The organism is Mesorhizobium sp. M0848 (assembly GCF_040319805.1).
Classification (GTDB): domain Bacteria; phylum Pseudomonadota; class Alphaproteobacteria; order Rhizobiales; family Rhizobiaceae; genus Mesorhizobium.
The window spans coordinates 1-55824 of sequence record NZ_JAMYOM010000036.1; the positions used below are offsets into that span (position 1 = coordinate 1).

The 55824-nt window shown below is 58.1% G+C and carries 56 protein-coding genes and 1 pseudogene (1 of these 57 only partly in view); 39 read left to right on the plus strand and 18 right to left on the minus strand.

Going from position 1 to position 55824, the window contains the following annotated elements; all coding sequences use genetic code 11:
- The 5 genes from NKH95_RS29885 to NKH95_RS29905 all read right to left on the minus strand — a co-directional run.
- On the minus strand, nucleotides 1-775 hold a 775-nt coding region (locus NKH95_RS29885), incomplete at its 3' end, for an ABC transporter ATP-binding protein (RefSeq protein WP_352799851.1).
- Entirely contained in the window at nucleotides 768-1676 is a 909-nt protein-coding gene (locus NKH95_RS29890) for an ABC transporter permease subunit (protein WP_031212634.1), read from the minus strand. The genes NKH95_RS29885 and NKH95_RS29890, both read right to left, overlap by 8 nt.
- Complete coding sequence (locus NKH95_RS29895; protein WP_023809586.1) at nucleotides 1667-2602, minus strand: ABC transporter permease; 936 nt, start codon at nucleotides 2600-2602, stop codon at nucleotides 1667-1669. Before NKH95_RS29895 ends, NKH95_RS29890 begins: the two co-directional genes overlap by 10 nt.
- A gap of 12 nt (nucleotides 2603-2614) precedes the next feature.
- On the minus strand, nucleotides 2615-4192 hold the full coding sequence (locus tag NKH95_RS29900; RefSeq protein ID WP_127291988.1) for a nickel ABC transporter substrate-binding protein: 1578 nt from the start codon (nucleotides 4190-4192) through the stop codon (nucleotides 2615-2617).
- Nucleotides 4193-4314: 122 nt separating this feature from the next.
- Complete coding sequence (locus tag NKH95_RS29905) at nucleotides 4315-5535, minus strand: amidohydrolase family protein (protein WP_352442496.1); 1221 nt, start codon at nucleotides 5533-5535, stop codon at nucleotides 4315-4317.
- 169 nt (nucleotides 5536-5704) lie between these two features.
- Here NKH95_RS29905 and NKH95_RS29910 point away from each other — a divergent pair, with 169 nt between their 5' ends.
- Both NKH95_RS29910 and NKH95_RS29915 read left to right on the plus strand, forming a co-directional pair.
- The gene (locus NKH95_RS29910) at nucleotides 5705-6385 is read left to right on the plus strand and encodes a GntR family transcriptional regulator (protein ID WP_352442495.1); all 681 of its coding nucleotides are present in this window, start codon (nucleotides 5705-5707) and stop codon (nucleotides 6383-6385) included.
- Between the two features lie 39 nt (nucleotides 6386-6424).
- Entirely contained in the window at nucleotides 6425-7117 is a 693-nt protein-coding gene (locus NKH95_RS29915) for a flavin reductase family protein (protein ID WP_127291983.1), read from the plus strand.
- A 138-nt stretch (nucleotides 7118-7255) separates the two neighbouring features.
- Here NKH95_RS29915 and NKH95_RS29920 read toward each other — a convergent pair whose 3' ends face one another.
- Nucleotides 7256-8326 (minus strand): NAD/NADP octopine/nopaline dehydrogenase family protein, encoded by a 1071-nt coding sequence (locus tag NKH95_RS29920; protein WP_127291980.1) that lies wholly within the window; start codon nucleotides 8324-8326, stop codon nucleotides 7256-7258.
- Nucleotides 8327-8558: 232 nt separating this feature from the next.
- Between NKH95_RS29920 and NKH95_RS29925 the strand changes: the two genes are divergently transcribed.
- The 8 genes from NKH95_RS29925 (at nucleotide 8559) to NKH95_RS29960 (ending at nucleotide 15177) form a co-directional block, all read left to right on the plus strand.
- A complete protein-coding gene (locus NKH95_RS29925; protein ID WP_127291977.1) occupies nucleotides 8559-9530 on the plus strand; it encodes a LysR family transcriptional regulator in 972 nt (323 codons plus the stop codon).
- Complete coding sequence (locus NKH95_RS29930; RefSeq protein ID WP_352442494.1) at nucleotides 9527-10996, plus strand: NAD(P)-binding domain-containing protein; 1470 nt, start codon at nucleotides 9527-9529, stop codon at nucleotides 10994-10996. Before NKH95_RS29925 ends, NKH95_RS29930 begins: the two co-directional genes overlap by 4 nt.
- Before the next feature lie 8 nt (nucleotides 10997-11004).
- Nucleotides 11005-11475 carry a CMD domain-containing protein gene (locus tag NKH95_RS29935; RefSeq protein ID WP_206535270.1) on the plus strand — a complete coding sequence of 157 codons (471 nt, stop codon included), beginning with the start codon at nucleotides 11005-11007 and terminating at the stop codon, nucleotides 11473-11475.
- The gene (locus NKH95_RS29940; protein WP_023809595.1) at nucleotides 11472-12035 is read left to right on the plus strand and encodes a peroxidase-related enzyme; all 564 of its coding nucleotides are present in this window, start codon (nucleotides 11472-11474) and stop codon (nucleotides 12033-12035) included. Before NKH95_RS29935 ends, NKH95_RS29940 begins: the two co-directional genes overlap by 4 nt.
- Before the next feature lie 56 nt (nucleotides 12036-12091).
- A complete protein-coding gene (locus NKH95_RS29945; RefSeq protein WP_023809596.1) occupies nucleotides 12092-12832 on the plus strand; it encodes an amino acid ABC transporter ATP-binding protein in 741 nt (246 codons plus the stop codon).
- A 24-nt stretch (nucleotides 12833-12856) separates the two neighbouring features.
- Nucleotides 12857-13684, plus strand: a complete 828-nt coding sequence (locus NKH95_RS29950) for a transporter substrate-binding domain-containing protein (protein ID WP_023809597.1) — start codon at nucleotides 12857-12859, stop codon at nucleotides 13682-13684.
- A gap of 66 nt (nucleotides 13685-13750) precedes the next feature.
- Nucleotides 13751-14467: an amino acid ABC transporter permease gene (locus NKH95_RS29955; RefSeq protein ID WP_352442493.1), complete on the plus strand. Its 717-nt coding sequence runs from the start codon at nucleotides 13751-13753 to the stop codon at nucleotides 14465-14467.
- Between the two features lie 17 nt (nucleotides 14468-14484).
- Complete coding sequence (locus NKH95_RS29960; RefSeq protein WP_023809599.1) at nucleotides 14485-15177, plus strand: amino acid ABC transporter permease; 693 nt, start codon at nucleotides 14485-14487, stop codon at nucleotides 15175-15177.
- Between the two features lie 487 nt (nucleotides 15178-15664).
- Here NKH95_RS29960 and NKH95_RS29965 read toward each other — a convergent pair whose 3' ends face one another.
- Nucleotides 15665-16075 carry a helix-turn-helix domain-containing protein gene (locus NKH95_RS29965; protein ID WP_023809600.1) on the minus strand — a complete coding sequence of 137 codons (411 nt, stop codon included), beginning with the start codon at nucleotides 16073-16075 and terminating at the stop codon, nucleotides 15665-15667.
- Between the two features lie 438 nt (nucleotides 16076-16513).
- Between NKH95_RS29965 and NKH95_RS29970 the strand changes: the two genes are divergently transcribed.
- The 6 genes from NKH95_RS29970 (at nucleotide 16514) to NKH95_RS29995 (ending at nucleotide 22138) form a co-directional block, all read left to right on the plus strand.
- Nucleotides 16514-17437 carry a hypothetical protein gene (locus NKH95_RS29970; protein WP_127291972.1) on the plus strand — a complete coding sequence of 308 codons (924 nt, stop codon included), beginning with the start codon at nucleotides 16514-16516 and terminating at the stop codon, nucleotides 17435-17437.
- Entirely contained in the window at nucleotides 17434-17811 is a 378-nt protein-coding gene (locus tag NKH95_RS29975) for a hypothetical protein (RefSeq protein ID WP_127291969.1), read from the plus strand. The genes NKH95_RS29970 and NKH95_RS29975 overlap by 4 nt, the downstream gene beginning before the upstream one ends.
- Before the next feature lie 301 nt (nucleotides 17812-18112).
- Nucleotides 18113-19492: a site-specific DNA-methyltransferase gene (locus NKH95_RS29980; protein ID WP_352894170.1), complete on the plus strand. Its 1380-nt coding sequence runs from the start codon at nucleotides 18113-18115 to the stop codon at nucleotides 19490-19492.
- On the plus strand, nucleotides 19489-19935 hold the full coding sequence (locus NKH95_RS29985) for a DUF5681 domain-containing protein (RefSeq protein WP_127291965.1): 447 nt from the start codon (nucleotides 19489-19491) through the stop codon (nucleotides 19933-19935). The genes NKH95_RS29980 and NKH95_RS29985 overlap by 4 nt, the downstream gene beginning before the upstream one ends.
- On the plus strand, nucleotides 19932-21386 hold the full coding sequence (gene terL / locus NKH95_RS29990) for a phage terminase large subunit (protein ID WP_127291963.1): 1455 nt from the start codon (nucleotides 19932-19934) through the stop codon (nucleotides 21384-21386). Before NKH95_RS29985 ends, terL begins: the two co-directional genes overlap by 4 nt.
- Nucleotides 21387-21838: 452 nt before the next feature.
- Nucleotides 21839-22138 (plus strand): hypothetical protein, encoded by a 300-nt coding sequence (locus NKH95_RS29995; RefSeq protein ID WP_127291960.1) that lies wholly within the window; start codon nucleotides 21839-21841, stop codon nucleotides 22136-22138.
- A 95-nt stretch (nucleotides 22139-22233) separates the two neighbouring features.
- Here NKH95_RS29995 and NKH95_RS30000 read toward each other — a convergent pair whose 3' ends face one another.
- Nucleotides 22234-22584: a response regulator gene (locus tag NKH95_RS30000; RefSeq protein ID WP_245273111.1), complete on the minus strand. Its 351-nt coding sequence runs from the start codon at nucleotides 22582-22584 to the stop codon at nucleotides 22234-22236.
- Nucleotides 22585-23074: 490 nt separating this feature from the next.
- On the opposite strand from NKH95_RS30000, the gene NKH95_RS30005 reads away from it, so the two are divergent.
- Nucleotides 23075-23821 carry a Crp/Fnr family transcriptional regulator gene (locus NKH95_RS30005; protein WP_023809607.1) on the plus strand — a complete coding sequence of 249 codons (747 nt, stop codon included), beginning with the start codon at nucleotides 23075-23077 and terminating at the stop codon, nucleotides 23819-23821.
- A gap of 460 nt (nucleotides 23822-24281) precedes the next feature.
- On the opposite strand, the gene NKH95_RS30010 is transcribed toward NKH95_RS30005, so the two are convergent.
- Nucleotides 24282-24524, minus strand: a complete 243-nt coding sequence (locus NKH95_RS30010; RefSeq protein ID WP_023809609.1) for a DUF982 domain-containing protein — start codon at nucleotides 24522-24524, stop codon at nucleotides 24282-24284.
- Nucleotides 24524-24754: a hypothetical protein gene (locus tag NKH95_RS30015; protein WP_023809610.1), complete on the minus strand. Its 231-nt coding sequence runs from the start codon at nucleotides 24752-24754 to the stop codon at nucleotides 24524-24526. The genes NKH95_RS30010 and NKH95_RS30015 overlap by 1 nt, the downstream gene beginning before the upstream one ends.
- A 1457-nt stretch (nucleotides 24755-26211) precedes the next feature.
- Between NKH95_RS30015 and NKH95_RS30020 the strand changes: the two genes are divergently transcribed.
- Both NKH95_RS30020 and NKH95_RS30025 read left to right on the plus strand, forming a co-directional pair.
- Nucleotides 26212-26511, plus strand: a complete 300-nt coding sequence (locus NKH95_RS30020) for a hypothetical protein (RefSeq protein WP_127291957.1) — start codon at nucleotides 26212-26214, stop codon at nucleotides 26509-26511.
- Between the two features lie 406 nt (nucleotides 26512-26917).
- Nucleotides 26918-27091, plus strand: coding sequence for a hypothetical protein (locus tag NKH95_RS30025; protein ID WP_023809614.1), 174 nt, complete (start codon nucleotides 26918-26920; stop codon nucleotides 27089-27091).
- Nucleotides 27092-27580: 489 nt separating this feature from the next.
- Here NKH95_RS30025 and NKH95_RS30030 read toward each other — a convergent pair whose 3' ends face one another.
- Entirely contained in the window at nucleotides 27581-27769 is a 189-nt protein-coding gene (locus NKH95_RS30030; RefSeq protein ID WP_023809615.1) for a DUF3606 domain-containing protein, read from the minus strand.
- A gap of 135 nt (nucleotides 27770-27904) precedes the next feature.
- On the opposite strand from NKH95_RS30030, the pseudogene NKH95_RS30035 reads away from it, so the two are divergent.
- Nucleotides 27905-28743: pseudogene (locus NKH95_RS30035) on the plus strand (ATP-dependent DNA ligase).
- On the plus strand, nucleotides 28743-28970 hold the full coding sequence (locus NKH95_RS30040) for a hypothetical protein (RefSeq protein WP_023809616.1): 228 nt from the start codon (nucleotides 28743-28745) through the stop codon (nucleotides 28968-28970). The pseudogene NKH95_RS30035 and the gene NKH95_RS30040 overlap by 1 nt, the downstream one beginning before the upstream one ends.
- Here NKH95_RS30040 and NKH95_RS30045 read toward each other — a convergent pair.
- Nucleotides 28967-29212: a hypothetical protein gene (locus NKH95_RS30045; protein ID WP_023809617.1), complete on the minus strand. Its 246-nt coding sequence runs from the start codon at nucleotides 29210-29212 to the stop codon at nucleotides 28967-28969. The genes NKH95_RS30040 and NKH95_RS30045 overlap by 4 nt on opposite strands.
- A gap of 11 nt (nucleotides 29213-29223) precedes the next feature.
- Complete coding sequence (locus NKH95_RS30050; RefSeq protein WP_023809618.1) at nucleotides 29224-29457, minus strand: hypothetical protein; 234 nt, start codon at nucleotides 29455-29457, stop codon at nucleotides 29224-29226.
- An 80-nt stretch (nucleotides 29458-29537) separates the two neighbouring features.
- On the opposite strand from NKH95_RS30050, the gene NKH95_RS30055 reads away from it, so the two are divergent.
- Nucleotides 29538-30257 carry an SOS response-associated peptidase gene (locus NKH95_RS30055; protein ID WP_023809619.1) on the plus strand — a complete coding sequence of 240 codons (720 nt, stop codon included), beginning with the start codon at nucleotides 29538-29540 and terminating at the stop codon, nucleotides 30255-30257.
- Here the strand turns inward: NKH95_RS30055 and NKH95_RS30060 are convergent.
- Complete coding sequence (locus NKH95_RS30060; RefSeq protein WP_023809620.1) at nucleotides 30254-30442, minus strand: hypothetical protein; 189 nt, start codon at nucleotides 30440-30442, stop codon at nucleotides 30254-30256. The genes NKH95_RS30055 and NKH95_RS30060 overlap by 4 nt on opposite strands.
- A 167-nt stretch (nucleotides 30443-30609) precedes the next feature.
- On the opposite strand from NKH95_RS30060, the gene NKH95_RS30065 reads away from it, so the two are divergent.
- Complete coding sequence (locus NKH95_RS30065; protein WP_245273113.1) at nucleotides 30610-30795, plus strand: hypothetical protein; 186 nt, start codon at nucleotides 30610-30612, stop codon at nucleotides 30793-30795.
- 606 nt (nucleotides 30796-31401) lie between these two features.
- On the opposite strand, the gene NKH95_RS30070 is transcribed toward NKH95_RS30065, so the two are convergent.
- Nucleotides 31402-32124 (minus strand): Crp/Fnr family transcriptional regulator, encoded by a 723-nt coding sequence (locus NKH95_RS30070; protein WP_023809623.1) that lies wholly within the window; start codon nucleotides 32122-32124, stop codon nucleotides 31402-31404.
- Between the two features lie 561 nt (nucleotides 32125-32685).
- The gene (locus tag NKH95_RS30075; protein WP_031212654.1) at nucleotides 32686-34128 is read right to left on the minus strand and encodes a LuxR C-terminal-related transcriptional regulator; all 1443 of its coding nucleotides are present in this window, start codon (nucleotides 34126-34128) and stop codon (nucleotides 32686-32688) included.
- Between the two features lie 192 nt (nucleotides 34129-34320).
- Between NKH95_RS30075 and NKH95_RS30080 the strand changes: the two genes are divergently transcribed.
- Both NKH95_RS30080 and ligD read left to right on the plus strand, forming a co-directional pair.
- The gene (locus NKH95_RS30080; protein WP_031212655.1) at nucleotides 34321-34695 is read left to right on the plus strand and encodes a hypothetical protein; all 375 of its coding nucleotides are present in this window, start codon (nucleotides 34321-34323) and stop codon (nucleotides 34693-34695) included.
- Nucleotides 34696-35119: 424 nt separating this feature from the next.
- Nucleotides 35120-36892 (plus strand): DNA ligase D, encoded by a 1773-nt coding sequence (gene ligD, locus NKH95_RS30085; RefSeq protein ID WP_023809626.1) that lies wholly within the window; start codon nucleotides 35120-35122, stop codon nucleotides 36890-36892.
- Between the two features lie 50 nt (nucleotides 36893-36942).
- Here the strand turns inward: ligD and xth are convergent, their stop codons facing one another.
- Nucleotides 36943-37740 carry an exodeoxyribonuclease III gene (gene xth, locus NKH95_RS30090; RefSeq protein WP_023809627.1) on the minus strand — a complete coding sequence of 266 codons (798 nt, stop codon included), beginning with the start codon at nucleotides 37738-37740 and terminating at the stop codon, nucleotides 36943-36945.
- Nucleotides 37741-38291: 551 nt separating this feature from the next.
- On the opposite strand from xth, the gene NKH95_RS30095 reads away from it, so the two are divergent.
- The 11 genes from NKH95_RS30095 to NKH95_RS30145 all read left to right on the plus strand — a co-directional run bounded on the left by NKH95_RS30095 (nucleotide 38292) and on the right by NKH95_RS30145 (nucleotide 52411).
- Entirely contained in the window at nucleotides 38292-39461 is a 1170-nt protein-coding gene (locus NKH95_RS30095; protein WP_352443095.1) for a fasciclin domain-containing protein, read from the plus strand.
- Nucleotides 39462-40375: 914 nt separating this feature from the next.
- The gene (locus NKH95_RS30100; protein WP_023809629.1) at nucleotides 40376-42013 is read left to right on the plus strand and encodes a methyl-accepting chemotaxis protein; all 1638 of its coding nucleotides are present in this window, start codon (nucleotides 40376-40378) and stop codon (nucleotides 42011-42013) included.
- Between the two features lie 23 nt (nucleotides 42014-42036).
- A complete protein-coding gene (locus tag NKH95_RS30105) occupies nucleotides 42037-42504 on the plus strand; it encodes a chemotaxis protein CheW (RefSeq protein WP_023809630.1) in 468 nt (155 codons plus the stop codon).
- Complete coding sequence (locus NKH95_RS30110; protein ID WP_023809631.1) at nucleotides 42501-43739, plus strand: CheR family methyltransferase; 1239 nt, start codon at nucleotides 42501-42503, stop codon at nucleotides 43737-43739. Before NKH95_RS30105 ends, NKH95_RS30110 begins: the two co-directional genes overlap by 4 nt.
- Nucleotides 43739-44443 (plus strand): chemotaxis protein CheW, encoded by a 705-nt coding sequence (locus NKH95_RS30115; RefSeq protein ID WP_023809632.1) that lies wholly within the window; start codon nucleotides 43739-43741, stop codon nucleotides 44441-44443. Before NKH95_RS30110 ends, NKH95_RS30115 begins: the two co-directional genes overlap by 1 nt.
- Nucleotides 44440-46713 (plus strand): hybrid sensor histidine kinase/response regulator, encoded by a 2274-nt coding sequence (locus tag NKH95_RS30120; protein ID WP_023809633.1) that lies wholly within the window; start codon nucleotides 44440-44442, stop codon nucleotides 46711-46713. The genes NKH95_RS30115 and NKH95_RS30120 overlap by 4 nt, the downstream gene beginning before the upstream one ends.
- Before the next feature lie 22 nt (nucleotides 46714-46735).
- Complete coding sequence (locus NKH95_RS30125; protein ID WP_023809634.1) at nucleotides 46736-47755, plus strand: chemotaxis response regulator protein-glutamate methylesterase; 1020 nt, start codon at nucleotides 46736-46738, stop codon at nucleotides 47753-47755.
- Between the two features lie 64 nt (nucleotides 47756-47819).
- Nucleotides 47820-48773: a response regulator gene (locus NKH95_RS30130; protein WP_023809635.1), complete on the plus strand. Its 954-nt coding sequence runs from the start codon at nucleotides 47820-47822 to the stop codon at nucleotides 48771-48773.
- 362 nt (nucleotides 48774-49135) lie between these two features.
- Complete coding sequence (locus NKH95_RS30135; protein ID WP_352894175.1) at nucleotides 49136-49594, plus strand: YidB family protein; 459 nt, start codon at nucleotides 49136-49138, stop codon at nucleotides 49592-49594.
- 432 nt (nucleotides 49595-50026) lie between these two features.
- A complete protein-coding gene (locus tag NKH95_RS30140) occupies nucleotides 50027-51763 on the plus strand; it encodes an adenylate/guanylate cyclase domain-containing protein (RefSeq protein ID WP_023809637.1) in 1737 nt (578 codons plus the stop codon).
- A 111-nt stretch (nucleotides 51764-51874) separates the two neighbouring features.
- Nucleotides 51875-52411 carry a GNAT family N-acetyltransferase gene (locus tag NKH95_RS30145; RefSeq protein WP_023809638.1) on the plus strand — a complete coding sequence of 179 codons (537 nt, stop codon included), beginning with the start codon at nucleotides 51875-51877 and terminating at the stop codon, nucleotides 52409-52411.
- 219 nt (nucleotides 52412-52630) lie between these two features.
- On the opposite strand, the gene NKH95_RS30150 is transcribed toward NKH95_RS30145, so the two are convergent.
- A complete protein-coding gene (locus NKH95_RS30150) occupies nucleotides 52631-53617 on the minus strand; it encodes a 5'-nucleotidase (RefSeq protein WP_081734773.1) in 987 nt (328 codons plus the stop codon).
- A 366-nt stretch (nucleotides 53618-53983) separates the two neighbouring features.
- Between NKH95_RS30150 and NKH95_RS30155 the strand changes: the two genes are divergently transcribed.
- The 3 genes in view from NKH95_RS30155 to NKH95_RS30165 are tightly spaced (at most 5 nt apart) and all read left to right on the plus strand, a layout consistent with a single transcriptional unit that may run on beyond the window.
- Nucleotides 53984-54358, plus strand: a complete 375-nt coding sequence (locus tag NKH95_RS30155; RefSeq protein ID WP_245273115.1) for a DUF3489 domain-containing protein — start codon at nucleotides 53984-53986, stop codon at nucleotides 54356-54358.
- Nucleotides 54359-54363: 5 nt separating this feature from the next.
- On the plus strand, nucleotides 54364-54870 hold the full coding sequence (locus tag NKH95_RS30160; protein ID WP_032908834.1) for a DUF2924 domain-containing protein: 507 nt from the start codon (nucleotides 54364-54366) through the stop codon (nucleotides 54868-54870).
- Nucleotides 54867-55824: the 5' portion of a recombinase family protein gene (locus NKH95_RS30165; RefSeq protein WP_023809640.1), read on the plus strand. Its footprint extends 731 nt past the window's final position; 958 of the gene's 1689 nt are visible here — the first part of the coding sequence; its start codon is at nucleotides 54867-54869; its stop codon lies off the right edge, out of view. Before NKH95_RS30160 ends, NKH95_RS30165 begins: the two co-directional genes overlap by 4 nt.

Here is a 55824-nt window from a genome sequence, read left to right on the forward strand (position 1 = left end):
TGATCAGCCCTCTCGTGTACGGATGGCGTGGGGTAACGAGGACCTTGTCCACGGGACCTCGTTCGGCGGCCCGAGCCGCATACATGACAACGATGTTGTCGGCCGCTCCGGCGACTACCCCCATATCGTGGGTAATCAGCACCATGGCCATGTTGAGCCGCCGCTGCAGGTCCTTGAGCAGGCGCAGGATTTGAGCCTGGACCGTCACATCGAGAGCGGTCGTAGGCTCGTCCGCGATCAGAAGTTTTGGCTCGCCGGCCAGCGCAATGGCAATTACGATGCGTTGCCTGAGACCACCCGACAGTTCGTGGGGGAATTGACGAAGTCGCGCTGCTGGATCCGAGATGCCGACCAGCTTGATGAGTTCCAACGCCCGCTCCTCCGCAGCGCGTGGGGTCATCTTGAGATGGAGCTCCGCCATCTCGGCGATCTGCCTTCCAACACGGCGGACGGGGTTCAGCGCGCTCATCGGATCCTGGAAAATGAATCCGATCGACTTGCCTCGTACCTTACGGATCTCGGATTCCGGCAGGCCGATCAATTCACGCCCATCGAAGCGCACCGATCCCGACAAGTTCGTCGTCACGCCGGTCGGCATCAGACCGAGCGGCGCGAAGTTCATTACAGTCTTGCCGCTGCCGCTTTCCCCGACGATGGCAAGGCATTCTCCTTGCCGGACGGTGTAGCTGACGCCATCGACGGGGCGTACCGCGGCCTTCGCGGTCAGGAGATCGACCGTCAGATTGCTGACGTTCAAAAGGGGTTCGTCATGCATCCGAATTCTCCTTGGCCCAGCCGGCGACCTCAATTCTGCGCAAGGCAAGCGTCCGCCTCGAAAGCGGCTTGGGAATGCGATTAAGTGCTATGGATTCGCCGAGGATGTTGAAGCCGATCACCGCAGCGGTCAGGGCCAGGCCGGGCAGGATAACCTGTCGCGGATCCGACTCGAGATACGGCAAAGCATCAACAAGCATCTGTCCCCATTCCGGCGTGGGCGGCTGAATGCCCAGACCAAGGAAGCTGAGTGTTGCGACAGCCAAAGCGGCTGTCCCGGCATCCGCCGTCGCATAGACCATGACCGCGCCGATGGTGCCGGGGAGCAAATGGCCGAAGTAAATGCGCCATGGGCTGGCGCCCAGCACACGCAGGGCTTCGATATGCGGCTTGCTCATGATGCTGACCGCCACGGCCCGGCTGATACGACCGCTCATCGGCCACCATGCCAATGACAGAGCCAGTACCATGGTCCAGTAGCCCGGCCCGACGATCCCGATCACGGCAAGGGCAGTGATCAGGCTTGGGATGGACAGTCCGACGTCGACGATGCGCATCAGCAGGTCGTCTACCCAACCGCGGTGGTAGCCAGCGATGGTCCCCATGGCGACACCGACCGTCATTGCAATGATGAGGACCGAGCCAACGCTGACCAACGACGTATTCGCCGCAATGATCAGGCGGCTGAGCGTATCGCGCCCGAGATGGTCGGTGCCGAGCCAATGTGCGGCAGTTGGTCCCAGGCCGGTCTCCAGTAAGTTCTGTGCGCTGGGATCTTGTGGAGCGAGCCATGGCGCGAAGCTGCCCAGGGCGAGGAAGAGGCCGATCACGATCAAGGCCACGCGGGGCAACTTGTTCAACCGGGCGAATGCAGGCTTTAATCTATTCATGGTCAGCTCCATTGGCGCCGGACACGTGGATCGGTCATCAGAACTGCGAGATCGACGATCAGATTCACCACGATGAAGAAGGCGAGGAAGATCAACAGGCAGGCCTGCACGACCATGAAGTCCCGGAACTTCACGCCTTGGAGAAAGTAGTCGCCCACGCCCTGCCAGGCGAACAGCGGTTCAACGATGATAGCAGTTGCGGTCATCAGGCCGACCTGGGTTCCCAGTGCGTTGATGAACACAGGTATGATGTTTGGCAGCGCGTCCCGGAACAGGATGGCGGTCCGTCCCAGACCTTTGCTTTTGGCCGTCAACACGAAGGGGCTGGCCATGGCCTCTTCCAGTCCCACACGAACGACACGGCTGAGCACGGCGGCGGGCAGCACCGCGACAGTGACCCATGGCAGCACCCAACTTTCCGGACCGCCGAAGCCGAAGGATGGAAAGAGCTGAAAGGTGACAGAGAAACCATAGATCATCAGCGCCCCGACGAAGAATGTCGGTGTCGATGCGCCGAGAAGAGCCAAACCGCGCGAAACGCGGTCCGGCAGTCTGTAGGGCCAGAAGGCACCCAGGAATCCGAGAGCCAGGCCGAGCAGGGTCGCAACCACGGCGCTGCCAACGATCAGGGTACCGGTGACCAACATGCGCTTTGGCAAGTCCGCACTGACTTCCTGGCCCGTTCTGTAGGAGATGCCAAAATCTCCTCGGACTGCATCGCCGAGCCAACCCGCGTAGCGCATCAGCAGGGGCTTATGCAGTCCGATCTCTTCGGCAACCTTTTCGACGTAACCCGGGGTTGCAACTGCTCCTCTGAGTTCAGCGATGAGAACAGCGACATTTCCCGGAGCCGAAACAACCAGGGTAAAGCAAACCAGAGACGCCATGAACAGCAGTACGAGGGAGTGCCTCAGCCTCTTGCTGATGAAGTGGATCAACGCGCCCTCCCTCTACTCGGCCAGCACGATATTTTCGTATGGCATATCGTATTCGGTGACCGGGCTGGTGAAGCCCTGGACCCGCTTGGAGTGCGCCCAGATGCTGGGAACGTAAACCAACGGCGCTATCGCGTCGTTGTCACGCAGCCAGTCGTAAACCTTTTGGATCGATGGCGCGATCTGATCCCCGGTTGCCGCTGTCGCAGCGTTGATCAGCGGGTCCAGGTTGGCCGGATCGGTGAACAGCTTGCCCTCGACATCGTTTTTGAAGGTCGAGAGGCACAAGGCCACCACCGTGCCGAACGGATCGTAAGGAGCCCCGTAGGTCAGGAAGAAGCCGAGATCGTATTTCCGTTCGAGCATGTCGGTGTGCTTAGAAGCGTGGTCGACAGAGCGGACGATCAAATTGATGCCGATTTCCTTCATCTCGGATTGTATGACTTCGGCCACGACGCGAGAGCCGGGAACGGCGTCGGGACTGACGACAATCTCAAGCGTCAGTGGCGTGCCGTCCTTGGAACGCACGGGACCACCCGTCCAACCCGCCTTCTCCAGGAGCGCTGATGCGGCCGCAACGTCGCGAACTGGGGCATCATGCTGGGTGCCAGCAAATGGCAATGCATCGGAGAACAGGTTGCCCGCCGGTCGGGCAAAGCCTTGGTAGAGCGCCTGGGAAATCGCCGCGCGATCGATCCCTATGCTGACGGCCTTGCGCACTTGCGGATCCTTGAGCGCTTCGGTGCGATCGGGATTGAAAGCCATCACCAGTGTGACGTTGCCGGGATCGATGACCACGTTGAGCCCTGCGGCCTCGAGCTGCTTTGCCTCAACGGGGGTAAGCGGCGCGATCCAAAACCCGCCGACGAGATCGATCTCGCCAGCGCGCAGGGCGGCAACCCGCGCGCGCGGATCAGGGATGACCTTGGCTTCGAGACGCTGATAAGTCGGCTTGTCGCCCCAGTAGCCGTCGTAGCGCTCGAAAACACTTTGTGTATCGTCAGCGCTAAGTTGACGCCAAGGACCGGTGCCGACGGGTTCGACAAATTTGCCATTCGCATCGACCGATTTGGGGCTAAGGAACCTCGGCGGCCGTGTGTAGGAAAGCTCCTGCATGAGCGCCAGCGGCGGTTCTTTGAAATGAACGGCTATCTGGTGCTCATCGATCACTTCCAACGATTGAAAATACTTGGAGCAGTTCATCCAGCTGAACTGATCGAGTCCTAGCCAACGCTCCAGATTCCACTTGCAGCTAGCTGCATCGAACACTGCGCCGTCCTGGAACGTTACCCCCTGGCGCAACGTAAGATGCAACGTCTTGCCCCCCTCTTCGATCTTCCAGTCGGTCGCAAGGCAAGGCTCGATCTGGCCGCCCTTGCCGTACCGCACCAGCGGCTCGAACATCAGGTCCTGAATGGCCCAGATCGCGTAGTGGCTCTGCGGATCAAGATTGCCCGCGGGTTTGGCGATCGCCACTCGCAATGTGCCCGCCGCCCCCTCGGCAAAGGCAAATTTGGTGAAGGTAGCATCGGTTATTGCGAGTCCTAACGCCCCTGATCCGATCTGCAGAAATGTACGCCTGTTGAATGACATGATTGCTCCTCTCGTTGCTTATTGTTCCCTGGGGCCTAGGTTGCCTCGAAAGGCACTGGGGCCTTTTTTGTATAGACATATCACATTATTGTATACAATTTAATTTAGACATCGTATCCCTTCTAATAAGTTTTTGTGCTCATTTGCGCAGGTGAGGTCTGCACCGCAACCCCGCCTCGCGCGACGACCTTGCCGCGCTTGACGACCAACGCGCGCGGCCGGTGGGACACGACGGCATCGGCGAGTGTCTCGCCTTCCACCAAAACCATGTCCCCCCAGCAGCCGGGCATCAGGCCGTACCTTTCCAGCGCAAGAACTCCGGCACCGCCGCGCGTGCAGACGTCGAGGGCCCATTCGAGTTCATCGTCGCGGCGAAAATTGTTGCGCAAGCCGACAAACATCGCGCGTTCCAGCATGTCACCACTGCCGTAAGGTCCCCAGATGTCACGGATGCCGTCATTTCCGGCGCCGACGACCACTCCAGCAGATCGCAATTTGGCGACCGGAGGCGACGGCTGCGATGCCGGCCCGGTGGTAAGAATATGGATCGAAAGCTCCGCCAACTCGTCGATTAGTCGGCCGACATAATCGGCATCGTGCATGCCGAGACAGAAGGCATGGCTGACTGCCACCCTTCCCTGCATGCCGAGTGCACGGGTGCGTTCGATGATGAGTTCGAGCGAAAAGGCGCCAAGCTCTCCCGCTTCGTGCAAATGTATATCTATGGGCCGGCCAAAGCGTTGAGCGAGGTCGAAAATTGCATCGAGGTGCCCTTTGGGATCGCGATCAACCCCAGCAGGGTCCAGCCCGCCGACCACCTCGGCGCCCATTTCCAACGCCCGTCGCATAAGTTCGACAGTGCCAGGCCGGATCATCATACCGCCTTGAGGAAAGGCGACGATCTCAATATCGACGAGGTCTCGTAGCTCGTCACGAGTGCGCATGACGCCCTCTACACCGGCAAGGCCGTGCACGGTGTCGATATCGACGTGGCTACGGATATGGGTGGTGCCTTGCGCCACTGAGGCAAGCGCCTGTCGACGCGACTGGCGGACCGGATCGATACCCAAGCGGATCTTGGCTTCACGCTCGGTCTCGATCTTGTCTATCAAGCGAGGGCCGACTTCATTGCGATACCACGCCATTCCGATCATCGATTTGTCGAGGTGGGTGTGCGCTTCGACCAAGCCCGGAACGACGATGCGACCTCCGCCGTCCTCCACCAGCCCGCCCAAAGGTGAAAGCTCCGGCTCGACGCGGGTAATGCGGCCATTCTCAATAAGAATATCCACATTGGAGCCAGCCATCGGGCGCACATTTCTAATCAACAAATTGGTTGTCATGCGGTGCGCTCCTCCCAGAGGCAGCCTATCGTCTGCGGCACGGCGACGGCCGCCTGCAGGTCGTGTACGTAACTACCGCATAATTGTATACCTATTTCAAGATAAATCGTATCCCATATTGACAAAAATATATCTTGATCGATAAGTTGCGGGAGCTTAGGGGGATGCGATGACCAAATCGAGTCGAGCCGAAAACGTCTACTTGTCGCTGCGTCGCGCCATCATTGAGCAGGCGCTTCGCCCCGGTATGAAATTGCCCGAAGACGCCATCGGCGAGCAGTTCGGCGTTAGCCGGACCAGCGTACGAAACGCGCTTGTCCGACTGAGTGCCGAAGGCCTGGTGGAGGTGAGGAATAATCGCGGAGCCTGCGTCGCCGAACCGACGCTCGAGGAAGCGTTAGATATATTTTCCCTACGACGCTGCCTGGAGCGCGAGGTAGTGGACCGGCTTTCGCGAAAGATCACACCCGCTCAATTTGCGGCACTTGAGGGCCACGTCAAACTTGAAAGGGACGCAGTAAACACGAGCGGACCATTATCGATACGGCTGGCGGGCGAATTCCACATTCTGCTGGCCGAACTCACGGGATCGAAGCCGCTGACCCGTTATGTCAGCGAGATTGTATCGCGCTGTTCGCTGATCCTAGCCTTGTACAGCCGTCCGCACTCCGATCAGTGCGGCGTCGACGAACACGTCGAAATCATTCAGGCGCTGCGCCAACACAATCCCGAGCGCGCCATGCATGCGATGGAACACCATCTCGAGGCACTCGAGGCTCGGGCGCAAATCAGCGATCAAACTGAGCCCGACGTTCGCTCCATCCTGAGTACATACGCTCAGGCAGGGTGACCAACTCTCAAGCAGCTTGGCAAAATTCAGGAGGATATAATGCTCAACCCCCAGCCCGAGCCGGTGGGGCAGCGGAGCCGCGTGAGCATCGACTTCGCCCGCATCTCGGCACGCGAACGCTACAAGCTGCTGATCGGGGCAGTGGTGCCTCGGCCAATCGCTCTGGTGACCACACGACACCCCGACGGGACTGTCAATGCTGCGCCCTACAGCTTCTTCAATTGCCTCTCGGCCGATCCTCCAATCCTAGCCCTGGGTGTGGAGAACCATAATGACATGTCCTTCAAAGATACGACGCTCAACATCCGACTGACTGAGGAATTCACAGTCAACATCGTGGACCATGCGCTGGTTGACGCCATGAACGTCTGTGCCGTCCCATTTCCTTCCCACATTGACGAACTGGCCGAGGCCGGACTGACGCCTGTGCCCGGTGAGACGGTCCAATGCCCCTACATTTTCGAAGCGCCTATAGCCTTCGAATGCCGCCGACATTTGACGCTTGGCCTGGGTAAGTCGCGCGAGATTGTCCTTGGTCAAGTTATGCGGATGCACATTCGTGAGGATCTTGTTGACCAGGAGCGTTTCTATATCGATCAACTCGCGCTAGACGCCGTCGGCAGAATGGGTGGACACGGTTATTCGACCACCCGCCACCAGTTTGACCTGCCAACGATGTCGCATGAGCAATGGTTGGCAATGAGGCCTATGCCACCCAACACCGATGGATAGCGCCCTGATCGCGCAACGCGCTCGTCGCTTCAATCATCCTTCCTGATCGTGCAGAGACGCTGCCTGCGGCCAAGGACCCTGCCGATGCCGGGCTGGGAGAATATTCACTGCAGCTGGGCTACAGCGCACTGGAAGCTGTTATAACCCTTTGCGGCAAAGGGTTTCAAGATCCGCCTTTGTCATTTCCTCGATGCCGAGCGCAGGAAGAATATCATTATCTCCCTTGAGATCCCGGCCATAAGCCGCCGACAAGATGGAAATTCCGGATTCATGGAGTGTCGCCGGATTTCCGCTGATCTTCCCCAGAACGGCAGTCGGTAGCAGGCCGAACGGAACATCCTCGAGAATATAGCGGCTCTGGATGGTTGTCGGGCCAAACCCGCCGCGGCCTAGACGATCCATCTCCTGGTTCATGTCCGAAACAGTGCTCATGGGCACATGAAACGACAATGAAAAATGTTCCTGGACCGTACGAACCGCGATACCGAAATGGGCAGCGATGGCCAACCGTTCGGCATCCAGAGCCTCGATCAAGCGACCAACGGCAGGAGTGACATTTCCCCCTTGGCTCCACTGCTCGGCCTTTTCCATGCGTGTGAGATTGAGAAGGGCAATTCCCAGATGGTTCTGCGGATTGAGGTTGCTGAGCGCAATCGCCAGCAGACCATCCCGCTTGACGAAACGATTGCCGAACAAGGCCGTGCAAAGCTCGTACCCTTGGTCGAGCGCATCGAAAGGCAGCGTCGCAACATCAAGCTTCTGGCGAATGGAAGTGACATTGACTTCGGTTGATCCGAGCTGGCGGCCAGTCAGTAGCGTTGTGCCCCAAACGACGATCGGCAACCTGACCTTGCGCTCGGCCAACCGCTTCCAGAGATACAGAGCCCCGAACGAACTATGCGAACTGATGATGACCGGAATTCCATCTGCCAGATGAGGGACGGCGGCGTCCATCACCATCTTGTGGCCGTAAGCCGGAAGCGCGATCACCACCACGTCCGCGTGCTCGATAGCATCTCTGCAATCCTTGGCAATGCGCACCGGCACCGTCGCCTCGATATCCCCCGTCGCCTTCAACAATTCGCCAGTAGCCAACGTTCTGGTGCGGTGTCCCGACGGTGACCAAAGTGTTGGCGAGTGTCCCGATTGTGCCAAATAGGCCGCAAGGCCATAGGCAATTGCTCCGGCGCCCAGAATACTCACGCGCATAACATTCCTCCTGTTGCAGGCTTTATGGTTCGAGAATCCTTGTAGTCCCGGCCTACAAGTTTTTTCATCACGAGGTTTCGAATTGGAGTCACCTCGGTTGCCCCCAGCCGTTTCGATCAAGGGCTCCGGCTCTGAGCCGGCAAGCGCCGCTGAGAACATTAGTTTCCGCTTGACATATATCAAAAATGAATGAGACGATGTCAATCATACGTATTTCACATGTAGGGAGAATATGGAAACTCGGGACCTTCAGACCTTCCTTGCGGTGGCTGCCAGCGGCAGCATTACCAAGGCGGCTGACATGCTCGGGCGTTCCCAACCTGCGGTGACACGCACCATTCAGGATCTTGAGGGCGAACTTGGCTTCGAATTGCTGCACCGGGTCGGTCGACGGGTGCAGCTATCTGAAGAGGGTGTCGCATTTGAAGAAGAAGCGCGGCGACTGCTGATGTCCTTCACCGAACTCGCGGCGCGGGCCAAGATGATCGCCGCCGGCCGGGGTCGGATCCTGCAGATTGTCACAACCTCCGCGATCGGCACTGGCCTGATCCCGACGGCCATGGCCGAGCTCAAGGGTATCGAGCTTCCGCACGAGACACATCTCGGACAGTTTCTTCCCTCCATCGTGGCCCAGGAAGTGCGCAGCGGTCGTGCCGAGATCGGCTTTTCAAGCCTGCCGCTCGATACACCCGGCCTGGATGTCCTGCGGCTCTATTCGGCGCCCGATGTTGCTGCTGTGCGGGAGGACGATCCGCTGGCAGAACTCGACGTCATACCGCTTTCGGCCTTTGCCGGCCGTCGCGTCGCTACCTTGCTCAACCCGCTGCGTTTCCAACTGCACGTCTCCAAGGCATTGGCCGCCAGGGGTATCGACACCGGGCCAGTGATCCGGACGAATACTGCCTATGGCGCGTTGCAGCTTGTGCGCCGGACCGGCGTTGCCGCTGTCATTGATCCCCTCACCGCCTATGGCGTGGCCTTGCCAGGGGTCGCCATCCGCCCGATTGACGCGACCGTTCTCTTTTATTGGGGGGTTGTGGCTGCCGAAAAACGTCCCCTTCGTCCAGTCGCACAGGCGTTGATGGAGGCGGTCGAAGCGGTGGCTGAACGATCGATAGTCGGCTTCAAGAAACTCGATCCGGCCTTGGCCGGCCAACTGGTGACCGATCCTGCATCCGCCACAAATCACGGAACGGGGATATGAAGCATTCCCCCACCGCGCCAATTTTGACAAGTCTTGCCGCGCTCGAGGCACAGCTGGCGCAGGATCTCGACTTCCTCGAACTGCCTGCCAGGCCATGGGTCCCGGCACGTTCGCACGATGGTGTCCCTGTCCGTGACGTCGTGGTGATCGGCGCCGGCATGTGTGGACTTGCTGCCACGGCAAAGCTGGTGCTGACGGGGATAACCAATGTCGTCGCCTATGACGCGGCTCCGGCAGGGCTCGAAGGGCCGTGGGTAACGTTTGCCCGCATGCAAACGCTCCGGTCGCCGAAAACCCTGCACGGTCCGTCGCTCGGCCTGCCGCAATTGACGTTCCGCGCCTGGTTCACGGCGCAATGGGGCGTTGAGGCCTGGCGGTCGCTGGACAAAATCCCCAAGGGCCAGTGGATGGATTACCTGGTCTGGTACCGCAAGGTCCTGGCTCTGCCATTGCGCAACAGCGTGCGCATGACCGCCGTCGAACCCGTTGGTGATCTGATTGCGATCGATATCGAAGGCGCGGAATCCGGCCGGGTTCTCACCCGTCGTCTGGTTCTGGCCACCGGTCGCTCCGGTCTGGGCGGTATTGCCGTACCCGATTTCCTCAACGGGATCGATCGCGCCTATTGGGCCCATTCTGCCGACGACATCGATTTCGATGCGCTGAAAGGCAAGCGTGTGGCAGTTATCGGCGCCGGTGCCTCTTCCATGGACAATGCTGCGACCGCACTCGAGGCGGGCGCCGGTTCTGTCGACATGTTGATCCGGCGCAAGGAGATGCCGCGCATCAACAAGCTGACCGGCATCGGCAGCCCGGGTGTCGTACTCGGCATGCATGAATTGCCCGATGCCTGGAAGTGGAAGTTCTTCGACTACACCGCCTCCACCCAGACGCCGCCGCCGCGTTCATCCACGCTTCGCGTGTCTCGCCACGCGAATGCCCGGTTCTTTCTCGACTGCGGCATCGTTGCGGTAAGGGAAGATCCGGAGGGCCTGCTGATCGAAACCACACAAGGGCTGATGCGCTACGACTTCCTGATCGCGGCAACCGGTTTTTCAAATGACTTCAACGGCCGCCCGGAATTCGCGGCGATCGCCCCACATATCCGCACCTGGTCGGATGGCCGATATAGGCCGGATATGGGGCCGGGTCGTGCAGGCATGTCGGACGCGCCGGATCTCGGTCCTGCCTTCGAGTTTCGCGAACGCGTCCCCGGCTCCTGCCCGATGCTTGCACATATCCACTGCTTCAACGACGCCGCCATGCTAACGCACGGCAAGGTCTCCGGCGACATCCCGGCCGTCAGCGCCGGTGCCGACCGTCTTGTGCGCGGCATTGCCGCATCGCTGTTTGCCGAGGATGTCGAAACCCACTTCGCCAATCTGATCGCCTACGACACGCCCGAACTTCTGGGCGACGAGTGGGTCGATTCAACACCCTTGTTGCACAAGGAGGCCGCGCTGTGATTGACGCAATGGACAAGGCAGCGGGTCTTTCACCGGACGATGCCCTTTTCGCTGCACGGCGGTTTCGGCCCGAATTCGTGCGAGGGGCCGAGGAATGTCGCCTCTCGGTGCTGCACCCGGCAAACGATCAGGGGCTGGCGCCGAATTTGCGTGTTGCTCTTGCCCGTCGCATGGCCGCCCTGAATGCCGATCCGGTCCTGGTGGCCGAATATGATGTTCAGCTGGATCAGCTTGATCCTACAGAGCAGCTTCTGGCTGTAGCCCAGGGCGAGACGGCTCTGGAAGAACCATTGGCGACTATCGCCCGGCACGCCGACCTGGTCACGGTGACGCCAAAAAAGGCCGAGGCGAGCGACATCGCCCTGCTCGCCCAGGCCGGATTGAGCAATCCTCAGATCGTCGCGCTCTCCGAACTGATTGCCTTCGTCAACTTCCAGACGCGGGTAGCGACCGGCTTGCGATTGATGAGGTCGGCATGATTTCCTCGGTGCGCCTGAAGCCGCTGAACTGGCAGCCATACATCGCGCCGGTCAAGCTATCCGAAGCCACGCCGGAACAGCTTGAAGCGATGAAGGTTACGCCTTCGGCCAAGAAAGTTTCGGAATATGTGCGCACCCTTGCGCATGACCCAGAGAGCTATCTTGCCCGCACGGTTCTGTTCAACGCAATCATGTATGTCGAAGGCGGGCTCGCCCGTCCCGACCGCGAACTTGGCGCATTGGGGGCCTCGATCGTCAATGGCTGCAAATTCTGTGCCGTTGTCCACGCCCGCCGGCATGCGGAGTTGACCAAGAGCGACCAAGTGGTCACCGCACTTTATCTCGACAAACCTGAAGCGCTCGGCCAACGCGATGCGGCAATCTACAGCTTTGCCCGCCGCCTGTCGGCGGCGCCGTCGGAAGCGACGGCAGACGACATCGCCGCGCTTCGATCAGTTGGCATGGATGACCGCGAGATCATCGATCTGATCCACGCCATATCGATCTTCGGCTGGGCAAACCGGCTGATGCACGTTCTCGGCCATGCGGAGAGCGGGTGATGATGTCGCATGCGGTCAAGGCACTCCGTCCCACACTGTGAAGGGCACCAACCAGAATGCTTGAACTCAAAGATATAAAGCTGTCCTACGGAAGCACGCAGGTTCTGAACGGCGTCAATCTCTCGGTAAAGCGGGGTGACGTGGTGTCGATCATCGGCCCCAGCGGCACCGGCAAGACCACGTTGCTGAAATGCATCAACTACCTTGCCAAGCCGTCCTCAGGAACCATCGCGTTCGATCAGATTCGGATGGATTACCAGCGTGCCGACAAGACCGCTGTCCAGGCGATCCGGTTGCGAACGGCGATGGTCTTTCAGCAATTCAACGTCTTCAAGAACATGACGGTCCTGCAGAACGTGATGGATCCCCTGGTGATCGTGCAGCGCAAGTCCGCAGATGAGGCGCGGGAGATCGCCTTGCGGGAGCTCGAGCGGGTCGGCCTCACCCCGAAGCGAGATAGCTATCCCTCCCAACTGTCGGGCGGCCAGCTCCAGCGCACCGGCATCGCGCGCGCCCTGGCGGTTCGCCCCGACGTGATACTCTTCGATGAGCCTACGTCATCGCTGGATCCCGAGCTCGTCGGTGAAGTTCTAAAGGTGATCAAGGATGTCACCTCGTCAGGGATCACTTCGCTGCTTGTGACCCACGAGATGCAATTCGCAAAGAACATCTCCAACCGGATTGTCTTCATGGATCGTGGCGTGGTTGCCGCCGATGGCAGCCCGGCTGAAATCTTCGATGCACCTTCCAGCCCGCGACTTGCCCAATTCCTGCAGTCGGAACTCGCTTTTCAATAGCTCAACAAGAAGGGAACCTAAGAAATGTCTGCAATCACATCCAGTTTTTCTCGCCGCTATGCCCTGGCCATCGCTGGCGGCATCGCAATTGCCCTTGCAACAGCGGGGATCAGCCATGGCCAGACCGTTCGGACGATCAAGATCGCCACCTCTGCCGAATCCAAGCCGCTGGCATGGGGCGCGATCGGCGTCGAGCCGCAAGGCTATGAGCCCGATCTTCTGAAGGCGATCAACGCAAAGCTGCCGCAGTATAAGTTCGAAATGGAAGGCGTCTCCGACATTGCCCAGGAAACCGGCCTCGCCACGGGCAAGTACGACATCGCGGTCGGTGGCTACTACAAGTCGCCCGAACGCTCCAAGCAGTTCCTCATTCCGGAAAATCCCATGGGCGCCAGCCTGATGAAGATTTACAGCAAGAAAGACAGCGGCATTAAGGAAATGAAAGACCTGGTCGGCAAGAGGATCGTTCCGACCACGGCCGGCGGTGGAACCTACAAGTTCATCATGAATTGGCAGAAAGAAAACCCGGAATACAAGCTCGATGTCACGGCATCGAGTGCCGGTATCCCCTACCCGAACCGGCTGGACGAAGTTCAGAACGGCAAGTTCGACGCTCTCGTCCTGCCGTCGAATCTCGGTGAGCAGACCGTCATCGAGCAAAAGAAACTCGATATCGTGGCGTCCGAGCCAGTGTTCAGCAACAACACCTACATGCTGATCCACCGATCTGACGAGAACAAGGTTCTGGCCGACGATGTGAACAAGGTTCTCAAGGAATTGAAAGACGACGGCACGATCGAAAAGCTCTCGCAGAAGTGGTTCGGCGAGGGCATCGTCCAGTACATGAAATAGCACGGCCGTCGGCGACCATATTCGCTAGTCAGCGGCAAGGCTGAATTGCAAGAAGGAGCGTTCAAAGTGGATGTATCTGCTATGATTCCCGAGTTGCTCTCGGCACTGCCGCTGACGCTCGCCATCACGTTTACAGCCCTCATTTCCGGGTTCTGCCTGGCTCTCATCGCGACAACCCTCCGGGTCCGCAGGGTGCCAGTCATCAGTCACCTGGTGGACCTCTACGTGTCCTATGCCCGGAGCGTTCCTGTCGTACTGCAGTTGTTCGTCGCGTTTTATGGGCTTCCGCTGTTGGTGATCCTGTTCGGCGCCAAAGATTTTATTTCGGCGACGATGGCTGCCATGGTGGGGTTGAGCCTCTACCACGGCGGCTATCTGTCGGAAGTCATGCGGCCTGCATACCTGGCCGTCGATCGCGGCCAGCACGATGCGGCCGACAGCCTTGGATATACGTTCCGACAGAAAATTACTCGCGTCGTCGGCCCGCAAGCGGTGCACTTCGCTTTGCCGGGCTATGGGAACTCCGTCATCTACCTGATCCATAACGTTGCGCTGGTCATGTACATCGGGGCGGCCGACATCATGGCGACTGCGCATCTGATCATGGAGCGAGACTACAACCAATTCCAGTTCGAAACCTATCTCGTCCTGGCGGTCATCTATTCGCTGATGTGCCTGGTCGCATGGCTCATCGTGCGCTTCTTCGAGCTTCGATCACCGATGCAAGCGCCTGAGGCGACGCCAACAACCCCGATCAAGAACCAGCTCCTCGCGAGCGTCTGACGTAAGGGTATTCAACCATGTTTGATACCGATATTTTGCTCCAGGACACGCAGGAAATTCTGAGTGCCGTACCCGTGACGATTGGAATGGCGCTCATGATTTTCGTCCTGTCGACGATAGTCGGCAGCATATTCGCACTTATCGAATACAGACGGGTACCGGTGCTGCGAGAGCTCATCATGACTTACAAGATCGTCTTCAAGGGCGTTCCGATGGTCATCGTTATTTTCCTCGCCTATTTCGGTCTGCCGCCCGCATTCCAGTTCCTGTTCTCATTGCTTGGTATCAACTTCAACGCCCACGAAACCCCCAATTGGGTCATCCTTGTAGTTGCGATTACCGGCTGTGTCGCCGCGTTCCAATCGGAGATTATCAAGGGAGCCCTGAATGCATTCGACACCGGTCAGTCGGACGCAGCCCATTCGCTGGGCTATACGGGCGGCCAACTGTTCCGACGTATCCTATTTCCCCAGGTGGCCCTCACGGCAATTCCTGACCTGACGACTTCGATGATGGTCATCATGAAGGCCCTTTCTCTCGGATTCGCCATCGAGGTTGTCGATATCTTCGCCCAGTCCCAGTTGACCGCCGCGCTGAACTACTACTACCTCGAAGCCTTCGTGATTGCCGTCGTGATCTATATGGTGATTGCCTATATCGTCACACAGATTGCCGACAGGCTGGAGCAGGCGCTGAGGGTGCGGACATGAGGTGGATGTGGGATAGAATCGTCAAGCTTCGGATATCGAGCCGTACCTTGGAGGCAATTCTGTTGGCCATGAAAAGCCCGAGGAGAAGCCCAAGTAGCCGATGTATGTATCGATAATTTTGAGTGCCTGCCGGTCGACCCCATGCCGCCTGGAGCGTGGGCAAATAGACTGAGCTTGCATGCCGACTTGCATTCTCTATCGGCAGCTGCAGATGACACATATTTGTTGAGGTGGGTTCTCCCCCGTCTGGAGGGCTTCCCCTTAGCGGGCGCCGGGCTTTGGACGACAACGAGCCCGCCCGCAGTCTAAAGTATGATTGCGATCAGCGTCGCCCTTACGATCTTGCGCGTGACGCTAATGACATCGACAGCGCCGATAAATTGGGTGTCAACGCCAACCGCAGCCACGCGCCAAAGATTCCCCCAACCCTTGCTACCCAAAATCCCGTGTAGAACATCGGGCGCTGGCACCAGGCCCGTTGTCAACGTCAGCCCAACTGCCTCAGCGCCTTGACCTGCTCCACCGCAACTTTGATAAGCCGAGGTGTCAGTTGGCGCGCCGTCTCGAGGAGCTCGGCCTCAAGTTCCGCCCGCTCGCGCGAAAGCGGGCGTGTCTTTTCCAGACCATCAAAAAAGTCCATCAATGGCATCTTGAGGATGCGCGCTAACTCGGCAAGCGTCTCAATGCTGGGTAGCTGTTTGCCGCGTTCGATATTGGAAATGCTCTCAGGGGTGCGCCCAACACGGTCAGCCAACACTTCCTGGCTCAGCTTCGCCCCGCGCCGCGCAGCCTGAACTCGCGCACCTATAGCCTGCTTTAAAGAGTCGCTCATACTTGAAGCGTGACTTCGGCATTTCTCGTTGACAACGAAGTCAGCTTCAGCATTGGTCATCATCATGAAGTTTACTTCAAGTCACGTCAGAAACATCACCGAACCAGCGGTGACCGCGTCCAGTGTGAAGCCGGCACATCCTTTCAGAAAGAGCGTCATACCCGAATGAGTGCATTGCTCCTATCATCCCTGCAAGACATTGCCACGCCGCTGCGTCGACACCCTCTGGTGCGCAATGCACCGAGCGTCGGAGAGTCTCCCACCAGCGTCTCAGCGCCGGCTTATGACGAGCGCTGGCTTCGCGATCTTCTATTTCGACATCCCGAACTCATCGTCGCCGACCGCGATCACGGCCTTGGAGATATCGTTCCCCTATGCTGCGAACTCCCTCTGCCTCGCGCGGGCGGGACAGTATTTGCGGACCTCCTGGGCGTTAGCAGAAGTGGCCGGCTGGTCGTCATCGAGTGCAAGCTTTGGCGAAATCCCCAAGCACGACGAGAAGTGTTGGCGCAGATCCTCGAATATGCCGCTTTGCTACGACACTGGAGTTTTGGCGATCTATCCTCGACCTTGAGGCGCAAGCTGACCTTGGTTGATCCCAACCCGATCTTCGCCGCGGCGAAGCTTCGGTGGCCAGACCTGGAAGAAGCTCCGTTCGTCGATGCGGTAACACGATCGCTAAGACTCGGAGATTTTCAGCTCATCATTGCCGGTGACGGCATCCGATCGGACACTCACGCGATTGCCGAGCACCTCAACGCGCAGGGCGGCGGACTAGCCCAACTCGCGCTACTTGAAATCCAGATTTGGCAAACGACTTCTGGAAATATTATCGTTATGCCTACGGTGCCGCTGCGGACCGAAGTCCTGCAGCAGAGAGTTTTGGTCGACCTCGCCGGTATGCCGCTCTATTTGGAAACGCCAGAACCTATCAGCGCCCCGCCCGCTGACACCATGGAGAATGTTGTCGATCCCGACCGAGTAAACCGGCGGGGCATCAACCGTGCATTCTGGCAGCGGTTCATTGATGAGGTACAGTTCGACCACGCAGACCAACTGGCACCACGCCACGGCGGCGACAATTGGGTGAGAGTTCCCCTGCCCGACCCGCTAGGATGGCTGACTGCCTTTCGGTCGACTGGCAGCAGAGCCGAAGTCGGCCTGTTCCTGACCTTCCGCGAAGAGGATGGTCAGGCTCTCTTTGATGAATTCCACAACGACATTGCAGAATTGCGCGGAGAAACCGGCCTTGATTTGGTCGCGCGGCTGAAATCGGACAGGCCATTTCATGCGGAGTTGGGCGTGTTTAGGCCAAGGTCAGACTTCGCAGACGAAGGCCAGCAGCTCGACTGGCTCTGCCATGCGGCTAATCGCTTTGTTTCGTTGATCCGCCCAAGGCTCAGCCTGATGGCGGAGGCTGCCGAATGACAAGGCTGCTCAAATGGGAACGGCTGGCCCTGGAGGGCGACTTCTCAACCATGCCCGCGCCCCTTAAGTGGGATCAATCCGGCCGCTTCGCCCATTTCCTCAACGGGTACGAGGTCGCCGGAGGAATGGACGCTCTAGCCGGCCTTGCCATCGCAATGTCGGGGCAAGCTCGCAAGACGGGCAAATGGCAAGGCAGCGCGCTCGACCTTTGGCTCAGCCTGTTCTTCCAGCAACGCGCCCATCGCCATACCGGATCAGAAGACAATGACCCAATTCTCGACGAACTGTGTGAAGCGCTTCGTGTGGCTCTCAATCAACTGACGCCGGAAGAGGCCAAGGCATTGGCTCTGCGGCTCAAACAGGAGGCCCTTTAGCTCAGCATTTTGCGAATCAGCTTGCGACGCTGAGGTCGCTGACAAAGCATGTATTGGCTCGGCTTAGATATAGGCCAACAAAATATTTTGTCGGCCTTCGGCATCACTTTTGCCGAGCGACAAAATATTTTGTTGCAATCTCAAGTCGTGATAACACAAAGAAAAATGCATTTAGTTCAAGTTTCGTTCGATGGATCCGAAGATTTGGTATTTTGCGCCAAGTCAATGGTCGCTATTCTCTGGGTAATTCTCAGGAACATACCGATGTCGGTCGTTCCTGGGCTGGCATTCAGAGGATCTCATGGCCACCAACATCACCACAGTTTCGATCCACGCACTCACCCCTTACCGCAACAACGCTCGCACCCATTCCAAGAAACAAATCCGACAAATTGCCGACAGCTTCGAAAAATTCGGCTTCACCAATCCGGTCCTGGTCGACGAGAAGAACAACGTCCTTGCCGGCCATGGCCGACTCTCAGCAGCGCGCCTGCTGGGATGGAAGAACGTTCCAACCCTCTCGATCAACCATCTCAGTGAGGCGCAGAAGCGCGCTTACATCCTCGCCGATAATCGGATCGCCGAGAAGGCCGGCTGGGACAAGCAGATCCTGGCCATCGAGTTGCAGGCGCTGGTCGATCTCGACTTCGATGTGAGCCTCACCGGCTTCGACATCCCAGAGGTCGATCTGATCATCAGCGAGTTCTCGCCGGACAATCAGGATGATGAAGCCGAAGGGGACGAAGCGGAACATCTGGAGCAATCGGCGGGGCCAGCAGTAACACGGCCTGGCGATCTATTCCTACTTGGCGATCATCGACTGCTTTGCGGCAACGCGCTTTCGGCAGAGCATTTCGATATGCTGATGCAGGGCGAGAAGGCATCCGTCTGTTTTACAGACCCGCCCTACAATGTTCCGATCGGCGGACACGTCAGTGGTCTTGGCAAGACAAGCCACCGGGAATTTGCAATGGCATCCGGCGAGATGTCCGACGATGAGTTCGCAAGGTTCCTGGAACAGTCGTTCTCACTGATTGCTGGGTCGAGCAAGCCGGGCGCTATCGCCTTCGTGTGCATGGATTGGCGTCATATCGCAGAGACCACATTGGCGGGTAAACAGACGTTCGGCGATCTGCTCAATCTGTGCGTCTGGAATAAGACTAATGCCGGCATGGGCAGCCTCTACCGCTCTCAGCACGAGCTGGTGCTGGTGTTCAAAAACGGGAAAGAGCCGCATCGCAACAACGTCGAACTCGGCAAACACGGACGTCACCGCAGCAATGTCTGGACCTACCGCGGCGCCAACAGCTTTGGCACGACGCGGATGGAAGAGCTCGAAGCCCATCCGACCGTCAAACCTGTCGCTCTGGTTGCCGACGCACTGCTGGACGTCAGCCGCCGCGGCGACGTCGTGCTGGACCCATTTGGCGGCTCGGGGACCACGCTACTCGCGTCGCACAAGACAGGGCGCCATGCACGCCTTATCGAGATCGATCCTCACTATTGCGATCTGATCATCCGCCGCTTCGAAAGGCATACGGGCAAGCAGGCAACGCTCGCCACCACGGGCGAGACGTTCGAGGAACTGTGCGAGCAGCGTGGAAGCCTCGAATCTTCCGACGCACGCGCCAAAACAGCGTCCGCGACCCCGGCGCCTGAAACTGTGGGAGGCCTGCTGTGACACGGAGAAAGAAACCTGCCGACTACTCGATAGGCTACGGCAAGCCTCCAACTGAAACCCGGTTCCAGAAAGGAATGTCAGGCAATCCGAAAGGGCGACCGAAAGGCAAAAAAAACATGAACACTATTGTACGTGAGACGCTCTTTGGGCCGATCCAAATCCAGCAGAATGGCAGGACGACGACGGTGACGGCACTCGAGGCCATCCTCCTCAAAATGCGCAACAATGCGCTTTCAGGCGATTTCCGGTCGGCGGCCCATGCTCTTCAGCTCGCATCCCGTTGTGCCGAACTTGAGGAAAGCCGGCAACCCGATGCAGAGGTCGACGTGTTCGATCCGCAAACAATGGTCGACATGATGCGGGATTATCTCGACCACAAGGACTCGCCAGAGAATGATACCGAGACCCGTTCCAAGACCGGCGACGAGGGAGACGAGGAATGAACGCTCCACTCCCCCTACCGGGCCGACCATCCTCCTCGCCCGTTGCACCGACTGCCCTTCAGCTGCTGTTGGGCGCGGCCCGCGATGACTTGGCGACCTTCGTGGCGCTGGCTTTCTCCGCTGTCGATCCAGGTGCCAAGTATTTGCCCAACTGGCACATCCGAGCGATTGCGCATCAGCTCGAGCGCGTCTCAGCGGGCAAGTGCAAGCGCTTGATCATTACGATGCCACCGCGATCGTTGAAGTCGGTCACCAGCTCGGTCGCGTTCCCGGCATGGATTCTTGGCCGCGATCCGTCGAAGAAAATGATCTGCGTCTCTTATGCTCAACCTCTTGCGGTCAAGCACGCCAACGACTTTCGAACAGTCGTCAACACCGCCTGGTACCGGTCGATGTTTCCGACCTTCAAGGTTAGCCCGCGCAAGAACACTGAAAATGAGCTGCAGACCACGCTCGGCGGTGGGCGCCTGGCGACCTCGACCGGTGGTCAGCTAACCGGCCGCGGTGGCGACATCATCATTATCGATGACCCCTTGAAGGCAGATGAAGCGCATTCGGAATCGGCTCGCAATAGGTGCGCCGACTGGGTTCGCACGACATTGATGTCGCGCTTCGACAATCCCGCTGCCGGTGCCGTCGTCCTTGTCATGCAAAGATTGCATGTCGACGACCTGGCAGGCGTGCTTCTGGAGACTGGCGGCTGGGAGCATTTGAACCTGTCGGCGATTGCCGAGCAGGACGAACGCGTCCAGACAAGTGTAAATCGCTGGCACGATCGCAAGTTTGGCGACTTGCTCCACCCCGCGCGTCTGGGACACGCGGAACTGGACGGTCTAAAGCGCCTATTAGGATCGCTCAACTTTTCCGCGCAGTACCAACAATCCCCTGCCCCACCGGACGGCAACATGGTCAAGAGGGTGTGGTTTCGCGACTACGATCCGCATCAGTTCGACCGTCGGTCGATGACCATCGTTCAAAGCTGGGACACCGCCCTTAAGGGCGACCCCTCCAGCGATTACTCCGTCGGAACGACATGGGCCAAGGATGACAACAACTATTATCTCCTTGATCTCGTGCGCGTCAGGGCAGCTTATCCAGACCTCATCAAGTCCGTCAAAAACTCCCTTTTGGAGCACGACCCTGACATCATCCTCATTGAAGATGCCGGCTCTGGCTCAAGCCTCATCGCCGACTTGGAAAGCCAAGACATCAGCACGACGCCGGTAAAAGCCAGAACCGACAAGGAAAGTCGGCTGTCACGCGTTGCCGCGATGATCGAAAACGGCAACGTCAATCTTCCGAAAGACGCACATTGGAGAGATGACTTCCTGCTTGAGGTGCTCGCATTTCCGCATGGCAGGCACGACGACCAAGTCGATTCCATGACGCAGGCGCTGATCTGGATGAAAGACGACAAGCCTACGGGAAGGTTCTATATCGGCAAATTTTGAAGTCCTGCTCCAAAATCTGGGCGCTTTCGCGAAATGTCAGCTTTGCGCCCACATAACGACGTTGAGCAGAACCCGGCCGCATCCGAGGAGCGGACATTAAAGCGAACGGACGATGTAGCACGCCGATGCCGCTAGACGATCCGAGATACTGAGGTTGTCGGCTCAATGATCGCAGCTTGTAGCAGAGCGCGAAAGGCTACGGTCAGGACAGCCGCCGCGATCTGCACCCGGAGGGTTCGTTGCCATTGTTTTCGGGCGCCCACACCATCAGTTACGACCTTCGAAGCGTTCGGGGTTTTGAGACGCCCGCAACGCCGCCGTCGATTTTCTGTATTTCAAACCGAGACAAAACCCGAAATGTACGTCCTTAACCATTCATTGACTCGCGCCCCTTGCAATCTCTAAATCGGTTCTGAGGGAACGTTCTTGCACGTTGCGTTTTGAGGCGCTTGATGTTGAACCGACTCGATCACCCAAACCTTTCCCCCGATGATTTGCAGACCTGCAAACGGGTCTTCGAGCGGCTTTGTTCCGAGCGAAATTTCGACCATACGAGCGAAGAAGCAGAGCACATCGCTCCGGCGGTGATCCGTCACTTTCAAGAAGGCCACATGGACGAAGGCGATCTTTGGCTTGCCGTTCGAATGTGCCGCACATTTCGGGAGGCCTTGGCAATGCATCGCAGTGTCGGTCGGCTGGCCTACTATCAGGGCGCCCGACCTGGCTCGGATTTGCTGAACAGCCTGGCATAGACTTCGAGTTGGCCATGAAAGCTACGGCCGTACCGATACGCCTGACCGACGCGGCTGCGCGAAGACCCTATGACTAACCAGCTACCACCTCGCAGCTATTCTGAGGCAGGTAGCTGCTTCACGCTCTCTTGATTGAGGAGAGTTGCCAGCCCGATAATGATCTGCGGCATAACAAACGGCTTGGTGATCATCAGGCTGTTGGGCACTCCAAGCGACGGCCAGTCGTCCGCGCCATCGCCGCTCATGTATATCACTGGCATAGTGGGATTGACGGTTCGGAGGTGTCTGGCCACATCCCACCCGGTTCGGCCGTCTCCAAGCCTGATATCTGTGAGCAGAGCCGCAACTCGCTCCGGCTCACGATCAAAAATTGCAATGGCTTCAAGGCCCTTTGAGACGGGAATCACCTCAAACCCGGCCTCCCGGAGGGAGCTTTCGATGTCCAAGAGAATGATGCTTTCATCTCCACAACCAGTACGGAAACCGACGGCATTGAAAGGTATGCCTCCCTGAGTATTCCTCGGCAATTCAACGGCCGCAGGCCCGAAAATGCTCCTTAGACAATAACATATGTTAATGCGGCGAAAGCGGGCTGGGACTCGGAGGGCGCAGCCGAAAGGGAGGAGCCTCACGCAAAACAGTCATTTAGATAGGAACTTATAAACATATGTTATAGTTTGGAGGGTTCTGAGTGGTAGGTCATAGGGGAGCACGATTTGAGGTCTGACTCGAGCGTCGCCTTGTCCCAAGGCTTATCGGAGAGACAGACATCACAGAGGCGCAAGCCCTGGAGTTGATATCGCTTCTAGGAGCGAATTGGTCCTCCCTGATGCGGGAGGCCAAAGGCATCAAGCACAATCTAAGGTCACCAACCATGCCGCCCTCGAGAACATTAGCGCCCCCAGCAAGTTAGGGCCAACCCCAAACAGGTTCTTGATGGCACAGGCTCCCTCTTCGAACATTTTAATCCGCAAGCTCCAGACCATCTCGGAACTCGCACCGTCAGATATTGCGCTCTTGGGGAACATCTCGATTCAGGAGAAGGAATATCATGCCAACGAAGACATTCTGCGCGAGGGCGACAAACCGACCCTTTCCTTCGTCGTTCTGGACGGCTTGATAGGCTCGACCAAACTAACCGGCGACGGCAAGCGTCAGATTTCCTCCTTTTTTGTTCCGGGCGACATTCCCGACCTGCATGGTTTGCATTTGTCGGTCATGGATTCCACTTTCACACCTTTCATGCCGACGCGGGTGGGCTTCATGCGGCATGACGCTCTTCACGATATTTGCGACCAGCACCCTTCGATAACGAGAGTGTTTTGGCGCTCGACGGTGATCGATGCGGCGATTTATCGAGAGTGGGTCACCAACGTCGGGAGACGCGACGCCTATGCTCGTATGGCTCACCTTCTTTGCGAACTGATAGTCCGCCTGCACTCCGTGGGCCGCATTGAGGATCGTGTGGCCCACCTTCCGATCACGCAGGCTGCACTTGGCGACGCACTTGGGCTTTCCACCGTGCACGTGAACCGGGTGCTTCAGGAACTTAGACGCGACGGTCTGATATCCACCGTTGGCTCGCGTTTTCATGCGACCGACTGGGCAGGGCTCGTCCGCGCCGCAGATTTTGACTCTACCTATCTGCACCAAAGGGCTGCGCAAACAGGTGCCGATTTCTGAGCCTGCTGGCTCGCTCATAATCCGTTCAGCCAAGCCCTTCGCGATCCGCCGGTCACAGCTTGACGAACCCGACCGCAGACATAAAATAGCGACGGCATGACTTCTCAAAGATACGACCTCAGGAAGGAGCCCGACGAAACCTGGACGGTGTTTGACGTGTTCACTGGGCAGCCAGCAGACGCGTGGGGCGCTCCGGCGGAGTATCTTGACGAGGAGTATTCCCGCGATCTCGTCAGCGTTCTGAATCTTGTCGACCTGAAGCGAAGGGCCGCCCCAGGTAACCTCTAAGTACGACTGCCTAGGAGCGCCTGATAGCGTCGAAATTCCGCAAAGTCACCGTTCTGCGGGCGCCACCTGACATGGTGGAGAGGCTGAGCGGGCCGTGCTAAGGGCGAACCCGAAGCCTTAAAGGCGCTGGTCAATTCGCCGCCGCCATAGCTACCAGACCCGCATAACGTTGTTAATCCGGCAGCAGCATCTCCTCTTGGTCGGCCGCAGCCTCGAACAGTAGCCGGAAGTCACCAATCGGCATTTTGCCATCCATCGCAGACAGACATGCCTCCGCCGCCGACCGCCACTTTGGGCCACGGTTGGACCACTTCAATAGTTCCTCGGCGGCAGTGCCGATACGGCTGATCCCAAGGCGGAATCCCGGTCGGTCGGTTTTGACGTAGACAGGCGGGTTGAACCAACGATGGGGCATCAGGGTTCGCGCACGTCGAACGCGACGAATAGCTGCCAAATGGAGGCTGTATTGACGATCATTTCGACTAGTTGGCAGTCGGTTTCACGAAGGTCACGGCCGCGCTCGCGCACCAATGCAATGGTCGCCTTCACGGAAATTATGTCGCCCGGTAGATAGCCCAACAGGGCCTCGCGAACCAGCTCCTTGGCCGCTAGCTGCGCAGGCCAAACAGGTGCTTGAATGTCCATCCCATCCTCCCAGAGAGACAGAACCTCAATGACCCATTCTGTGGTGCACTTTCCGAAAAAGGCAAGGGCCGGAAACGTACAAAGCAGGTTCTGAAGGGCGCCAATCCCTTAGATCTGCGCCTTGCGCTTGAGGGCATTGCTGGGCGCTCTTGATCGTGCCGGCACACGTGCGGAGGGTCGGCATTTCGTATCTCCTAGCGGTTTGTTCGGCCCTGTGAGAGCCTGGGCCACTGGTCGGATTGAGGGTCGTGCCGGTGATCTGCCAAACATTTACCCGGACGGAGAATGCTCCCCTTCGAGATGTGTAATCCGAAAGATCGTCGGGTTACGGTCGCAAAGCGCGCCGCCAAACTGCGCCCACAAGCGTTCGCACTCTCTTGCCCTAGACTCGGGGTGCCCGGTTCGCCATAGAAGATCATGGCTCCGCGAACATCGTATCCAAGCACCGAAGCGTTGGCCACCAACTGAATGGCCATACCCAAGGTGATGGGACCGATTTTGGCCTCAGTTTTAGTGGAGAGGTCGACCACACCAAACACTTCCGCATTGACGCCTCTGCCAGCCAAAACGGCCGTCGAGATCGCATTATTCGCGGAAAGAAGCATTCGATTAGTCGCCCGTTGAAACGGCTCTACCAACTCTCAAAGGCAAGGTTTGCTCCCGATCACCCGACCTATCGCAGGTGGGGCGCCTTCGGCTGCAACAATCAACTGAATCAGGCGGCATCTCTCATTTCTGCGTCGTTGACGGGAAACTCCTGGAAAGACAGGCCACTCCGTCGAGCCCAATTCCGCTCAACATCGAGGAGTTCATTCTCACCAGTCAAGCCGTTCATAAACAATCTGAGTACGTGTGCAGCTATGCGCTCACCGTCCTGCGAAGCAACACGTACACCGCGCTCTTTGCAGACCGTCCGACAAACATGGGCAAGCACCATAATATCGCTCGGCTCCAAAAACCGACCTGGATATAACATACCGTCCTCCCTGGGAAAGCTACATTGAGCTTCTGATTACATAGGGTCACCGGCAGCCACAATTAACTATGATAGTCGTTTACTCGACTCTGCAGAAATTTGAGCTGCCCACCAAAACGCATCGGGCATAGCGCCACTACGGCACCGAGGTACGGGCTATTCAGGACACGCGAGGTGCCTCCGAGCTTAGAATTTTAGGCAAGCTTCGCTTCTTCGCGTGAGAGATCCACCATAATCCGCAGGCAGTGCACTGTGAACTCTCCCCCGAAAGACCGATAGCAGCGGCGCAATTGTGTGGATCCGCGCTGTTTAGCCCATTCACTCGACGATGTTCAGGACGCTCGTTCTATGACAGCGACGCGCTTGGCCTCCCCTCATCGCTCCGCAAGCGGGGCGGGCGCCTTGATTAGTCATTTTTCTGGGAACCGTCGTTTCGCAGCGAAGTTCGGTACCGAAGGGACGTTCCGAGATGGAGTTGATCATGAAACAGGTTCTTTTCGCTTCAGCCATTATGGCACTGTCAACTGGCCTCGCCTTTGCGCAATCGACCACCACGACCACAGGCGGATCGTCGAGCTCGACAACCAAGACAATGCCGAGCACTACGACCGATCAGGGGACGGATTCGACCACCACGAGTGGAACGAACTCGAACTCCGCCAAGGACTGCGCTCCGGGTCAACAAACTGGTAGCGCCAAGCAGGCCGCGCCAGGTCAACAGGATACCGATGCTAACTCGGCTGCTCCTGGCCAGGTGAAGAAGACCACGGAAGGCTGCTGACCTGACCTGTCCCAGGTTGATGCATAGCGGTCGATTCTCAGGATGTCGCCGCATTGGAAAAACCCGTCGTGCTAGGCCGGCACGGCGGGTTGATAGCAGGACTATAGTCTTGCATTTCGCAGCGAAGGTCCAAGCTGTGCCAGTTGGTTCTCTGCTTGTCCAACGGCCGTTCCATTACATTAGTTAGTCGACATATATGTTATCGCCGCCTGCAATCTGTGCCATGTTGGTTCACCCTAGTGGCACCTGTTTTGCATCGCCCGCGACAGCAGGGGAAAACCAACACCCCAGCGAGTCCCGTTATCCCTGGGACGGCCTGCCGCTGCCGTGAATGGGGCGCGGGCTTTTTTCTTATTCGATGAAACGAACGGTCATGCCGTGAGTTGGCTTCCCAAAGGAGGAGCCGATGAAAAAGGAAGGCGATGGGCGTGTAGACAAAGGCAATCAGCAACTGCTTGCCCGTCGTTTGTCTGAAGAAGTCGGCATTTCAGAACCTGAGGCGCGCGCTCTGATCAAGCTTATCGGCACGGACTGGAATTCGCTGCTTCGTGAAGCCCGATTCTTGAAGGAGCGTCATTAGAAGTCCGCCGCCTATTGGGGCGCCGGCGGCGGACCTGTTAAGCGGCTACATCCTTGGGAATCGACCGCTCGTAGGGTTAATGTGCCACTTGGAGGCCAGTTCCATGTAATTGCACAGCGGCAAGAGCATGCGACTTCCGCTTTATCCGGCATAGGCCATCAGGCGTAATTGTAGCGACGCCATTGTCTAGTATCATATGGGGCCTGGTCATTAGGCCCACCCTCGTGCCCAGCATGGTCGGCACGGTCACTCACTCGATCCTTCGGCTGCTTGATCGTGCCGACTACTGCCGACGTCTGCTACTGCCGGTGGAAAGAGCCGGTTCCAAGGGCTGGTGCCCTGGCAATTCATGCCAAGCGACTTGGCGTAGGTCGCGCATGTCGACCTGCTGGCCGCACGTGGGGCAGGTGTAGAAATTCTCCCGCTCGTCGGCTGGCTCGCCGCCGTGCTGCCTGCCGGGGATGGGTGGTCCAAGGTCGGATAGCTTGGTCATCTACTGCCCAGCGCTTTTGCTTCTCGTTCTAGCGTCTCACGGTCGTTGCCGTGCTTTTTGATAAGTTCACGCACCTCGGGGATCGTAAGCTGAAACTTGCTGGCGAGATAACCGACCTCATATTCTTCGTCGCCTGATACCCGGTCGCGGTCGCGGAAATCACGCTTGCTTTTGTCGTCGGCCATTGGTGTTGCTCCTAGAGGTTGTTGATCCGCAACGCGCACCGGGTCGCATTGTTCATCCTTCTTGGAACTATTTTAGCTAAAGCTGATTGAATCGCGGGTGTGGGTCAGTTGATGCGTTTGAAGTTCATCAAGCCGATGGAGCCGGAGCTTGTCGATAACCCGCCAGAGGGTGACGACTGGATTCACGAGATAAAGTTCGACGGCTATCGCACGCAGATCATCAAGGACGAAGACGGCATCCGAGTGCTGACGAGGAGAGGGTACGACTGGACTGCACGCTACCAGATCCTTGCCGACCAAGCCGCCGCGATTGAAGCCGACGACTTCATCATTGAGGGTGAAGCCATCGTGGTTGATGAGGCTGGACGCTCCGATTTCCATGCGCTGCAGTCGGCGGTCAGCAGCCGCGAGACCTATCAGGACTATTATCTCGTCGCCTTCGATTTGCTGCACCTAAACGGCACGACCTCCGCAGCATGCCGCTCGAGGATCGGCGCGAGATCCTGCAGGGAATGATCGAGGCCGGCGGCCGCATCCAATTCAGCGAGGCGATGCCCGGCACGGGCGACGCGGTTTACTACCTTGCCGACCAGACTGGACAAGAAGGCATCGTCTCGAAGCGCCGGGACAGTCTCTATCGCAGCGGCCCGACGATGAACTGGCGCAAAATCAAGTGCTACGATGAAAAGGAGATGGACATCATCGGCGTTCAGCGTGATCCGGGCCAGGCGGCAAGGGTTCTTATGGCTGACAACGGCCGCTATCTCGGCACCGCCAACGTCAATTTCAAATTCGACAAACGCAAGCGCCTCTGGGACCGCGTGCAGGGCAAGGTGGGCGGCCCTGTGCCGAAAGGCCTGAAGAGAGACAAGGCGGAATGGCTGAAGCCGGGTCTTGTCGGCCGCGTGAAGTTCCTGAAAGGTGAGGAGCAACTACGCCACGCGAAGCTGCTCGATTACCGGGAGGAGGAATAATGGCGGTCGCCAAGAAAGATCAGGAGCGCATCACCTATGCCTGGATGTATGGCTCCCAAGCGCGCAAGGACGGTAAGGAGCGCTCAGTGCCGGAGTATTGGGAAGAACAGGCCGACGCTTGGCTGCAGGGTTTTGATGACCATCCTTTGGCCGACGCCGGCAAGGTCAAGCCTGTCAGTGAGCAGATGGAAGCGGAAGTCGATGAGGCCGGCGTCAGCGAGCATTAGAGCGGCTTGCCGGCGCGCATCATGGCCCGCGCAATCGCGAGCTGCGTTTCCGTCCTGGCGTTCTCTTTCTGCGTCATGTTGTCGGCGGCGATGAGCCGTTTCAATGCCCGCAATATCTCGCCCCGCGTCCATCCCGCCTCTATCATGCAATCGACAATCGCCTGAAATCCGGGCTCCATTGCCTCCTGGCAGTCAATTGCCCGGTCCTGATATTCGTCCTGTCTCCTGGGTGGATTGATCATGCGCTGCATTCTCAGTTGGCGGGGCCTTTGGGCATCGTCTCGGACGTAGTTCCGTCGAGAAGATCGAGAAACGAGTGCATCGCCTTCACCATCATCCGCGCACCGTTTTCGTTTAATGTGAAGGATCGCTTCCCCTCATCAGTCAACAGCCCGACCAGGCAGACCTTGGGATTGTCGCGGTCGTCGATATCGATTGTGACGCCCGATACCCCTGGCAGCATCACGTCCTTTTGCTTCTTAGGCATCACTACGACAGCCTTGACTCGTTCTCACTCTGTTCCCATTTTGGGCAGGCCTCGATCCTTGTCAATGAGACGACCCTAAAATGTGTGGACGCGTTTTCGTAAAATCGACAATCCCGGACATGGTGCGGCGCTTCGAGTTCGCGCACCCCGGCGACATCGAGCGCTTGGGCAACGGGTTCCCGATCTGGAACGGTGCGCCCAGCCTGACCTATCCAATCATTAGCCGCGAAGAGCTTTCCACGAGCATGGCCGGTTTCGTTTCTGCGAAGTGGGGACTTGTTCCCGGCTGGGCGCGCGATGGCGGCGGCCGTCCGCCGCCTGTCAATGCGCGCTACGAGACCATTGCCAGCAATGGCATGTTCCGAAAGGCATATGCCGCGCGCCGCTGCCTGGTGCCTGTCGACGGCTATTTCGAATGGCAAAAGCTCGACCCTTCGGGCAAGAAAAAACAGGCTTACGCTATCGCCATGAAGGATGACGATCCTTTTGCCATGGCTGGAATCTGGGAAGAATATGCCGACAAGGCGACCGGCGAGTTGATCCGGACCTTCGCTGTCGCCACCTGCGAGCCAAATACGTTGATGGCGACGATCCATGATCGCATGCCGGTTATTCTGGCGCCGGCCGATTACATGCGCTGGCTCGGGCCGGAAACAGATCCTCGCGACCTCATGAAGCCCTATCCATCCGACCTCATGAAGATGTGGCCGATCGACAGCAAGGTCGGGAAACCAAGCAACAACACGCCCGACATCATCGACGAGATCGGTTTGGGGCCGACCGATTTGTTCGACGTCTAGAGATACTGATCGCCGTCGCCGCGGTGCTCATAGCAGAACCAATGTGATTCCCTGCGCGGCCGGGCAAAGCCCCAGCCGGCGACCTTGCCACAACCGTTACGCTCACATGTGTGGCCAAGCACCTTCACGTGGTCGCGCTGTGCCGGCGTCATGCCTTCGGCTAGTCTCGCTGGTTCGTCGCTCATGGCAGAAAGATTCCACAGTCAGACTTGACGGGCAAGGAAAATGTTCCTTTTCTGTTCTCATGGCACACGAACCGATCGACACGCTGGGCAAAGCGACCCGGCACAACATGCTTGTGAAAGCGGAATGCAGCTGCGGCAATGTCCGCTACTGCCGATCGGCCGACCTGATGATGGTCTACGGCGGCGGCGTCGATCCGCAGACGCTGAAGTTCAATTGCAGCCGGTGCCAACCTCAGATCAAGATCACGCTGCTGGAGGTGCATCCAGAGCACTTGCCGAAGCGTCTGCTGATCCACAAACCGATGAAGATCGACGGCAAGATCACCTGGCATACCGAGCGCTTCAAAGGATGACGAAGACCCTCGCCGATACGTTGGCCGCGCGCGAATGCCTCTATGTAAATTGCGGGCATGCTATGTGCTGCAAGTCCATCAAGCTCGACATCCATGCGCTGATAGATCGCCTCGGGCCAGATCACGGATCGATGCACTGGGACCTGGTCGGGCTTTTTGGCTGCTCGGATTGCAAGGCTGCGGGTCGCGACCATCGACCGGTGTTCTTCACATGTATTCCCGATTACGAGGGTCAGCAACGGAAGCGCAATCGCGAATGGGAGCCGACTTTCGATGGTGAGTAACAGGTAGCCGCGCGGCAGGGCATGGGAGCGTACCGGCAGCATGTGGAGTTGTTGGGCTGTGCGGCGCTGGCCAAGCAGACATCAGGTCCGCCGCCTAACACACACATGGCCATTCTTCCAGGCGCAGTTAAGGTGTGGTCCCGGAAGCCAAGGCCTGTGTGTGCGTCCGTCGGCCATTCCCTACGGTTGGGTAGAGTCATTGTGCTTGGCAATTTTCTCCAAGAGCTTACGTGAGGCTTCGAGGATAAGGCGTGTTACGGCGACTCGTCGGCAGGCTAGCCGCTGTGCTGGTCGGATAGCTTCGTCATGGCTATTTAGTGGTTTACGTCCGGCATGCGATGGTCTTAACGAGCAGTACGTATTCGGCCTCTGGCTTGCCGTAGGTGCCATTTGAGCAGGCCGCAAGGCCGCTGCGGTCCCTAATACGCACTTCGCCCCGCCGAGAATAGATGAGCCCGCGTCCTTCCAGCATTTGAAGCCCAACGGTAACTCCTGGCCGTCTTGCTCCAAGCATGACGGCGAGAAACTCATGGGTGATCGCAAGGCGTTCGCCGTGGATCCGATCGTCACACATCAGAAGCCAACGCGCCAAACGCTCTTCAAGGTTTGATTTGGCGTTGATCAGGGCCGTATAGCTGGTCTGAATGTGGAAGTAGTGGACATAGCGTAACAGGAACAGGCGCAATGTTGGGCTGTTCGCAAGAGCATCCTTGAAGGGCTCGGTTCCGATCCGGAAAGCGCTACCGGGCGACTGAACGTAACATTCATGCGGGGCATAGTCAGCGCCCATCACGAGCGCGGCACCGGTCATTCCCTCAAAACCGACAAGTCCAACCTCGGCCTCCTTGCCTGAAGCCGTCGCGACCACAGAAGCGATGCCGTCCTCCAGGAAGTAAACCGTCTCGATCTCTGAATCGGCTTTCTCTAAGGTCATCTTCAGCTTGAGGGCACACGGCTCAAGATGTGGCTGCAAAAGCGCCAGGTCACCAGGGTTAAGCCGACGCAGCAATTCGTTTTTATAGGAATCGTTCTGTGGATTGGTCATAGCTCAATCCCACTTGGGGCAAGAGCTTTCCAATCTCCTTGCCGTCCGCGCCCGTAAACACGTGCAGACGATTTGGCGAACTTACGCCCTCTGGCGCGCGATTGACAGTGAAATGCAAACTGATGCACGGCGTCCCCTCAGCCGCGGAATTACAAAACAGGGTGTACAAATTTAAAGGGTTGGAATCGTACAGAACTCTGCTTCGTACGAATCCAACAATTTGCGATAGCGGCCAACGAGCCGGCTTGATGTGCACCGGGAAGGAAGCAACTCTGGGGCGGCCTCGGTTTTGGCGGCACGATCAACTGGGCCGACGACAGGTTCTCGGCTTTCGGCGAAGCCATCGCCCGGACGGGCCTCAAAGACTTCGGTGACAGTCATGTACTGACCGGCTCGCTCGGCTTGCGCGTCAAGTGGTGAGTTGCTTGGCTCTTACAAGCTGATGTAGATCATCGTTGAGCGTCGGCTGTTTGGAGTTGCAGAGCTGAAGCTGCCATTCAGCTTCCGGCCCCAATGCTGCCGAGGAGCAATGCGCCTCTGAGGTGACCAGGAGTGAAGAAGCTATGCCAAACCCGCACGACGGGCGCCTTCTCTGATTGCAGCAGTGGCGACAGGATTGGTAACCGGATAGGTTCTGATGAACACCTCAGCCGTGAAATTCGGGAACTCGTCCTTCAGTCGCGAATTGATCCTGGCGACCTGAGGCGTTTCATTGAGCATCGCATGAGCCATTGCCACAAACAGAAGTGTGGCGGGCGAATCTGGCGCAGATTGACGTAGCGCGACCAGGGATTCACGGTAAAAGCCTAGAACGTAGCTGCATCGGGCAAGCATTCCATAATACCAAGGAACATAAGGATTTAGCCGGACCGCTCGCTTGGCCAGTTCGTAGCCACGCTTCGGGTCGCTACCAACAAGAGCAAGGCTACCCGCAAGAAAGGCAAGTGAGTCCGCGTCATTTGGAGCAGCCACCGACACTCGGTCATGTTCTTCGACAGCAGCTTCGACATCGCCCTGCAATGCCCGAAGATCGGCAAGCATTATGCGGGCGTAAATGTCGGCCGGATCGAGCGCCAGCGCTTGCTTGACACATTTGCTCCAGCTCTCGATCGAGCCGGAAAGGTTGTCGGTAAACCCGTTGATGGCTTCCACAGCATGCGCAAGTGCCAGCGCGGTCCAAGCTCTTGCTAGACCCGGGTCGAGTTCGATCGCACGCGCCAGTAGCCGTATCGCCTCCTTGTTCGACTCACGGGTGAAAAGGTGCTTCTGCTCAAGCCCAAGCAGATAGCAGTCATAGGCCTGCAAACTTGCTGGAGCCTTCCGACGAGCAGCATCGCGTCGCAGATTGGCGAGCTGACCGTGGCAAGTTGCAAGGACATTGATGACGTTTTCGGTCACGCTGTCCAGCATCGCAAACAGGTTGTTCGCGGAACGATCGTAACGCATCGTCCAGACATCGACCCCTGTGTGGGCGTCGACGAGTTGGACGCGGATGCGCACCCGCTGCCCGTCCACTTGAAAACTTCCCTCGATCACATAGTCGGCATTCAACTCTCGTCCGAGAGCTCGCACGTCAACACGCCGTCCCTTGTAGGAAAGCATTGTTTGGCGGGCGATCACCGCAAGGTCCCGGTAGCGAGAGAGATCAACTATGAGGTCCGCCGACAAACCATCAGCGATACGAGTCCAGCGTTCTTCTCCGCTTAGATTGTCGAACGGGAGAACTGCGAGGACCGGCGGACCCGGCTCGTCGGTCGAAAGACTTCCGGGTGGTGCATGGCTGCGGTCCTGCTGGCGGTGATCGGCAAGTAACCCAGCAAGCGCCACTTTACTGCGAACATCGAGCTTCCGATAAATGGCCGAAAGATGGGTCCGAACGGTGGTAGGCGCTATGAAGAGTGTTTCGCCAATTTCGCGATAAGTCATTCCCTCCGCAAACTTTGCCGCGACCATCAACTCCCGATCCGATAAGCCGGCGAGAGGATTGCCTACGGGGCGAAGCATCGTTCCATTTTCCTTGCTGCCGACCTGTGGCCAGAACCCGATGGCCTTACATCAGGATGAAAATACTACAGATGCGATATCGAAAACACTGCATTTGCACGATTCCATGCGACGGGTCAGCATCCTAGTCTCTGCAGGTGGGCAGGTTAGGTTGCTTGGCAGGCCTGGTCGATTTAGAACACGGAGGGCTCCATGACAAAGTTGCCTGTCTTGACCGTACTACTGGTGCTTTTGGTGTCGGCGGGGCCATGCTTGTCCGAAGGTACCCAAACCGACAGCAAACTGACTTCGGAAGAAACGGTGAAAGCTGCCAGCGCTGAACTGTATTCCGACATTCTCGTGCGAGCATGCAGGAACGGATGGCGGTATCCGCGCAGCTACATTGAAAACGGATTCAGGCGCCACCTGGCGGAGCTGAAACTGCAGCTTGTCGATCAGGGTTACACTGTCGTACCCGACATGACCGCGAATGATCCGCAGGTCCAAAGAACGATATCGAGGACCAAACGCCGTCTGGTTGGCTCGCGCCAATTCAGCTGTTCCCACCCATACTGGCGCGATGAATGACTCCAACGCGACGGTGTGCAATCTGATAGCCTGATTTCCGGCGGTTCTCCCCAGGTTGGAAGGATGGCGTTGACGAATGGCAGGTTGTTATTCCGGGAGGAGTGACACTCCTCCTGGGGCTGTAAACAACTTCATGGAATGACCGCTCTTCGGCTGCGTGGCTCCGCAAGCTGCCGATCCGCTCCCGGCCCAAAAGCCGAGCTAGCCTCAGTTGGCCCTTAGTAGGCGAGTGATAGCCCAATTTTCCTGCAACGAAGACCCGCTAGGCCCGCTGACCGACGAAGAAAGTGCGATTTCTCCTGTCGTTGATCTCCCTTGCAGCCGGCTGGCCCAGGATTGCCGGTGCAAGCAGTCGAACATACTATTTCGCTAAAACCTGGAACCTATTGGTGCACTGAGCCTTGAGTCGCGGTTCGGAGGGTGCATGAGTAAGGCAGCAAACGGGCTCTCTTTCGTCGAGTTTCAGTCGCCGACTCTGGTCGCAACGGCGCCCGAGGGCAGCGAATGGATTCACGAGATCAAGTACGATGGCTACCGCACTGAGCTGATCATGCAGCGTGGCAAAGCACGGGCCTTCACGCGCCGTGGCTACGACTGGTCGCATCGATACCGCCGGATAGTTGAAGCAGCGGCGGGCTTGCCGGTGAGGACCGCGATCATCGATGGGGAGGCTGTCGTTCTCGGCGACACCGGCCTTCCGGATTACCAAGCCCTGGAAAGAGAGTTGGGCAATCCAGATTCCGCGAGACTCATCTTTTATGCGTTCGACCTGCTGCACCTTAACGGGCGCGATCTTCGGCAACTGCCATTGGTGAAGCGCAAGGCAGCCCTGGAGAGGCTACTGGAGAACACCGCGCCGACACTGACCTATGCCGAACATCTGGAGGTAAGCGGCAAGGATGTGTTTCAACATGCCTGCCGGATGGGGTTGGAGGGGATCGTATCCAAGCGCGTCGATGCGACCTACGGCTCGGGGGTTCAGACCAGTTGGTTGAAGGTAAAGTGCATCAAGAGCGACACCTTCCCTATCGTGGCTTTCGTAGAGAAACTCGGTGCTCACCCGCGCCGCATTGCATCGCTTTATATCGGGCGCCGCGAGGGCAACCGACTGCTCTATGCCGGGAAGGCTCGCAGCGGGTACACCTTGAGCGCTGCGAAACTTGTGCGAGAGCGGCTTGACCCGCTGATCATCAGCAAGTCGCCTTTGTCAGAGCCGATTGTGAAGCCGAAAGCGACTTGGGTGAAACCACACGTGCTGGCCGAGGTCCAGTTCAGCGGCGTCACCGATCGCGGGGTGCTGCGCGAGGCAGTGTTCAAGGGTTTGCGCGAAGACCTCGTGCCAATCCCGGCCAAGCCTCAAGCGCCATCAAAGCGACGCGGGCCAACCCGGAAACATGGCGTTCCCAGTGAAAACATCCTGCAACTGCTGCCAGACGCTGTCTCGCCCTCCAAGGACGAGCTTGCGCGTTACTGGGAGAGGGTTGCGGATCATGCCCTGGTTCATCTCGGCCACAGACCGCTGAAGCTGGTCCGCCATGCTCATGGCGCGACCTTCTATCACAAAGGCGCACTGCCGCAGATCCCGGCGGCAGTGCATCAATTGCGGCTGCAGAAGCGCGAGGGTGGCGAAGGTGTGCGCGTGTGGGTGGACGACCTTGCCGGTTTGCTGGGACTGGTCGAGATGGATGCGGTAGAGCTGCATCCCTGGAACGCCACCGTCGACGATATCGAACATGCCGACCGTATTGTTCTGGACCTTGACCCCGGCGAGGGCGTGGAGTGGGAGCAAGTCATCGAGGCCGCACTGGCGCTCCGCGACATCCTGGAAGCGGAAGGGCTGGAGAGCTGGCCGAAGGTTACTGGCGGCAAAGGCATTCACCTGATGGTCCCGCTGGAGAGCAAGATCACGCACGACAGCGGCCGCCTCTTGGCCAGGTCCTTCGCCAATCGGCTCGCTGAAGCGCATCCGGACCGCTATCTACTTTCGGCCTCGCCGTCGGCTCGAACAGGCCGCATCTTCATTGATTACCTCCGCAATGGTCGGGGCAGCACTGCGGTGGGCGCCTTCTCGCCACGGGCGCGCCGCGGTTTTCCAATCGCCCATCCGGTGACCTGGAGCCAGGTTGAGGCAGCCATCCGTCCAGATGCCTTCACGATCGACCGTCCGTTCAGGGCGGCCCTCAGAAAAGCTGCGTGAGCGCAAACGCCGGAAATGAAGAGTGCTCGCCGGAGACATCCCGAATGAGATCACGTCGTGTCTTTGCCGGACCGGCCGAGTTCTATCCAGGCTGGCGCATGATCACTCGGCTTTTCCCAACCGCGCACGTCAGCGTCAACGCCGGCGTCACACAACCTGTCCGAAAGGGATGGGCTGACCAGAAGATGATCCATCCTCAGGCCGGAACTTCGATCATAGCGACCCTGGTAGGAGAAGTTCCAATAGGTGTAGACGCCTTTCTCCGGGTGGATGCGGCGGACGCCATCGGTCCAGCCGCCATCAAGCATTTCGGCATAGGCTTGCCGGCTCTCCGGAAAGTAGACTGCATCGCCTAACCAACGTTGCGGCACCACGGCATCGATCGGGGTGGGCACGACATTGTAGTCGCCGCAGAGAATGCTTGGGACGCCTTCCCTGAGCAGCAGCTTGCCGTAGCTGATCAGGCGGTCGAACCAGCGCAGCTTATACTCGAATTTCGGGCCAGGAGCGGGATTGCCGTTGGGCAGGTAGAGGCAGCCGACGACGATCCCATCCACCTCAGCCTCAATATATCGGCTGTGCGTGTCGTCAGGATCGCCCGGGAGCCCACGACGGCGCTCCAACGGCTCTTTTCCACGAGCGAGTATGGCTACGCCGTTGTAGGACTTTTGCCCGTGCCAGATTGCGCCGTAGCCGGCGTCCCTGATGGCTTCGGCGGGGAATTTCTCATCCGAGGTCTTCAATTCCTGAAGGCACACGACGTCATAGTCGGTCTGACCCAGCCACTTGATGAGCACAGGCAGGCGGCCGTTCACACCGTTGACGTTGAATGTTGCGATGCGGGTCATCAGGAGCTCTCTCCAAAACTCTTCACGCGGTATCAAGGTGAATGGCTCAGCAGTTGATCCCTCACTACGCTGCACAGGAAGACCGCATGCCGTCGGACCCTCTGCCATCAGATTTCGACATCGTTGATCCTCTCGGCTCCTTTTAACCGCCGAGCGTGGGGAAAGTTCAAGATGACAGCGATAGGATGAGTCCGGCCGAACTCGAGCGAAACTCTCAGGCAGGTGCGATGCGGCCCTCGACTGACTGAATGTCTGAAATGCGCCTCGAAGCCGACATCAAGAGTCGGCGTGCCGAACGTCCTGTCTGGCAGAGAGCGAACAGGCAGCTTACGGTATGATGATCCTCAGACGGGGCCGTTCGCGGCCCCTAAACTCGCGTTGAAAATCCTTGGCGCGCCATTGCAGTAGTGATGTCACCGCCTCCCGCAGTTTCATTGGTGGCGCAATCGTAAGGCCAAACGTCCAAAGAACTGCGCCTTGGGCAAATAGCCAAGGTCACTTATCAAAACTGATGGTTATGATAAATTCGCTCTCTCTGGGCGGAGTTTGGCATGAAGCGTCGACTGATTTTTGCAGTGTGCATCCTGATAAGTCAGGTGGCGGTCGGAAACGCCCAGACGGTTGAGACGGCGGTAGCACGCGCCCAGACGACTTCCGACAACAATATCATCCAGAATGCCGCTCTTTCCAAGGACTACACCACCCTTATAGCAGCTGTGAAAGCGGCCGGGCTGGTTGAGACGTTGGAGGGTAAAGGCCCGTTTACTGTTCTCGCGCCGACAGACGCCGCATTTGCAAGATTGCAGCAAGGTGCAGTGCAGGTTCTTCTTGCGCCCGAAGCTAAAAACGAACTCTCCAAAATCCTAAAGTGTCATGTGATTTCCGGAGATCTGAGTACCGACGCGATCCTCGCTGAGATAGCCGCGAACAACGGAGCCTACTCGGTCGACACAATCGGGGGATGCTCTCTCACTTTTCGGGCGGCAGGAAGCAATATTTCTGTAACGGACCAATTTGGCGACATTGCCAGTCTCGTTGCCAGCGACGTGAAACAGACGAACGGCTTGGTCTACGCGGTCGACAAAGTACTTTCGCCCGGCGCTCCAGACACCTCTCACGAAATTCACGCCTCTAGGATCTTTGCCGGACCGAACGAATATCCACCCACTAATTTCGCGGCTTATGGGATTCTGGCATTCAAATCGAAAGTTACCATCTACGACCAGGAACGGCAAAAGATGCTGTGCGAGGCGTTTGTGAATGCCGTCCTGCCGTCGTCGTCGCTCGTCGTCCCTACAGCGGCCCAAATGGTAACGGTATGGCCGATGGACAGCGCCGAGCATGCAAAGGCCGCAACCAAGGCGAACATAACCAGGACCTGCGACGAAGCCCTTCAGGATTATGGACTGGCTGTTTCGCAAAAGGCAGTCCGCGATGCAGTTGCAAGCGGCGTTGCTGTCGACGGCGACGGGCCTTTTCTGATTGCGTGGGCACCGCCGACGCAAATCGGAAAGCCTGGTGCTGTGGTTCTTAAAGCCGACCTTTCAACAGTGACCGAATACAAGATGGCAAGTGACATCATGCACCGGTGGGTAGTGGAAATTGAAAACAGGCCCGAGCTTTGGAGATCGGGAACGTTCGATAGAAGCTTGATCGCAACAGCTCGCGAGTGGGCGGATCACTACGGGTCCCTGATCTTTTCAGTCGTCGGTGTAAAGTGACGCCCTTCCTAGATTTCATAGCCGGGTTCGGTGTGTCCGGAGTGGTGGGATTGGTGCTTGGGCTCATTGCGATGACGATCATTGCGCCAAACACCACTGGTGGAGCGTTGCTAATCATTTTTGTTGGGATAGCAGTGGGGATTATTTTCGGCGCGATTTACCGCTCATTTAGACCAGCTAAGACGCCACCCGAAACGAAACAGTGAAATTCGCTGAGTACACGAAACGCGCTGGACTAAAAAAAAGATATTGAATAAAAAAGCCGCCGAAGCGGGTTTTTCGTTATCAAATACTAGCCAAAAGCGCGGGGCCGAGGATCATTACCTCCGGCGGCCTGTCTGGAGGCAAAGCGCGGGAATATTCGAGGCCGCCCAGAGCGATCTGCAGGGCATTTGCTGATCCAGCAGAGCCGGGAGATCGGACTGAAGGCACGGATATTTGATGTGATTCTGTACCTCTTCTCAAGCAGCGTTCTGACGGTCGCTGGCGCAGACAGACCGTCAGAACGCCGATCATCACGATGTACGCTTTTGGACGCGGCAAATGTCGACCTTCTGGCCGAAATGAGGCGCATTGCAGACTGGCGACTCTGGGCCGCAAGCGGGAGGTCGGCTTTCGGGCATCGAGCTGACCTAAGCAGTCATTCAACTCATGGCCACAAGTAGCTCATACACGCTCCTCTTGACGCGGCGTGCCACCCTAGCCGATGTCGGGCTGATGTGCGTGGACGGCAGGACGTCCTTGACCACCGCTTCTGGCGCCGCCGATTGGCGAGCCGCCTCTCCATCATTTGCGATGGAACGGAAAAGAAACCATTCAGCATCAGACTGCCGCTTTTCGACGCACCTTTTCGAATACGTCGGAACGAGCGCTTGTCGCGCAGCCCACGATGCCCCCATTGGTGAACCGGTTCCATGAAGAGTCTGACAATACGCCACCGCATCCTCGTCAGTTTCGCTGCCGTTCTGGTGGTCATGTCCGTGATAGCCGTCATGGCGTACGCCTGGTTTCTTCAGGCGGGCCAGGAGGCGACTGAGGTCGAGAAGGGCATCCTACCGGACCTTTATCACAGCACCGAGATCATGACGGGCCAGATGGCGGCCCATAGTCTGCTTCAGGAATTTGCCCTTCAGGAAAACCCGTCGGACAGAAGCACGCTTGAAAGCGCGATCACGACCAATCGCGACCAAGTGCAGCGATCGATGGACGACTATGAGGCAACAATCGTCTCCGACATCGACAAGCAGAATTATGCACTCGTCAAAGAACTCGCCAACCAATTCCGTCTGGCTGAAACTGCTGTGCTGGACACAAGCCGGGCTGCCTTGTCGAAAGGTGAAACTCCCAATGAAAGCCCGGCCCTCAAGAACACCGTAGAGCCGATTTTTGTAAAATTGCAGTCCGCTCTGCAGGCCATGGTTGAGGATCATAGAGGCGAGGCAAACAGTGCGACCCAGCGGATCAGCTCGATCGTTAGAACGGCCGAAGTCGGTTTGAGTGTTGGCTTGTTGGTAGCCCTCGGGCTAGCCCTTCTTTTGGGTTACCAGCTGTTTCGCGCCATTACAGGTCCGCTCACCCGTTTGGTCAACGCGGTTCAATTGATGCGGCAAGGCGACTTCAGCGAACGCCTCGATCTGATGCGCCGAGACGAATTCAGTGTGCTTGCCGACGGCTTCAACGCAATGGCGGACGATCTCACAACCCTCATTGGTCAGGTTCAAAGGTCCAGCATACAGGTCGGCACGTCGATAACTGAGATCGCCGCCACCTCCAAGCAACAGCAGGCAACTGCGACTGAAATCGCAGCGACCACAACAGAAATCCGCGCGACAGCCAAGGAAATCTCCGCCACATCAAACGAGCTGGTCCGCACGATGAACGAGGTCTCCACAGTTGCCGAACAAACGGCTGCCGTCGCCGGCGGAGGTCAAGCCGGGCTGACCCGTATGGAAGAAACCATGCAGCAAGTCATGGAAGCGGCCGGCGCGATCAATTCCAAACTCGCGATCTTGAGTGAGAAAGCCGGCAGCATCAATCAGGTGGTGACGACCATCACAAAAGTCGCCGATCAGACGAATCTGTTGTCGCTCAACGCTTCCATCGAGGCTGAGAAGGCAGGCCAATATGGCCGGGGTTTTGCAGTTGTAGCGACGGAAATCCGAAGGCTCGCGGACCAGACGGCTGTCTCCACCTACGATATTGAGCAGATGGTCAAGGACATCCAGTCGGCAGTCGCGGCCGGGGTGATGGGCATGGACAAGTTTTCCGAGCAGGTCCGCCGGGGTATGCAGGAAATCCAGCAGGTCGGCGGGCAACTCTTCGATATCATTCAGCAGGTTCAGGGGCTGGTGCCACGTTTCGAAGTCGCCAATGAAGGCATGCAAGCACAGGCGACCGGCGCGGGGCAGATCAGCGACACGCTAACCCAGCTAAGCGAGGCAGCTCAGCAAACAGTCGAATCCCTTCAGCAATCGACGCTCGCGATCGACGAGCTCAATCAAGTCTCAGGCGGCATGCGAAGTAGCATTTCGAGGTTCAAGCTGCGAGCATAGCGAGTCGGCAGTAGGAGGTGACAATGCTATTCCTCGCCTTCAGCATGGGTCCGGATCGCTACTTGATCGATGTCCACCAAATTGAAGAGGTGCTGCCCTATTTCGATGTGAAAGTTCTTCCGGGTGCGCCAACTGGTGTGGTGGGTTTGGTCAGCTATAACGGAATACCCATCCCTCTGATCGATGTTACCCATCTTGCGCTTGGCCGGCCATCGGAGCGCCTATTGAGCACCCGGATCGTTGTGACGCGCTATCCGGCGCATGATGGCGAGCAACGCCTGCTGGGGCTGATCGCGGAACGGGTGACGGATACGCTCGAGCGACACCCTGCCGATTTCGCGCCGTTCGGACTTGAACAAGGAACCCCGCCCTATCTTGGGCCGGTGGCTTCCGATGGTTCGGAGATCATTCAGTCGGTCAAAGTGGAAGCGCTGCTTTCGGAAGAGATTCGTACCGCTTTGCTCCGCCAGGCCGCAATAGGTGATCAATGACCGGCGCAATAGAAAAGCTCCTGATGGAAACCATCGGACTGGACAGTGCCAGTGTTGGTCCGACAGTGGTTCGTCAGGCGGTCAGAGACCGGATGGAAGCATGCCGGATAACCAACCCTCAGGCCTATAGGGAACACTTGACCGTTTCCTCGCAGGAGCTGCAGGAGCTGATCAATGCGGTGGTGATCCCAGAGACCTGGTTCTTTCGCGACCGAGAAGCGTTCACGATGCTGGCGCGGCATGCGCGCGTGCACAAGCCTGCTCAGCCGATAAGAGTCCTGAGCCTGCCATGTTCAACCGGCGAAGAGGCTTATTCGGTCGCCATGGCGATGTTCGATGCCGGCTTTGAGGCGCACGAGTTCAAGATCGATGGCGTGGACGTCAGCAGTCGCAATATCGCCACGGCTGAACGCGCCATCTATGGGCGCAATTCGTTTCGCGGGAGCCATCTCGAATTTAAAGATCGCTATTTCGAAGCGGCTGAGGGCGGGTTGCGGCCTATTGCTGGGGTGCTGAAACAGGTTCGGTTCAGGGTAGGAAACCTGTTCGGCTCTCGCGCTTTCGGGCAAGAGGTGTATGACATCCTGCTTTGCCGCAATTTGCTGATCTACTTCAATCGAGAGCTGCAGGATCGCGCATTGAGCTGCCTGAAGGACCTGCTGGCCAAGGACGGACTTCTTCTGGTCGGTCCGGCGGAAGCAGCTCTTCCAAGGTTGCATGGCTTTATTTCCGCTGAATGGCCATTGGCCTTTGCCTTTCTGAAATCGGAGGCCGTCAAGACCACGGCGCCGAAAGTTCCGGCCGCCGTCCCGGTGCGGGCGCCAAGCCCGAAGGTCAACAAGAGCGAGCCTCTTCTTCCGTTCCGACCGACAATTGGCAATGAAGGCCGTAGGCAGGCTCCGACCAAGCCGCTTGCACAGGCCTCGGAAAGCCTCATCGCGGTTGAACGGATCGCCAATGCAGGACGGGTAAAGGAGGCACAGGAGGTCGCCCTGGCGCATCTCAAGGAATTCGGTCCTTCCGCGGAAATCTTCTACCTGCTGGGCCTCGTCCAAGATGCGGATGGTTCTGCACCCGAAGCCGCGCGAAGTTATCGCAAGGCGCTCTATCTCGCACCAAATCATCGAGAAGCTCTCGTCCATCTGGCCTTGCTGCTTAGCAAGCAAGGCGACCATAACGGCGCCGAGGCGCTGGCCGGCCGGCTGGGTCGGGTCCAGAAAAGGAGCGGCGGCTGATGGCGGCTTCGACAAAGATCGCTCAGCCGGTGGAGGAGATTGCAATCGACGACTGCTGGCGGCAAATAGGCGTACGGGGCGACAAGTCATGTCCGCTACTGGAGCAGCATCTCCACTGCCGGAATTGCCCGACCTACAAGAAGATTGCACGACGCCTTCTTGACCGTGCAGCGCCCTCGGCATACCGCGGCGAATGGCATGATAACGCTGATCGTGCAGGGATCCATTCGACAGACAGCGACGCGCTGCAGACGGCCGTTCTCTTCCGTTTGGGGGACGAATGGCTTGCACTGCCGGTCGGTATTTTTCATGAAGTGGCTGAATCTCGTCGCGTTCATTCACTTCCACACCGCAGGAACAGTGCACTGCTCGGTATTGCGAATGTCCGTGGTGAATTGCTCATTTGCCTGTCCCTGGCCGAATTGCTCGGGATAGACGAGCGCAAGGAGGGGGAACAAGGCACACGCACCAAGGTATTTCGCCGCCTAGTCGTGGTAGGCGAGCACGACAAGCGGGTTGCTTTTACGGTTGACGAGATCCACGGCTTACATCGGTACCAAGAACGCGACACTCTCGATGTTCCGGCCACGATTGGCAAGGCAGTGTCGGCCGCTACAGTTGCCGTGCTGCCGTGGCAGGGACGAGCCGTTGGCTGTCTCGATCCACGACAACTGCTCACGATGCTTGACCGGAGCATCGCATGACAGATGGAGACTTCAGCCAGGTTTCGATGCTCACCCTCTTCCAGGCCGAACTGGAGACGCAGTCACAGGCTCTAACCTCTGGGCTTCTGGCACTCGAACGCGATCCTATCGCCCCCGACGCCCTGGAAGCATGCATGCGTGCCGCGCATTCCCTGAAAGGAGCTGCCCGCATCATCGACTTGATGCCTGCGGTCAAAGTTGCAAATGCGATGGAAGACTGTCTGGTCGCAGCGCAACGTGGGCATCTGAGGGTGCGACGGGAGCATATAGATGCGCTTCTGCAGGGCTCTGACCTTTTGAAATTGATCGCATCGGGATCATCGAGCGAGAGTGCCAACTCAGAAGTAGAAAGCTTTCTCGCGAAGTTCGAGGAATTGTCCCTCCCCGAGGCAAAGCCCGGGACCCAAGATTCTGCAGCTGATTTCGCAACTCCAGACCATGCCCAGGAGCAACTGGCGACGACCTCTTCAGCGAACGTCCTAGTTGCGGCGGTACCGCAAGCGCACGGCAGCATCGGCTCTGATAGAATGGTCCGGGTGACGGCAGACAGCCTGAACCGATTGCTCGGGTTGGCTGGCGAGTCGCTGATGGAAGCTCGGCGGCTCAGGCCATTCGCTGATGGGCTGCTACGGCTGAAGCGACTTCAATCGGACCTCGCAAGTGCGTTCGACAATCTTCATGCAGTGCTGCCGCCGGTTTTAAACCATGCGGCGGTGATGGAGGCGCTGGCTGAGGCGCAGCGAAAGCTTCGGTTAAACCAAGCGTTCCTGGCGGAGCGTCTCGATGAATTGGATTCAGTTGATCGGAAAGCGACCGATCTTGCCAACAGGTTGTACGACGAAACGTTGGCGAGCCGGATGCGGCCTTTTGAGGACGGCGTGCGACACTATGCGAGAACGATCCGCGACCTCGGTCGTACCCTTGGCAAGCGGGTGCGACTGGAGATTGTAGGCGGCTCGACCGGCATCGACCGCGATATTCTCGAGCAGCTTGATGCCCCTTTGGGGCATCTCCTGCGCAACGCTGTAGACCATGGGCTTGAACCGCCTGAGGAGCGCATCGCGATGGGGAAACCCGAAGAGGGGCTCATCAGGCTCGAAGCGAGGCATAATGCCGGGCTGCTGCAGATAGCCGTGGTGGACGACGGCAGGGGGGTCGAGCTCTCGAAGCTGCGCGAGACCGTCGTCGCCCGGCAACTTGCAACCAGGGAAAGTGCTGACACACTCAGCGAAACCGAATTGCTCGCATTCCTGTTTCTGCCAGGCTTTTCGATGAAAGCGGGCCTTACCGACGTCTCCGGTCGCGGTGTGGGGCTTGATGCAGTGCAAGCCATGACGAAGGAAGTCCGGGGAGTCGCAAGCGTCTCCTCAGAATTTGGGCACGGAACCCGATTTCAACTGCAATTGCCGCTGACGTTGTCGGTCCTGCGCACGCTGCTCGTCGATGTTGATGGGGAGCCCTATGCTTTTCCACTCGCTGCCATTTCCAAGACTTTGAAACTGCAGCGGACGCAGATCAATCTCCTGCAGGGCCGGCCACATTTTCGATTGAATGATCGACAGATCGGGCTGGTCACCGCGCGCGAGGTGCTGGATCGAGGTGAGCCCGGATCGGAACCGAACGAACTCTCGGTCGTCGTCGTGGATGCGGGTCGGGGCGATGCGTACGGCCTGATCGTCGACCGTTTTCTCGGGGAACGCGAGTTGGTGATCAGACCTCTGGACCCACGGTTTGCCAAGATCAAGGACATCAGCGCAGCAGCCCTGATGGAAGACGGTTCGCCTGTTCTGATCTTCGACGTCGACGATCTGATCCGATCGGTGGAGAAGCTTGCATCATCCAGCGGACTTCGAACTCTTCGGCGCGCCGCAGGCGGTCCCGAAGCGAGCAGGCGCAAGCGCGTGCTCGTGATTGACGATTCACTGACGGTTCGCGAACTCCAGCGCAAGATGCTGGGCAATTACGGTTATGAGGTCGAAGTTGCGGTCGACGGTATGGACGGGTGGAATGCCGTCCGGTCTGGTCCTTTCGATCTCGTCGTCACCGACATCGACATGCCTCGTATGGATGGCATCGAGCTGGTGAGTTCGATCAGAAAGGACGCTCATCTTAAGAACACACCCATCATGATCGTTTCATACAAGGATCGGGAAGAAGATCGCGCGCGCGGGCTCGACGCAGGTGCGGACTATTATCTGACCAAGAGTAGCTTTCAGGACGAGGCGCTGATCCATGCCGTCGTGGACATGATTGGCGAGGCGGTTGAATGAGAACGAGATGGGAAGCCAGCGAATGAGAATCGGCGTGGTCAACGACATGCCCATGGCGGTTGAACTTCTGCGTCGACTGGTCCTGTCGACCGGCGAACATCAGGTCGCGTGGATCGCGACCAATGGGCGAGAGGCGGTCGAGGTCTGCAGACGTGATCTGCCGGATCTCATACTCATGGATCTAGCGATGCCAGAGATGGACGGCGTGGAAGCGACCCGCAGAATCATGGCGGAAACCCCGTGCTCAATCTTGCTGGTGACCGCTAGTATCGAAGCCAACCTCGCCGGCGTCTACGAAGCAATGGGTCATGGCGCGCTTGACGCAGTCGATATTCCCTCAGTGGGCATCGAAGGTAACGTGTCCTCGCAATCCGCCCGGCTTTTGACGAACAAGATAGGGACGATCGGCAAGCTGATTGGTGATGCGCCGACCCAGGCAAAAAGGCGGATGTCACGTGCGGCTGAGCCGACACCTCGACGCCTGATTGCAATCGGTGCCTCCGCGGGCGGGCCGGCTGCCGTTGCCGCAGTCCTGAGTTCGTTTCCCGTTGACTTTGGCGGCGCGATTGTACTCGTCCAGCATCTCGATGCTCAGTTCGTTCCAGGCCTCGTTGATTGGCTGGGGCAGCATACGCCTCTCCCGATCAGTCCGGCGCGGGAAAGGGATAGTCCTCAAGCCGGCACCGTTCTCGTTGCCAGTTCTGCGGATCATCTGGTTTTCAAGTCAGCTCGGCAACTTGGCTATACGCCCAGCCCCAAGGACAATGTTTATCGGCCGTCCGTAGATGTGTTCTTCGAAAGTGCGGCGCAATGGTGGCCCGGCTCGGTGACTGGTGTTCTGCTCACAGGCATGGGCAGGGATGGTGCGCGCGGGCTGAGACAGCTCCGCGACAAGGGGCATCTCACAATCGCGCAGGATAAAGCAACCAGTGCCGTCTATGGCATGCCGAAGGCCGCCGCCGACATCGGCGCGGCTGTTGATATTCTTCCTTTGAGTGCTATCGGCTCACGTATAATCGAAGCCTGCGAGCGCTCCACGTGAAAGGGCCCGTCCGATGACGCAAGAACCAGAGCTGGTCCCGCCACTCGCAGATAATTATTCATCCATGGTTCTGCTCATCGATGATCAGATCATGGTTTGCGAGGCGGTCAGGCGCGCTCTAGCCACCGCGCCCGATATTTCCTTACACTTCTGCACCGACCCATTGAGAGCGATGGCGGTCGCGGATGAGGTAAAGCCAACGGTTATTCTGCAGGATCTCGTCATGCCCGGGGTCGATGGGCTGCATCTGGTGCGAGAATACAGGAAGCATGGGTCGACACGCGCGGTCCCAGTCATTGTGCTGTCGAGCAAGGAAGATCCAGCCACCAAGGGCGAGGCGTTCGCTGCGGGAGCGAACGACTATCTCGTCAAACTGCCGGACCGTATCGAGCTGATTGCACGTATTCGATATCACACGCGGGCCTATCTGGATCACGTCCAGCGAGACGCGGCGTACCGAGCGCTAAGGGAAAGCCAGCGACAGCTGATCAGTGCAAATCTCGAGCTTGAACGTCTGACGCGGATCGATGGCCTGACGGGTCTAGGCAACAGGCGCTATTTTGACGAATATCTGGCGGCTGAATGGAAGCGCGCTTTTCGCGCACAGTCCCCATTGTCGCTGTTGATGATCGATGCAGACAACTTCAAACGATACAACGATACCTATGGCCATATGGCCGGCGACGAGGTGCTCAAGCAAATCGCCCGCGTAATCCAGAGTGGTTCCGGCCGCTCCACCGATCTCGCTGCGCGGTACGGAGGCGAAGAGTTCGTCATCGTGCTGGTCGACACTTTACTGGAACAATCCAGCGCGATCGCAGAGCGGCTCGTCCAGAGCGTGCGGGAATTGAACATACCCCACGGCCCGGATCGCGTGACCATCAGCGTTGGCGCCGCAACAGCGGTGCCCACCGAGAACGAGACGCCAAACGATTTCGTCAATGCCGCCGATTTGGCTCTGTTTCGTGCCAAATCGGAAGGACGAGATCGTGTTGCGCTTCATATGTCCCGCAGCTAGAGAAGCTCAATGCACCTCCGAAGAGCGGGTGTGTAATTTGAGGCTAAGATGGGGCGTGAGAGCGGCACTCGGTTGAAGATAGGAGCCGGACAACGGGCTTGAAGACTGGTTGGGCAAACGTTGGGAATGACAGCGACAGCGAGCTGGCCAGGTTCCGCTCCCTCCTCCTTATCATTGCGCCGCTTAAAACCCCAGGGTTGATTGCCGTGTGAAGCACTGGCGCGGCGAGGAAAACTTGCGGCGCGCTTCGCTGCAGAATTCCGGGAGGAGAAGGCTGAGCGTGTTCCACAGGTCTATTAACTCCAGCAGGCGGAACCTTGCGAGCCTCGAAGCCTTCTTCCTGTTAGCTAAGGAGGAAACCAATGGCAAATCTGGGAAGACTGGCTGTCGCGATGCTTGGCATTCTTGCTTACCAAAATCGCGATAAGATCGGTGACTTGATCCGCGGCGCGGGAAATCGAGATCCAAACAACACACAAGGCGGGCTCTTGGATCAGCTGTCCAAGGGCGTCTCCGGGACCGCGTTTGGGGGCATCCTCGACCGCTTCAGAAATGCAGGAGCGGGATCGAAGGTCGATTCGTGGGTTAGTACCGGACCCAACGAACCGATCGACCCGAAGGACGTGGAGACGGCAATTGACGAGGACACTCTCACTGCGCTTTCGATGCAAACTGGTCTGTCGCGCGATGAGTTGATTGCCCGGATCACTAAAGACTTGCCCGAGGCGGTCGACAAGCTGACGCCAAGGGGCGAACTGCCAGCAGCGACCGATGAGATCGCACTCCTAGATCAGGTGCCGCCACGCACTCCAGAGCGGTAAACGGGGGATTACATCGACCGTTAAATTGGCCGCGCCGCAATCCGGAGCGCATGACTGAACGGGCGGGCCACGGCCTGGCGCCGCGAAGGAAAGAGTGGTGAAAGGGGGCGATCTTCTCTTTGGACTGGTTGTGATGAGGCGGGACCCTGGCACAGGTCGGCGTTGAGTTCCACTCTGCATTTTATTCAACATGACCCTAAATTGATTGGTCCACCCGGTTCCGAAACGACACAATGCGGGCTCGGCTGAGGCCCCTCCGTCTTTGAGGTATCGTCCTCGCGACCGCGTAAACAAGAAAGTGAATGATCGACCGACGTGACGCGATCACCCCATGTAGCGGCTTGCCGATCGAGCTTCAAAGTCAGCCTGATAGACTTTTGAAATAGACGTCATACAATCCCATTTTTCTGCTTTCAATGAAAGCAAAGCGAAATGGCCGAAGAACGCGCCCAACGCCGTCTTGCCGCCATATTGGCCGCCGACGTGGTGGGCTACAGCCGACTTCTGGACCTGGACGAGCAAGGAACATTGAACGCGTTAAAGAGGAGGCGGAAGGAGATCCTGGAACCACTGGTCCGCGACCGTCACGGCCGTGTCGTAAAAGTGATGGGTGATGGCGTCCTAGTCGAGTTCGGAAGCGCAGTGAACGCGGTGTCATGCGCCGTCGAACTCCAGAAGCGGATGATGGCCGCGAACGAGGGTTTGGCGTTCGACCGACAAATCAACCTGCATATCGGCATCAATCTGGGCGATGTCGTTGTCGAGGACGGCGATCTGTTCGGCGATGGCGTTGTTGTCGCAGTGCGGCTTCAGGCAATGGCCGGGGCCGGAGATATCTGCGTCTCCGGCAGCGTCTACGATCAAGTCAAGCGAAAGCTTGAATGCGACTTCGACGAACTCGGTCCGCAAGCGATCAAGAACGTTGCCGAACCGGTATCCGTTTACCGGATTCGGTTATCGGCCTCATCTGAAAGTGGCGGACCGGCAGAGAAAGCGCCGCTGCCGCTCCCCGGCAAGCCCTCCATCGCCGTCCTTCCCTTTACGAACATGAGCAACGATCCGGAGCAGGAGGCTTTTGTCGACGGCCTCACCGAAGACCTGATCACGGATCTGTCGAGGAACAGCGAGTTGTTTGTCATCGCCAGCAACTCGGCTTTTGCATACAAGGGCAGGCATATGGATGTGCGTCGCATCGCGCGAGAACTGGGAGTGCGCCATCTTCTTGAGGGTAGTGCACGGCGGGCAGCTGGACGGGTGCGTATCAACGCTCAATTGATCGATGCGATCGGGGGCGACCACCTTTGGGCCGAAAGATTCGACCGAAGCCTTGAAGATATCTTCGCTGTTCAGGACGAGGTGACCGGCAAGATTGTCGAGGCTCTGGTGGGCCGTCTGACCGCCGCGCCGGGGCGCAACAGACCGAAGAACCTGGAGGCCTATGATTTATGTGTGCGTGCACGGGCCTTGGGCCTGCAAACGGCACTCACCGCGAAAGAAGCCATTTTCCTGCTGAACCGGGCAATTGCGCTCGATCCGGAATATGCGGAGGCGCATCGTTGGCTGGCACTCAACCTCTGGCTGGGCTGGGAGTTCTGGGACGAACCGATGGACCCCAATCGCACAAGTGCGCTTGCCGAAGCACAGCAGGCGGTCGAACTCGACCCGAATGACGCTGGGAACCGATGGGTATTGGGCGTTATACTAGGACATGAGGGTCGCTGGGCGGAATCGGATGCCGAATTCGCCGCCGCCCACAAGCTGGATCCCAACCACGCCGACGCATGGGCAATGCAAGCTGAACTGACGACGGAAAACGGCCGGCCTGCCGAAGCCATAGAGCAGGTGCGCAAGGCGCTGCGGCTCAACCCTCACCCGCCCGGTTGGTACTACTGGATGTTGGGCCAGGCTCAGTATGCCATCGGCGACTACGAATCCGCGGTTCAAACGTTGCGGAGACCCGAAACTTATCGCACGACTTCACGACGCCTGCTTGCAGCAAGCCTTGCGCAACTTGGCCGTTTGGAGGAGGCGCGCTGGGAGGCGGAAATGTTCATGATAAGCAATCCGCACTTCACAATCAGGCATTGGTCAGCTTCGCAGCCTTTCCCGGCCGAGGACGTCCGACGGCATATCGTGGAAGGCTATCGCATGGCGGGGCTGCCAGAATGACTGTCACGGCTATGCCGTCGGGGCCGCAGTGGATAGCGTCTCGAGGCTGCCGCAGCAGCGAATATTTGGTCTCTTCTGCCGGAACGAAATTCGTCAAATCGAGACTTGAACATGGCAAGTGAAGACTTTCGGCACCGGAAAGCACAACGGGAGGATCTCCCGGCCCTGATTACGCTCATGGACGCGGCGATCTCTGAACTCCAGAAGCCCTTTCTAGATGACGCTCAGATCCAATCCAGCCGGGCCATCATGGGGCTGGATACACAACTTGTCGACGACGGCACTTACTTCCTCGTGGAGCACAACGGCGTTTTGGCAGGTTGCGGCGGTTGGAGCCGGCGCGCAACGATGTATGGTGGAGATCAGTCGCCTGGACGTGATGCAGCGCTGCTTGATCCTGCCAAGGACGCAGCACGCATCAGAGCCATGTACACCCATCCGGACTTTGTCCGGCGGGGGGTCGGCCACTTGATCCTTGCGCTTTGTGAGCGTGCCGCCAAGGCCGAGGGCTTCGCCCGTGCTGAGCTGGCAGCTACCGCGGCCGGAGAGCCACTGTATCGCGCCTGCGGGTACCAATCCGTCAAGAAATTCTTCGACGAGCGTGGCGGGGCTCCGGTTCCTATCCTGCTTATGAGCAAGACGCTCTGACCTCCGGCTTACAGGGCAGTCGCACGCAGTTGGCGGCGCTCGCCGGCACGGAATGCTCACCTATACTTCCGCCCCATGGTCCGCTTTTGGTGAATGGACGGGACCGTACGAATGACTGCCATTGGGCGCAAAGCCGCCGTTCGGCTTCCACTATGCCCAGATCGCATGCCGTCACGTTCGGACGCTCAGTCAAAGCGAACGAGATCTAATCCTGAAGAATCAGCCGGCCGGGATTACCGGCGCAGCCGGATCGTGAGGTCCGGGAACATGGCCGGCAGGAACCACTGCCGCCGCGCCTAAAACGTGCTTCTCTTGATCATCAAAGAAAATGTGGGCCCCGAGCGCCTTCAGGATGGGTGCTTTCTCACGGCTGCCTACGAAGTGCGCCTCGTCAGCTGGTGTTCCCCACGCTCTCAGCGTCCGAATTACGCGCTCATGCGCAGGGGCGTTCCGGGCAGTGACAAGTGCGATGCGGACCTTACTCACGTTGCCCTCATTAAGGAAAACTCGGCGCAATGCCGATAACTTGTGAAGAAAATTGCCAAACGGGCCGCGCGCCATCGGATTGCTCGCGTTCGCGGTCTCATGCGCAAGGAAAGCCTCCAGGCCCTTTTCTTTGTAGATTGCGTCGGACTCGGGGCCAAACACTACAGCATCGCCGTCGAACGCGACCCGGACCTCGCCCTGGGGTGTTTCGGCACGATCCTTGGGCGCCAAGCCAAGCCGAGCAGCGGCTGCTCCGCCGTCCACCGCTCCTTTTACATCCGTGTCCGCGTTTGAGAGAAATAGGTCAATGCCCCAAGCAGGAACAAAAGGAGCGAGTGACCGCCCGCTAGTAAAACTGCCTGTCTTGACGACAAGCCCATAATGATCGATCGACTTGAACGCTCGGAGAGAGAGGTCGGGCGAGTTCTGGGACAGAAGGATCACTTCAACATACGGAGCAGCCTCAGGATCGTTCAGCGCGAGTAACCGCTCGACTACCTCAAAGCCAGCACCCCTGCGGAGGATCACGTCCTCGCGTTCGAGTTGCATGGCCGCATACGACTTGACGCCGTAGTTCTCGAATACGCGATGTTCCTCCTCCAGATCAAAAAGAGCGCGCGTAGAGATTCCGATGCGGAGAGGGCTGGCCCTTAGCGTAGACCCTGGATCGCCATTCCCCTTGTCATCTTCGGCTGTAAGAGAGGCTTCCGCGATTTCCATTTGCCCTTCCTCCGATATTAAGACAGCCTAGGCAATGCCCTTTCTATATTTGACTTATTTCCGAAGAATTGAAGATCTGCGGTTCATTGCGGATCGCTGTCATTTCATCGCGATTTCCTAACTTTTCAAATGCCAGATGGACTTGGGAGCATCGACACGTCGTGGGAAGGTCCACTGGTGTGGTCTAAGCCCTCGAAGGCAGCGATATTCGACTGGACTTCATACGGCAACGAAGCATTGGTGTTGCCAGCGCAGCAGAAGAACAATGGATTAACAACGAGCAGAATCTCCAGCCCGCCAAGACAGCGGGCTTCGGTCAGTACAAGCGCCGGAATGGTCCGGGCTTCTAACTGATGGAGATTTGAAATGTCTATCTTTAACAACACCACTATGAAGGCCGACAATGCGGAAGCCGCCGATACGGCACCCAGCGTCGACGACAGCACCCCAACCCGGAAGCCGCGCGAGAAGTCCGTGGTGACCGTCGCGGTGACGGTCAAGAAGGCAAAGGACGAAGCGCCCGCAGCGCCTACCAAAACCGACATCGTCCTCAAGAAGCTGAAGTCGGCCAAAGGCGCTACAATCCAAACCCTGATGGATGCGACGGGATGGCAGGCGCATTCGGTGCGGGGTTTCCTCTCCGGTACCGTCAAGAAGAAGCTTGGCCACGAACTGCTCAGCGACACCGGCAAGGACGGACAAAGGCGGTACCGCATTGCCGAGGCGAAGACCGCCGGTTGACCTAGATGCGCAAAAGACAGGATCTGGATAGTGAGATCGCCGGGATTGGCGGTCTCACGCGTGATGAACTCACGGCAGCATGGAAAAAGGCCTATGGCTGCCCGCCGCCCAAAGGGGTCAAACGTGGGTTGCTTGAACGGTCGGCCGCCTGGCATCTCCAGGCCAAGCGATTGGGTGGTTTACCTTCGACCGTCAAGAAAACACTCGGAGCAGGCAACGCGCGCCAGTCCAACGTAAAGGCTGTCCAACCGAGCAATACTGGACCGGATCGCGAGGACGGTGTTCCGTCGGTCCGAGCAGCGTCATCGGATAAGGCACTAACGTCGCCGCCACGATCCCTTCCGCCAAGAATCGGCTCCCGTCTGGTGCGGGAATGGAATGGCCGGATGCACGTTATCGAAGTGGTCTATGACGGCTTCGTGCTCGATGGCAAGACGTACGGATCGCTGTCGGCTGTCGCCCGCCGCATTACCGGCGCCCATTGGTCTGGCCCGAGGTTCTTTGGCCTATGACAGCAATCCCTCGCCTCAACTGCGCGATCTACACTCGCAAATCGACCGAAGAGGGATTGGAGCAGGAATTCAATTCGCTCGATGCCCAGCGCGAAGCGTGCGCGGCCTTCATCGCATCGCAGGTCGGTCTTGGCTGGAAGTTGATGCCAAGCCACTACGATGACGGCGGGATTTCGGGCGGCACGATGGAGCGCCCTGCCCTGCAGCGTCTCCTACAGGACATCCGGGACAAAGAGGTCGATGTGGTGGTCGTCTACAAGATCGACCGCCTCACCCGTTCGCTGATGGATTTTTGCAAGATCGTCGAGATCTTCGATGCCAGCTCCGTCTCGTTTGTCTCGGTCACGCAGCAGTTCAACACCACAACCTCAATGGGCAGGCTCACGCTCAACGTGCTCTTGTCCTTCGCCCAGTTCGAGCGAGAGGTTACAGCAGAGCGTATCCGCGACAAGATCGCGGCCTCGAAGAAGAAAGGCATGTGGATGGGTGGCGTGGTGCCCCTGGGCTATCGTGTCGAGTACCGCAAGCTGGTGATTGACGAAACCGAGGCACAAACAGTCAGACACCTGTTCGCCCGCTATCTCACCCTGAGGTCAGTGCGCGACCTTGTCGATGAGGCTGCGAGCGACGGGGTTTCCACACGATCGCGACACCTCATAGACGGATCAGTTGCAGTTACCATGCCGTTTGGTCGCGGCAACCTCTACCACCTGCTTTCGAACCCGGTCTACGTCGGCAAGATCAGGCACAAGGATCAGGTCTACGATGGAGAGCACAAGCCAATTGTCACGTCTGCCACGTTCGACGAGGCCCAGGCACTACTTGCCTCTCAGGCGCCGCGGCGGCGAAGCGAGTCCAATGTCACGCAAGCCCATTTGCTCACCGGTCTGCTCTTTGATGAAGCGGGCGAGAAATTGCGATCGGTTCATGCCAATAAGCAAGGTGTTCGCTACC

What these genes read in the sequence shown, in the direction of transcription:
- NKH95_RS29890 (WP_031212634.1), bottom strand. Translation starts at nt 1,676, where the DNA reads ATGGAGCTGACCATGAATAGATTAAAGCCTGCATTCGCCCGGTTGAAC.
- NKH95_RS29900 (WP_127291988.1), bottom strand. Translation starts at nt 4,192, where the DNA reads ATGTCATTCAACAGGCGTACATTTCTGCAGATCGGATCAGGGGCGTTA.
- NKH95_RS29905 (WP_352442496.1), bottom strand. Translation starts at nt 5,535, where the DNA reads ATGACAACCAATTTGTTGATTAGAAATGTGCGCCCGATGGCTGGCTCC.
- NKH95_RS29910 (WP_352442495.1), top strand. Translation starts at nt 5,705, where the DNA reads ATGACCAAATCGAGTCGAGCCGAAAACGTCTACTTGTCGCTGCGTCGC.
- NKH95_RS29915 (WP_127291983.1), top strand. Translation starts at nt 6,425, where the DNA reads ATGCTCAACCCCCAGCCCGAGCCGGTGGGGCAGCGGAGCCGCGTGAGC.
- NKH95_RS29920 (WP_127291980.1), bottom strand. Translation starts at nt 8,326, where the DNA reads ATGCGCGTGAGTATTCTGGGCGCCGGAGCAATTGCCTATGGCCTTGCG.
- NKH95_RS29925 (WP_127291977.1), top strand. Translation starts at nt 8,559, where the DNA reads ATGGAAACTCGGGACCTTCAGACCTTCCTTGCGGTGGCTGCCAGCGGC.
- NKH95_RS29930 (WP_352442494.1), top strand. Translation starts at nt 9,527, where the DNA reads ATGAAGCATTCCCCCACCGCGCCAATTTTGACAAGTCTTGCCGCGCTC.
- NKH95_RS29935 (WP_206535270.1), top strand. Translation starts at nt 11,005, where the DNA reads ATGGACAAGGCAGCGGGTCTTTCACCGGACGATGCCCTTTTCGCTGCA.
- NKH95_RS29940 (WP_023809595.1), top strand. Translation starts at nt 11,472, where the DNA reads ATGATTTCCTCGGTGCGCCTGAAGCCGCTGAACTGGCAGCCATACATC.
- NKH95_RS29945 (WP_023809596.1), top strand. Translation starts at nt 12,092, where the DNA reads ATGCTTGAACTCAAAGATATAAAGCTGTCCTACGGAAGCACGCAGGTT.
- NKH95_RS29950 (WP_023809597.1), top strand. Translation starts at nt 12,857, where the DNA reads ATGTCTGCAATCACATCCAGTTTTTCTCGCCGCTATGCCCTGGCCATC.
- NKH95_RS29960 (WP_023809599.1), top strand. Translation starts at nt 14,485, where the DNA reads ATGTTTGATACCGATATTTTGCTCCAGGACACGCAGGAAATTCTGAGT.
- NKH95_RS29965 (WP_023809600.1), bottom strand. Translation starts at nt 16,075, where the DNA reads ATGATGATGACCAATGCTGAAGCTGACTTCGTTGTCAACGAGAAATGC.
- NKH95_RS29975 (WP_127291969.1), top strand. Translation starts at nt 17,434, where the DNA reads ATGACAAGGCTGCTCAAATGGGAACGGCTGGCCCTGGAGGGCGACTTC.
- NKH95_RS29980 (WP_352894170.1), top strand. Translation starts at nt 18,113, where the DNA reads ATGGCCACCAACATCACCACAGTTTCGATCCACGCACTCACCCCTTAC.
- terL (WP_127291963.1), top strand. Translation starts at nt 19,932, where the DNA reads ATGAACGCTCCACTCCCCCTACCGGGCCGACCATCCTCCTCGCCCGTT.
- NKH95_RS29995 (WP_127291960.1), top strand. Translation starts at nt 21,839, where the DNA reads ATGTTGAACCGACTCGATCACCCAAACCTTTCCCCCGATGATTTGCAG.
- NKH95_RS30005 (WP_023809607.1), top strand. Translation starts at nt 23,075, where the DNA reads ATGGCACAGGCTCCCTCTTCGAACATTTTAATCCGCAAGCTCCAGACC.
- NKH95_RS30010 (WP_023809609.1), bottom strand. Translation starts at nt 24,524, where the DNA reads ATGCCCCATCGTTGGTTCAACCCGCCTGTCTACGTCAAAACCGACCGA.
- NKH95_RS30015 (WP_023809610.1), bottom strand. Translation starts at nt 24,754, where the DNA reads ATGGACATTCAAGCACCTGTTTGGCCTGCGCAGCTAGCGGCCAAGGAG.
- NKH95_RS30020 (WP_127291957.1), top strand. Translation starts at nt 26,212, where the DNA reads ATGAAACAGGTTCTTTTCGCTTCAGCCATTATGGCACTGTCAACTGGC.
- NKH95_RS30025 (WP_023809614.1), top strand. Translation starts at nt 26,918, where the DNA reads ATGAAAAAGGAAGGCGATGGGCGTGTAGACAAAGGCAATCAGCAACTG.
- NKH95_RS30030 (WP_023809615.1), bottom strand. Translation starts at nt 27,769, where the DNA reads ATGGCCGACGACAAAAGCAAGCGTGATTTCCGCGACCGCGACCGGGTA.
- NKH95_RS30040 (WP_023809616.1), top strand. Translation starts at nt 28,743, where the DNA reads ATGGCGGTCGCCAAGAAAGATCAGGAGCGCATCACCTATGCCTGGATG.
- NKH95_RS30045 (WP_023809617.1), bottom strand. Translation starts at nt 29,212, where the DNA reads ATGATCAATCCACCCAGGAGACAGGACGAATATCAGGACCGGGCAATT.
- NKH95_RS30050 (WP_023809618.1), bottom strand. Translation starts at nt 29,457, where the DNA reads ATGCCTAAGAAGCAAAAGGACGTGATGCTGCCAGGGGTATCGGGCGTC.
- NKH95_RS30055 (WP_023809619.1), top strand. Translation starts at nt 29,538, where the DNA reads ATGTGTGGACGCGTTTTCGTAAAATCGACAATCCCGGACATGGTGCGG.
- NKH95_RS30060 (WP_023809620.1), bottom strand. Translation starts at nt 30,442, where the DNA reads ATGAGCGACGAACCAGCGAGACTAGCCGAAGGCATGACGCCGGCACAG.
- NKH95_RS30065 (WP_245273113.1), top strand. Translation starts at nt 30,610, where the DNA reads ATGATGGTCTACGGCGGCGGCGTCGATCCGCAGACGCTGAAGTTCAAT.
- NKH95_RS30070 (WP_023809623.1), bottom strand. Translation starts at nt 32,124, where the DNA reads ATGACCAATCCACAGAACGATTCCTATAAAAACGAATTGCTGCGTCGG.
- NKH95_RS30075 (WP_031212654.1), bottom strand. Translation starts at nt 34,128, where the DNA reads ATGCTTCGCCCCGTAGGCAATCCTCTCGCCGGCTTATCGGATCGGGAG.
- NKH95_RS30080 (WP_031212655.1), top strand. Translation starts at nt 34,321, where the DNA reads ATGACAAAGTTGCCTGTCTTGACCGTACTACTGGTGCTTTTGGTGTCG.
- ligD (WP_023809626.1), top strand. Translation starts at nt 35,120, where the DNA reads ATGAGTAAGGCAGCAAACGGGCTCTCTTTCGTCGAGTTTCAGTCGCCG.
- xth (WP_023809627.1), bottom strand. Translation starts at nt 37,740, where the DNA reads ATGACCCGCATCGCAACATTCAACGTCAACGGTGTGAACGGCCGCCTG.
- NKH95_RS30095 (WP_352443095.1), top strand. Translation starts at nt 38,292, where the DNA reads ATGAAGCGTCGACTGATTTTTGCAGTGTGCATCCTGATAAGTCAGGTG.
- NKH95_RS30100 (WP_023809629.1), top strand. Translation starts at nt 40,376, where the DNA reads ATGAAGAGTCTGACAATACGCCACCGCATCCTCGTCAGTTTCGCTGCC.
- NKH95_RS30105 (WP_023809630.1), top strand. Translation starts at nt 42,037, where the DNA reads ATGCTATTCCTCGCCTTCAGCATGGGTCCGGATCGCTACTTGATCGAT.
- NKH95_RS30110 (WP_023809631.1), top strand. Translation starts at nt 42,501, where the DNA reads ATGACCGGCGCAATAGAAAAGCTCCTGATGGAAACCATCGGACTGGAC.
- NKH95_RS30115 (WP_023809632.1), top strand. Translation starts at nt 43,739, where the DNA reads ATGGCGGCTTCGACAAAGATCGCTCAGCCGGTGGAGGAGATTGCAATC.
- NKH95_RS30120 (WP_023809633.1), top strand. Translation starts at nt 44,440, where the DNA reads ATGACAGATGGAGACTTCAGCCAGGTTTCGATGCTCACCCTCTTCCAG.
- NKH95_RS30125 (WP_023809634.1), top strand. Translation starts at nt 46,736, where the DNA reads ATGAGAATCGGCGTGGTCAACGACATGCCCATGGCGGTTGAACTTCTG.
- NKH95_RS30130 (WP_023809635.1), top strand. Translation starts at nt 47,820, where the DNA reads ATGGTTCTGCTCATCGATGATCAGATCATGGTTTGCGAGGCGGTCAGG.
- NKH95_RS30135 (WP_352894175.1), top strand. Translation starts at nt 49,136, where the DNA reads ATGGCAAATCTGGGAAGACTGGCTGTCGCGATGCTTGGCATTCTTGCT.
- NKH95_RS30140 (WP_023809637.1), top strand. Translation starts at nt 50,027, where the DNA reads ATGGCCGAAGAACGCGCCCAACGCCGTCTTGCCGCCATATTGGCCGCC.
- NKH95_RS30145 (WP_023809638.1), top strand. Translation starts at nt 51,875, where the DNA reads ATGGCAAGTGAAGACTTTCGGCACCGGAAAGCACAACGGGAGGATCTC.
- NKH95_RS30150 (WP_081734773.1), bottom strand. Translation starts at nt 53,617, where the DNA reads ATGGAAATCGCGGAAGCCTCTCTTACAGCCGAAGATGACAAGGGGAAT.
- NKH95_RS30155 (WP_245273115.1), top strand. Translation starts at nt 53,984, where the DNA reads ATGTCTATCTTTAACAACACCACTATGAAGGCCGACAATGCGGAAGCC.
- NKH95_RS30160 (WP_032908834.1), top strand. Translation starts at nt 54,364, where the DNA reads ATGCGCAAAAGACAGGATCTGGATAGTGAGATCGCCGGGATTGGCGGT.